Below are 55,817 nucleotides of genomic sequence, written 5' to 3' on the forward strand. Positions count from 1 at the left end.
AGCATAATGACCATGACAGCTCCCAGCGAGGCCCCCGAGGCTACCCCCAGGATATACGGCTCAGCCAGCGGATTCTGTACCAGCGCCTGCATGACCATGCCACAAAGTGCCAGCCCGGCTCCCGCCAAGGCCGCCAGCATGACCCGCGGCATTCTCAATTCCCAGATGATATCGTAATGCCCCTGAGGAACCGCTGCCTCCACTGGCAGCCCTATGGTCCCAGCCAGCACCGACACTGTCTCTGACCAGGGAATCGCCACAACCCCCACCGAGACAGCAAGCCCCGCAGTGAAAATCACCCCAGCAATCCCCACAGTCCAATATAACCAACGCAAATCATTCATATCCTTTCTTTTTATGTCTACGCAGTAATGATTATCATCATATATTGATAATCATAATCTGTCAATTACAGGAACAACAAAAACAGCGGCCAGAAAAAATCATGTTCGTAACCAACTACATGTTTTTTCCTGACCGCTGCTCAGTCATCTGCCTATGTTGTTTTCTCCTCTGTGCCATCAGATGAAGTACTCGATGGTCTTCTCGGCGGTAAGCTTCGTATTCTGGTTGAAGAACAGCACCGCCTCACGCTCCTCGGCAGGGCCCAGTGCATATAACCCCTGTTCTTCACGGTTAAAATACGCAAAGGGCACGATACGGTTGTAGGCTTTCGGATGTGCTTCCGTGGATTCGATTGACTTGTCAGCCAGCGCCTGCTCCAGCAGATACGGGTCGAACAGATAGATCCGCTCTCCGTCTACGCCTGTCAGCAGCACATAGTGGTCGCCATCCAGATTCAAGCGCACCACAGCTGCCCCTTGACGGCGCAGGGCATCGACGACGAGACTGTTCTCCCCCATATAAACGTCTTTTCCCGCCAGATACCGGCTCTCGATCGGCAGGACGCCGGTCTTGCCCACACCATCAAGCCAGTTGGACAGGAACATCATGGCCATGCGCGAGGTCCCCCGCTGGCCGAGCACACCGCCGCGTTCGTAGCAGTCCAAGGAATACAGCATGATGTTGCGGATAAGCTCCGGCGATATCTCCTCCCGCTCGAACAGAAAGCTCAACGCATTCAACAGCGAAGTCGGGCCGCAATCGTATTCAGAAATCTGATAGCGCAACGGATTTTTCATAAAACAGACCCTTTCTTACAGCCATGGAAATCCCTGACCTTTTTCAATCGCAATGATACAATCTCCATCTTACCCATAGCCTCTGCCAGTGTCAATAGCTGGACAAAAAACCGGGACGCTTCCTCGCTGCCCGGTTCTGACGACATGTTCATTTCATAAAAAGGCCACCATTGATATCAAGGGTAGTTCCTGTGATGCAACGGGACTCTTCCGATACCAGGAAATATACCGCGCTCGCAATATCCTCAGGTTCTGCCATACGCCCCAGTGGGATGATTGACTCGTCCACAGCCATCGCTTCGGTCATCTGCGTGCGCACGAATCCTGGAGCGACTGCATTCACATTGATCTGATACGGAGCCAGCTCCCGCGCCAGCGATTTTGTAAGGCCAATCACCGCCGCTTTGCTGCCGACATAATCGGCAGCGGTAGCAATACCGCCCACCTCTGCCGCCAAGGAAGCCACATGAACGATCTTGCCGCCATGCGCATTCTTCATCCGTGGTATGATTTGACGTGTCAAATGAATCACACCATAAAGATTGACACCAAGCGTTGCCGCCCAGTCAGCATCGGAGACTTCCGTGAAACTCTTGCTGAGCTGACAGATACCAGCATTATTCACGAGGATATCGAGCGAGTCATATTGCTCCGCTACCGCGGCGAACCAGTCATTGACCGCCGCCTCATCGGCAACGTCTACAGCAAAGCCACGGACAGCGTCTGGATAAAGGCGGTTGATTTCTGCCTCCACCTGCCGGTTTTCCCTTTCATTGCGGCCCAGGAACAATACTTTACTTCCCTCGCGGGCCAACCGTTCCACGATGGCCCGGCCAATGCCGCGATTTCCCCCGCTTACCAGTGCGGTCTTTCCTGACAAACTCATAACAAAGCCTTCTTCCCTTAAATTCGCACAGCCGGATCTTCATATGTTTCCGGTAGTATCCGCTTGAGGAATTTCTTGGTCCTTTCCTGCTGCGGATTCGTAAAGAACTCTTCACTCGTTCCCTCTTCCACGACCACACCATCAGCCATGAAAATGACATGTGACGCTACATCGCGGGCAAATTTCATCTCGTGCGTGACCACTATCATGGTCATGCCTTCCTCAGCCAGGCTCCGCATGACCTGCAGCACCTCGCCCACCAGCTCCGGATCAAGCGCTGAAGTCGGCTCATCGAAAAGGACCACATCCGGGCGAACCGCAATCGCCCGCGCGATTCCCACGCGCTGCTGCTGTCCGCCGGAAAGCTGGGCCGGATAGTAATCCGCCCGCTCGGCTAAACCGACCTTGCGCAAGGCGCGCAGACCGATTTCCCGCGCTTCATCCTTCCCCATGCCACGACCTGCCGTGAGCCCCAGTGTCACATTCTCTAGCGCCGTCTTATTGGCAAAGAGATTGTAATTCTGGAACACAAAAGCCGTCTTCTTGCGCACTCCAGCAATCTCTTTGGAGGACGCTTTTGACAAGTCAAGTTTTACCCCATCAAGCTCCATGCTCCCCGCATCAGCCTGCTCAAGGAAATTGAGACAGCGAAGAAACGTCGTTTTGCCCGAGCCAGAAGGCCCCAGGATAACGACCACATCGCCGCGGTCCAGATCCATATTCACATCACGAAGGACTGTATTATCTTGAAAGGATTTACGTACACCACGAATCTGCATCAACATGCAACCACCCACTTTCTATCATGCATTCCCGCGGAATGCTCCCAAACGACGCTCAGCAAAATGGTACGACCACTGGACAAGCGTGCAAAGTACCAGATACACCAGAAATACATCCAGATACGCTTCGATATAGTTATACCCATACGAAGCTGCAATCTTGCCCAATGCCATGACATCCTTGACCGTCATCAGGAAGGCAAGCGATGTTCCCTTTATCAGATTGACCGTGATATTGCAGATAGCTGGCAGAGCCACCACCAGTGCCTGCGGAATGATCACGCGCAAATATGTCTGGACTTCCGAAAGGCCTATCGACAGGCCTGCTTCAAGCTGCCCCTTCGGTATACTCAGCAGTGCCGAGCGAAAGACCTCCGTCAGCAGGGCTGTCGTATTTAAAGCAAATACAACCACTGCATACCAGAACGGATCGATTGTCTCAAAAATGTTGATGCTGCTACCAGCCGCTTTGAGCACCGCATGGATAAGGCTCGGCAACAGACTGTATAGCAGCAGGATCTGCAGGATGATTGGCGTACCGCGCACAAAGGAAACATAAAGCGCCGCCAGCCGGCTGCTCGAGGAGTTCCCCCGAATCCTCAAGACTGCCAGATAGAAGGCCGGCAGGAAGGCCAGCAGCAGAGACAGCGCCGTCAAGGACAAGGTCACACCTGCCCCCTTCCAGACTTCGCCAAAGGTCCTGGCCATGAACTCATAATCCAATTCCATGCGCTTCCCCTCCTTTCAGCCACTCTTTCCAACCATTCTTCTCTTTCCCCGTCGCGTCTTTGCTGCGGATAGCCAGCGTCTGCCCCTTATCCAGACGTGCTTCCAGCCAGTCAAAGACTCGTTCCAGCAGCAAAGTCATCCCCCAATAGATCAGCATGCAGGCTGTGTAGACCTCAATACCATAGGCCCCGAAATTCTGAGCAATGATAAGATTCCCCTGTCCTATCATGTCAATCAAACCGATGGTATAAGCCAGCGCCCCTTCCTTCAACAGATTGATGGTCGAGTTGGCAAAGTTCGGCAGGGCAACCACGGCCGCCTGAGGCAGCATAACCAGGAAAAAGGCCTTTATCGGCGGGATGCCGATGCTCACCGCAGCCTCGTACTGTCCCTGTGGTACAGCCAGATATGCTGACCGGAACACCTCCGATATATAGGCACCAAACAGTAGCACAAATGTGAGAATAGCAAATACCGCCCGATTCATCTGATTGATATTATATGAGAACAGTGCATCCATCAGTTGAGGCAGCCCATAGAACACGATGAACAGCAGGACGATGGACGGTGTGCACCGCATGACATAAGTGTACCCCTGCGCCAGCCAGCGCAATCCGCGCGTGCCGCCTATTTTCGCCCAGGCCAGCAGCATCCCCAGCAGCGATCCCCCTATGATACTGCCAGCGCCTACCAGCAGCGTTACATCAAGATATTCCAGCAGATCCGGCATGACCGTAAAAATCATGACCGGATCAAAAGCTCTGGTATCCATGGCAACCCCTTCTTTCTGTCTCGATTATTTCAGATAGGAAGACAAGCTTTCCCCGAAATACTTCTGCTCCAACTCAGCAATCTTGCCTTCACTGCGCAGCTCCTCAATGGCCTTATCGTATTCATCGGCAAACTGCTGCTCATTCTTGTTGAAGATTGGATACGTCGGAATGCCCTTATAACGGATATACGTCAGCTTATCGTCGAACTGATGATACGGTGCATCCTCTTTCTGGATGTTATTCTTATAGCTGAGCTCTACCTCCAGATAGCCATCGTAGCGGCCTTCCATTACCCAGCTATAGGCATCGGCGATCTGGAAAGCCTCCGACGAGACGAGCTTGATGGGCTTATCCTGATGCTCTTTGTTGTACGAATCGATGACCATGTAGCGTGCATCCTGCGGCGCAATCGGTACGAGCTTGCCGCTGAACTGTGCAAAGGACGACAAGTCCTTGATCTCATTGGCCGTATCTTTGCGGATGACCAGTCCAATTACGCTGGCACCGATATTGTTTTTCGGGAATACATATTTTTTCTTGCGCGCATCCGTAATCCAAATGCCCTTCGTCCCCACGTTATACTTGCCAGACTCCACACCGATGAGCAGATCATCATCGGACGTCGGTACGAATTTGAATTCATACTGCGGCAGTTTCTTGGCCACTTCCTTCATGACTGCGACCTCAAAGCCATCCGACTCTCCCTGTTCATTGACATAATCATACGGTACATAATAGTTGGTATGCGCCACGGTGATGACCTTCTTGCCATCGGCCGGTTTCTCTGCCGCTTTGTTGCCGCCGCAGCCAGCAGCCACCGTAAGCACACCTGCCAAAAGACCTGCCGTAATAAGTTTCCCTATCTTGCGAATATTCATCATGAATTCCTCCTATCAAAAACTATCATCCAATCCACAACAGCTGCCCTGCATCAGACAGCGGCTTCGCGCACCCATTCCAGATGCTGCCAATCAATATCTCTTGGCACCGTGCAGTCAGCCCCGAGGATAACGCCGCGGCGGCCAGCCTTGGCGATGAGCCGGCGCGTTTCCTGCTGGATTTCCTCTTTGCTGCCGCGATAGAGCACATCGGAAGTAAGGTTGCCAAACCCGCCGATGACCGTGCGACCGTCGAAGATCTGCTGGCCTTCTTCCAATGATACATGCTCAACGGAAACCGCCCAGTTGACGGCCTTGACCTCGTAGTCCTCATACCACTCGAGACGGTTGTGGTGACCGGCATAGCCGCAGACATGCAGGATATTGTAGTCACTGGCGCTGTTCGCTGCCGCCAGGATCTTCTTCTCGCCCGGTGCCAGCACATCCTCGTAGATTTCACGGGTAATGCCATCGCCGAGCAGGTTCTGCACGCTGAAATAGATACCTGTAACATGTGCCTCCGTGATTAGCCGTTTGGCCAATTTCGCCAAATCGGAAGAGATCACATCGAAGGCCTCACGGACCGTTTCTTTGTCTTCGCGGATAAAGGAAACGAGTTTCTCTTCGCCCTTCTCCCAATGGGACTGCATGAAACGAAATGTTGTGTTGGCACCAAAGACATTGTAGAACAATGCAATCTCATCACCGTAGCGCTGCACCAGCTGCCGCGCATACTCAATCTGCCGGGTGAACCAGGGATCATCCTCTGCCAGCGGCTGCAGATCCTTGAGGTCTTCTACACGCTGAGCCGCCGCAACCTGTGGATGATTGTAATGGAAGAAACCATCCGTCATGATCTTGACGTAATCGGGCCGGAACGAATCGATATACTCAATCTGTTTTGCCAGTACCTTCTGACTCAGTTCTGGATGAGCAAAGGCATCCGAACCAATCTCATCATCAAGAAAGTGAAACCAGAATCCTGACGGGATCCGTTCCACGCCTTTTCCATCTAAAGCATCGAGTACCAGTTGTTTTCTGTTGATTGTCATAAACATCCACCTCTGTCTTATATTTCATAGTTAACATGTATGTTTTATCTAATCGTTGTAGCTATCATAATTCAAATTATCATATATGTCAAGTATGTATTTGTAATTTTGTAAACTTATTTTTCCACTGGCAAAATCTAACTAATATATATATATAAACGAAAAAACATTGACAGCAACATGCTTTCCGTATATCATATTTAACATACCAAAGAAATATGATATACCTATACAAGGAGGAATTCCTATGCACGACTTTTCGCTCGAAGTTCACGGTACACATACATTCGATTCCACGGGTGCTATCAGTGCCCCCATCTATACATCTGCGACTTATCGCCATCCTGCGTTCCAGCAGAGTACCGGCTACGATTATGGCCGCGTCGCCAATCCGACCCGCGACGAGCTCGAGAAGACCATGGCGCTGCTGGAGCGTGGCGAGCGCAGCTGGGCGCTGTCCTCCGGCATGGCTGCCATCAATATGGTCCTGCACCTCTTCCGGCCCGGCGACCATGTCCTGCTATCCGAGGACCTTTATGGTGGCACCGTCCGTCTGGCTAACGACATCTACACACGCTACAACATCCAATTCGAATATGTAGATACGGCCGATCTCGAACTGACCGCCGCCCATATAAAGCCGGCTACTAAAGGCATATTTATCGAAACGCCCTCCAATCCCATGATGCGCATCAGTGATATCCAAGCACTGGCAAAGCTGGCCCATGACCACGAGGCCCTGCTCATCGTCGACAACACCTTCCTGTCGCCGCATTTCCAGAAGCCGCTGACGCTTGGTGCCGATATCGTATTGCACAGCGCCACAAAATACCTCTGCGGCCACAACGACATCATCGCCGGCATCCTCGTCGTCCGCGATGCGCAGGCCGATTACGCCCAGCAGCTGGAGCTCTTCATCAAATCCGAGGGGCCGAATCTTCCCCCGCTGGATTCCTGGCTGCTGCTGCGCAGCATCAAGACGCTGGGCCTGCGCGTCGAGCGCCAGTCTGAAAATGCCTTGAAGATCGCCCAGTGGCTGCAAACCCATCCGGCTGTCACCGACGTTTATTATGTAGGCCTTCCCAGCCATCCTGGTTACGGATTGCAGCGATGTCAGGCCTCGGGCAACGGCAGCATGATCTCCTTCAAGGTCAAGTCTGCCGATCTGGCCAAAAAAGCCCTTGGAAAGCTGCACCTCATCTGCTTTGCCGAAAGCCTCGGCGGCGTGGAGACGCTGCTGACCTATCCGCTGGCCCAGACCCATGCCGAGATGCCCGCAGAGCTTCTGGCCCGCACCGGCCTTGACGACCGTCTGCTGCGGCTGTCCGTCGGCATCGAGGAGGCTGACGACATCATCACCGACCTTGACCAAGCCCTGCAAGACTGATTCCGCAGAAAGGAGCGTTTCCCATGCCCACCAACTTTGACGAAATCATCGACCGCCGTGGCACCTCCTGCCTCAAATACGATTTTGCCGCCGAACGCGGCTATCCCCAGGACATCCTGCCCTTCTGGGTTGCCGACATGGATTTCCGTGCGCCGCAGCCTGTCCTTGATGAACTCTCGCGCCGCGTAGCGCATGGCATCTTTGGCTACACTGACCCGAAGGCAGCCTACAAGGACGTTCTGATCGACTGGTTCCGCTCGCACCATGACTGGACGCCCTCTGCGGAGGCCCTCGTCATAACACCGGGTGTTGTCTTCGCGCTCTGCACGGCCATCCGTGCCTTCACCCAGCCTGGCGACGGCGTCCTCATCCAGCAGCCGGTCTATTATCCCTTCACGGAATCCATCACCGACAACGGCCGCCGGCTTGTCAACAGCCCGCTCAAAGAACAGGACGGACACTATGTCATCGATTTTGCCGACTTCGAGGAAAAGATTGTCACCGGAAACGTCAAGCTCTTCCTGCTCTGCAGCCCGCACAATCCAGTGGGCCGCGTCTGGAGCCGTGAGGAACTCCTGCGCCTGGCAGATATTTGCGAGCGGCACGATGTGCTCATCGTGGCCGACGAAATCCATCACGAGTTCGTCCGGCCTGGTTACAAACATACCGTACTCGCATCGCTGTCTCCCCAAATCGCCCAGCGTGTCATTACCTGTACCGCCCCGAGCAAGACCTTCAACCTTGCGGGCCTGCAGCTATCGAACATCTTCATCGAAAACGCCTCGCTGCGCCGGAAATTCAAGCATGAACTGGCCGCAGCCGGCTACAGCCAGCCAAACAGCCTGGGACTCTTCGCCGCCCAAGCCGCCTATGCCCATGGCGAAGAATGGCTCTGCGAATTGCGCACATATCTGGAAAGCAACTACCAAAAAACAAAAGCGTACCTACAGCAGGAACTTCCACAGGTACGCTTGATTGAGCCCGAAGGCACCTATTTGCTTTGGCTGGATTTTTCCGCCTACGGCCTTACCGATGACGAGCTGGATGAACGGATCATCCATAAAGCCAAGCTCTGGCTCGACAGCGGCCATATCTTCGGCCCTGCCGGCCAAGGATTCCAGCGCATCAACATCGCCTGCCCCTGGCATACGCTAAAGCAAGGACTCGAGCAGCTGGCCAGCGCCTTCCGCCCCTGACAGCCATCTATCCATGGCAAACTCTGCCGAAATATGCTATACTGATAAAGTTTTACAAACCTTTTACGATAGGAGCATATTCATGAGCAACGAAAATAAAAAAGTCAAAGTACACTACACCGGCACGCTCAACGATGGCACGAAATTCGATTCGTCCTATGACCGTGGTGAACCGCTCGAGTTTGTCTGCGGTGCCGGCATGATGATCAAAGGCTTCGACGAAGCCGTCAAAGATATGGCGGTCGGCGAGACCAAGGACATCCACCTGCAGCCGGAAGAAGCCTATGGCATGCCGTCGGAGGAAAACATCGTCACGATGGAAATCAGCCAGCTGCCAGGTTCCGAGGGCTTGGAGGTCGGCCAGCGCGTTGCCCTGCAGAACTCGCTGGGCCAGCCGGTTCCCGTGACTGTAACGGAAAAAACCGCTACAACGATTACCTTTGATGCCAACCATGAAATGGCAGGCAAAGAGCTCAATTTCATGATTGAGCTTGTCGAAGTCGAAGCATAAGAAAAACATAAGAAAAGAAAGCGGCTCACATCCATCATGATGTGGGCCGCTTTCTTTTCTTATGATATTCCATTATCCCGATCCATCCATCCTATAGCCATCAATCGACAAATCCTCTCATCAAATCGACGCACTGAACAGAGAGCCCGCCGCAGACGTACTTTTCGCCAGATACTCCTGCGGAAGTACACCTGAAGACCCCAGCATATTTTGCTGCATCTGGACACTGGCACCGCTCAGCTTCGACTGGGAAATCACCTGGTTCCCCTGCATCTTGACGAGAACTAACGAACCGTCAGGCAAAACCTTGGTAACCGTCACTGTCGCAACACTGCTATCACTTGCAGCCGGCGCACTTGTCAGACTTTCCAAGATTTCGCTAAAGGATGCAGGTTGTGCCGTCTTCCGGACATACGCTGCCGGCCTTTCCGGCTGCTCTCCATACTGCATTCTGCTGGCCGCATTTACCGCCTGGATACTCATCCGCTCCACCTCCTTTCCTGCACCACAAACAACCTACACTTATATTATCGTCGCGTTTCGTTAAAAGTTTATATAAGGCACCTAATAATTTGATAAAAAAAAACGCCGTGCACTTTGTACACAGCGTTTTTGACATGTCAAATTCTCACAGCCAGCCCCATTGACCGGTCAAAGCAAATGCGATACCAGCACCAGCAGCGGAATGGCAATGATCGTGCGCTCCAAGAAGATGATAAACAGGCGCTTGAAATCCAGTCCGACGCCGGATTTGACGATAATGCTGCCGACCTCGGTCAGATAGATGATCTGCACGAGCGACAAACCGGCAACGAGGAAGCGCGTAGCAGCTGGCAAATCCTGGCTCGTAATCAAAGCCGGGATGAACATATCGATAAAGCCCACCAGCGTCGCCGGCGCAATCTGGAAAGCGCCCTCGACACCAAAAAGACTCAGATACAGGCCCATCGGATAGGAAATCCACTGCATGATGGCCGTTTCATTGACCAGCAAGGTACCGATCGTGCCCCAGGCAATGACAATCGGGATAAGATCCAGGATGATTCCGATTGTCATCTTGACGGCTGCATCGAGTGCCACGCGCAGATTGAATCTCTCGGCACGATTCAGCGCTGCCGCCCAGGCCCAGCGCAAAAGCGAAACATCGGGCGGCACTTCTTCGTTGATTTTCTTCTCCCCGCAATAACTGTCAGGAATAGCTGACAGCGGCCGGATACGCACGCCAATAGCAGCCAGCAAGAGGCCAATCGCCGTGACCGATGCATAGAGCAGCAGGAAATGCTGCGTCACATGCAAGGTCTCTGCCACGACCATGCAAAAAGGTATCGATACGAGCGAGAAATTCGTCATGATCGACGCCGCTTCGCGCTTGCTGTAAAAACCACTCTGATACTGGTTCCCCGTAATCAACACAGCCGTATTCGAAGAGGCCAGCCATGAGGCAATGAGGTCCACCGATGCCCGCCCCGGCACGCGGAACAAGGGACGGATCAGAGGTTTCAATAATATGCCTGTAAACTCCATGATGCCGCAATCGGTCAAGAACGGCAAAACAAAGCTCAGCGTTACCGCAATCGCAATCAAGGTCTGTGACAGCGACACCATGCTGCCGCCCACATCATCACTGCGCACGATTTCCGGGCCTGCCCCCAAAGCCACGCAAAGCGTGACAAACAGGGCGACCAAACGCGTCACGGCATAAGGCCGCGACACGAACAGCAAATCGGCCAGCCAGTCTATCTTGCGGATTGCCGCCGGCCGCCAAAACAGCCCCATCAGCGCCCCGAGCGCCGAAATCATCACGATTACAGTAAGCAGCCAGGGCAGATTTGCCTGCACGGCCTTATCCAGCATCTCAGTCAATACGCTGAGCACCGTGTTGAAATCACTGTCTGAGTTGTTGAGAGGAAACAGAAACATAAAGCAGCCAAAGCCTGAGCAAAGCAGGAATTTCAGCTTTGTCTTCCAGGAATACCCTTTACTTATTTCTGCCCCGAATTCCGTTGTCCGTTCCATTCGCTTCCTTCTTTCTTGAATCATACTTATCTATCATACCTTATTTGCAAAAAAATGCAAGCATTTCTGCATAAATATAAAAAACAGTGCTCCTGCAAGCACTGTTTTCCTTCTATCTGTTTTCGTTATTTTTTGTCCTTGCCAGCTGGCGCCGCTGCCTTCGGCGGTGGTGCCGCAGCTGCTTTCGGCGCTGGCGCCGCTTTTGGCTTTGCCGCCGCTTCTTTTGATGCTGCAGTCTTCTCCTCTGCCGCGCGGGCTGCCTTTTCCGTTCTGGCCTCGGCTTTGGGTGCCTTTTTCTCTTCCTCAGCCGCTGCCGCTGCGGCCTCAGCCTGCTGCTGTGCCTCCACCTGCTCCTGATAGGAGGCCAGGCAGTCATCGACCTTCGCTTTCAGCTCCTGCGCCTTGCCCGCATAGCCCGCCAGATTCCCCATATTGATCTGTGCAAGATAATCACTGGCCACTTGCAGCTGATTGATGTCGCCAGTTCCCAGATACGTCCGGTAGGCAAGCATCGCCGCCGTAAAACCATAGAGATTATACCCGAGCTCCGTCTTTCCCTTTTCTTCAAACATAGACAGATACACACGGGCCGACTGGTAATCCTGCTCCGCCAGCATGGCCTTGCCCTTCGCAAGGCTGTCAGCCAGAAGCTGCTGCTTGGAATATTCCACCACGCTGAAAAATCCCACTGCGCCAATCACTGCCATCACCAGCAGAACCACAACCATCATATGCAGTTTTGATACACGATCATCCATCAATCCGTCTTCCTATCCACTTTAATATTATATAAATGCAATCTACGTAACATAGTACCGCAGATTTGCCCGTTTTGTCCAGCAAAGAATCCGCAGCCCTTCCGAACCGCAAAAACGAACCTTAAAATAAACTATTGCACGATAAACCAAGACTATAATTCAAATTAGTTATAGTTTGAGAAAAGAATCACATTTTCCATTGACAAAGAACTTTTTAGTACCTATACTATTCTTGTGATGTTAAATGTGCAGACAGTCTTGCAAGCCAATGCTATCAAGGCTTCATCTGCAATACAAAAACAAAAACCAGGCCTTTCGATACCATAACATCGATAATCGATAGTTATGTATCAATAATTCAGAGGAGAGTGTTGATTATGGCAAAGAAACCAGTTCAGATTATGGAGACGGTCCTGCGTGACGGTCATCAGTCCCTGTGCGCAACGCGCATGCGTATTGAAGATATGCTCCCACAGCTTGAGGCCCTTGACGCGGTAGGTTACAAGGCACTCGAAGCCTGGGGCGGTGCAACGTTCGATACCTGCCTGCGTTTCCTCGGCGAAGATCCTTGGGAGCGGCTCGACACCTTGAAGGCCAATCTCAACACCCCGATCCAGATGCTGCTGCGCGGCCAGAATCTCCTGGGCTATAATCACTACTCCAACGATGTCGTAGAAAAATTCGTTCAGAAGGCATCCCAGCACGGTGTCGGCGTATTCCGCATCTTCGATGCCTTAAACGACGTCCGCAACCTCAAAGTTGCCATCAATGCAGCGCTCAACTGCCCCGAGAAGCCGGAAGTCCAGGGCTGTCTCGTCTATACCATCAGCCCGGTCCATACGAACGAAAAATTCGTCGAGCTGGCTAAAGAGCTGCAGGATATGGGCTGCCACTCCGTCTGCATCAAAGATATGTCCGGCCTGCTCAAGCCGTATGTAGCCGAAGACCTCGTCAAGAAGCTCAAGGCTGCGCTTGACATCCCGGTCGAGCTCCACACGCACTGCACGTCCGGTTTCGGCCATGCAACCTACCTCAAAGCCATCGAAGCCGGTGTCGACATCATCGATACGGCCCTTGCTCCGTTCTCCTCGGACACGTCCCAGCCATGCACGGAAACGATGGTCCGCGCACTTGAAGGCACGGAATACGATACGGGCATCGACGTCCAGAAACTCACGCCGATTTCCAAGCACTTCCTCAGTGTCAAGAAACGCATCATCAACGAATTCAACCTCAAAGGCTATTTCGATATCAACCCGAACGTCCTCGACTTCCAGATTCCGGGCGGCATGCTCTCGAACCTCGCCAACCAGCTCAAAGAAGCCGGCATGGAAGACAAATACCAGGATCTGCTCGATGAGATGCCGCGCGTCCGCAAAGACCTCGGCTACCCGCCGCTCGTCACGCCGTCCTCTCAGATTGTCGGCACGATGGCTACGTTCAACGTCATGAGCGGTGAGCGCTATAAGATGGTTCCGAAAGAATTCAAAGACCTCGCCCGTGGTAAATTTGGCCGTACGCCGGTCGCTATCGATCGCGACTTCCTCACGAAGACGCTGGGCATCGCACCAGAAGACATCATCGAGGATTGCTCGATCGAGGACGCTAAAGCCAAGACCTTCGCTGAGTTCGAAGCCGAGCTCAAGGAGAAAGGCTATCTGAATCCGTCCGAAGAGGATGTTCTCTCCTATGCCCTGTTCCCGCAGGTTGCCGAGGAGTTCTTCCAGAACCATTACCAGAAGATCACGGCTTACAAAAAAGCTTGATAACACGAACTCTCCTGTTATCTCATAAGTCAACAGCTCCGCACAATCCTGCGGAGCTGTTTTGGTATACAAACTAACACAAACTTGACAGCTACTAATCCAAAACGCTATAATAGATATGTAATTTTTATTATATCTTTAGGGCAACGACGCCTTTTGCAACTATCCGGTACATGTGTGACGTGTGCTCTCTTTGTGGTAGGAACAAAAGGCTTATTTTATTGGAAAAGAGGTATATTCATGGATTTATTAAACACTGTCGTCAATGAGGTCAATAATGTCCTTTGGTCCTATGTCCTCATTGCTGTCCTTGTCGGCTGCGGCCTTTGGTTCACGCTGTCGACAAAATTTGTCCAGCTGCGCCTGCTGCCGGAAATGATCCGCCTGCTGACGGATGGCATCGGCGAAAAGACAACGGGCAAATCCATCAGCTCCTTCCAGGCATTCTGCGTCTCGACTGCCTCCCGTGTCGGTGTCGGCAACATTGCCGGTGTGGCTATCGCAATCGTTACCGGCGGCCCGGGTGCTGTCTTCTGGATGTGGGTTATCGCCTTCATCGGCTGCGCTACCGGCTTCGTCGAGAGCACGCTGGCCCAGATCTACAAGCTGCCACGCGGCAACAATGCTTTCCATGGCGGCCCGGCTTACTACATCCAGAATGCCCTCAAGCAGCCTGGCGTCGCTAAGCTCTTCGCTATCCTCATCGCCGTTACCTACGGTCTTATCTATAACTCCGTACAATCCAACACCATCGCACTGTCCGTGCAGAATGCCTTCGGCATCCCGCAGCTCGGCACGGCCGTCGTTCTCTGTGTCCTCACGGCACTTGTCATCTTCGGCGGCATGACCCGCATCGCCAAATTCACGGAGTTCCTGGTTCCCATCATGGCCGGTCTCTACATCCTGACGGCCATTGCCGTTATCCTCTTCAACCTCGATAAAGTCCCGGGCATGTTTGCCCTGATTGTCCACGATGCCTTCTCCCCACAGGCTGCAGTCGGCGGTGGTCTCGGCTCGGCCATCCTCACAGGCGTCAAGCGCGGCCTGTTCTCCAACGAGGCCGGCGAAGGCTCCGTGCCGAATGCCGCCGCTACGGCTGACGTTACGCATCCAGTCAAGCAGGGCCTTGTCCAGGCCTTCGGCGTCTATGTCGATACCTGGCTCGTCTGCTCCGCTTCCGCTTTCATCATCCTGCTCTCGGGCCAGTATGTCATCGGTGGCGAAGTAACCGGTGCCGCGCTCGCGCAGGCATCGCTTGCCAGCCTCTTCGGCACCCTGGCACCGATTTGCGTCTCCATCATGATCATGATGTTTGCCTTCAGCTCCATCTGCGGCAACTACTACTATGGCGAAATCAACATCGCCTTCTTCGAGAAGAAATCCAAGACGTCCCTGAACGTTTTCCGCCTCCTCTGCGTCGCCATGGTATTCTTCGGCAGCATCGCAGAACTCTCGCTGGTCTGGAATCTGGCCGACCTCTTCATGGGCTTTTTGTGCCTGACCAACCTCTACGCGATTGCCCGCCTCAGCAAACGCGTCCGCATCGCACTGACTGACTACCTCGACCAGAAGCGCCGCGGCGTCAAAGAGCCGGTATTTGATCCGGCCATCCTCGGCGACGAAACCGGCATCCATGCCTGGGGCATCGATAAAAAATAAATACGCATAAACAAAAAGGCCGGACTATCCGCATCGATAGCCCGGCCTTTTTCTGTCCATCACAAAATTCTTCGCATACAGTGCCTGAAAATCACATTTTTCCAGCTTATTTTGCGTCGATTATCACAAAATTATCGAACACGCTCCCCCCTTCACCTAAAAAGCGAGCAGATTTGACAAGTCAAATGTCAGTTTTGTCCAATTGACAAGTCAGGTTTTGACTTGTCAATATACACACTATCTCCTTTCCCCACTTGATATTTGCGGCACAGCAGATATGCCTATCAATGGATGCAGGCTCATTTTCACTCGATCACCGTCTGTAGTAAATCTTATTTCCTTTTGCCCATTCTGCAATCACTGTACAATAATCTGCTGGCAATCTTTGATTGCAATGGCCCAATGCCTGCGTAATCCGGCCTTGTTTTACCTCTATGCAAGCAACGTATTTTTCCTGTTTTTTCATCGCGACGATTAAAGACCATCTGGATATAACCGCTGAATCATAGCTGGCGACACAATTATGAAATACATTGCCCCATTTACGTAATTCATTTGTATCCTTGGGCAACCGGAATGTATATTCACCGAGTTCTGTTTCCAAGGCCAATTCCTTGTCCTTATATTCATATACCGCATTTTTACGTTCAAAAGGCGTCCCAGCATCTCTATAACGATTTACTATCTCCGGATGCTCGGCAAACAATTCATCGACCAGTGCATCATGGACTTCCTGGGTAAGCCCTTCATTGAGCAGACGGCGATAAACAGCCCGATTGATCAAATCTTCATGGTATTCCAGCCCGGCTTCGATGAACATTCTCAGCGTATCCATTGCAGCATAGCTAAGGTTGTCATTACACCACCTAAGCACACGCGGGGCAATGGCTTTTTCCGAACGATGGCGCAACAGCCAGCGGCAAAAGCGCTGAAAACCGCGTATTTCATAGGCTCCCGCCCCACTAAAACTCAGCACCTCTGTGATAGTATCGTAGCGCATATCCAGCAGCCGATAACCAAAAATCTCTTCCCGATAGAAAAACCGCCGGATGATATTGATATCCGTAAAGCCGCATTGCCGAAGGAAAACATATACCAATATGCTTTCGGGATTTCTCACATAGGCCTTGCGCAGACTAGGCGGCGGATTTTCTATGGACAAAAATCTGCACAATTCCCGATAAACATCAAAGCCGCCTTGTTCCTTTATCACCTCATAAGCAGCCTGTCCCAAAACATCTTTCAACAAATAAAGCGAAGGATCTAACGTGCATTCACAATAAGCAAACAAATGCAGCAAGCCATGCGCCTCTCCTAAATAACTGGGACGAAATCCATATTTCCCCTCAGCAATCTCCTGCAAATATCCAATGGCTATATCGATAACCATCGCGGGGATATCCACATATTTTGCGGCTAACAATTCCGGAAACGTGATATTACCTCCGCAAACATACCCATTGCGCCAGTTTCTTACCGTATTTTCTACAATAGATACAGGCCAGCCCTGTACACTGCCATGGTCAATATCGCATACGATCGTCCATTCCTTATCCGTGACCTCCGTAATCACATTGTCTTCCAAAGTCACACGCTGGCTATGCAAAACAAGCTCCACCGTTCTATCAGGAAGCATCTCCACACTCCAGCGCAAAGGCAAATAAATGTAAGAAAATCGCTGGTCATCTATCCGTAGTTCCTTCAAACGATCTTCAAAACTGCCCGGCAAACATGGCTCCTCCTGCCAATCATCTTCGATGGCATTGTAATAAAAACACCTTTTCTTATCGTCCATTAAATCTCCCCAGCCTCCCTCTTAAACTCCCAGTAAACACTCTGCCCTATTTTTAGCATGTGCCATCTTTTTATCCTGATGATACCGTATCACTACGACATCTCATGTCGTTTGATCATTCATCAAATTTTTTACAAAAAACCGATTCTATCACAGAATCGGCTGTTTTCTATATATAGCGAACTATATCTTATGTATTCCCTTGTCTAATAATACATCCTATTTACCTTACATTGCCAGAACCTTTTGCACAAATTCTGCTTCATCAGAGCATATATCATAAGGAGCATACTCTTTATACGCATCAGGATTGCTCAAGGTTATAATTTGACTTCCTTTACCTTTTCTTACCTCTTCAATATAGTGCGTCAGCGATCTAAGCCGAGGGCCATGTTGCATTTGGACAGCAATACTGCCACGCTCACCAAAATTATTCACCACCAAGTAACACATTAAGCTCCCTCCTAAAATCTTCTTCTGATTGAATGCAACCAGATTCATATATTTTTCGTAAACGTCCACCAACATCGGGTGCATAGCCTTTCTTGTATAAATAGCTATGTAACCAATCATTCAATCGCCGATCATACGCTGTATTGAACTGAAATTCAATCGGATATACAGAATGATCCGGCTGATAATATAAGTGTAAGCCGCGATATCCATCGTCCATCTTCTTACCAGCTATCATATTGGATTCCCTGACTGGCTTCATATTCGCAATCTCATAAGCCTGCGAATAATCTTCTACGATTAACCTCGCTCCGAACAAATCATTATATGTACGTTCAACGGCATAGTTAGGATAGTATCTGTCATACTTGATGCGGCAAGACTCCAAGGACTTAATTCGGTAATCATACGGGAATTCTGCAGTTTCAAGTGCTTCATCGTAAAAATCTCTAGCTAGGCTTATGTCGGCCATCAACTCTTCCTTATCAAATTTATGCAGCGAATTCTTCAGACTTTTACTCAAATGTGTTGTATAAAACAATACCGATATATCCATACTCTACCTCCTTGCCTGTATTATAACAAAGAAAGTAGCCCCACCGCAATAAACGAATAACCTTACAAGTAACTTCCTGTTTTATGGCTCCTCGCTATTTAGTATGGGGATAGTGTAGATGTATATATAGGAAGGACAATGATTTTGGACATGAAAAGATAGAGTTGGCTAAGTTAAACCAACTCAAAGAATAAATAAAGGGCTGCGGACAAAAAGTAGCCCGTATGCTGTCTTCTTTTGAGCATAATCCCCTTATCTAGGTTTTATATTTTATCATTTTTTAGAATTCTTTATTATCATGGATGGCAGAACACAGGCCACCGCGCCTAATATAGGTATTTTACTTGCAACTGCAGCTGCAACTGCTGCGCCCGCTACATTTGCAACGCCTTCAGCGATTGTAGATGCAGCAATTTTTTTTTCATCGTTACATAGTGAGTTATCTTTTGATTGAGCGACACCTTTAATTACACTTTTAAGTGCCAAATCGAGCACTTCGGAAAAATTAATTCCTAAATCTTTTGCTTCTTCATCAACCCATGCTGGAATAGATACAGATTTCCTCACTTTTTTATTAAAATTTGCTTCTGCATATGCCTCTACATCCACAGAAACATACTGAATGTTTACAAAATCATACTCATCTCTATATTTATTTTCAGATTCTATTCTATCCACTGTAGTTGGATAAGGTATATTTTCCCCGCTCATTTTCAGCATATACAAATGTCTAGCAAGGCAATCCACTGCCTTTTCAGATACTTCTTTTAAATCCTTACCATCTATAGATATATAATTCAGATCTGGAAATTCAACAGAATATGCTCCGCTCTTTTTCTTAAAAAAAACCGCAGGATATGTACTTAGCATCTTCCCTCTCCTTAATACTCTAATTTTTCCATGTATACGTGTATATCCTTTGCCCCCAATCTATCAATGGGGGCAAAGGATTACTTTTCAAGTTTGTTTGGTTGCCTCTTTCTGATATACTTCTGCTATTCCTTCTGCTTTTCCTAGCTTATGCCCGTAAGCATAGGTTGTTGCTATTATTGTACCTCCTAGCGCAAGTGCTTCTTTTGGATGCTCTGCTGCCAATTCAAAAAAAAACTTTGCAGCTTCTGGCACAAGATCAAAAACGTGATCAATATCGGACATTGCTAATCCCTCCTAATATAACACTTCATTCCCTAACATCTTCTCTTATAGAGTATCATAACCATGCGCATAATGTCAATATATATATTTTATGTGCATGATTTTTATGTGCATAATTGTCATAGGTACAATATCATTCAAACCTTTTTGTTAACATGAATCTCCCCATTCTTAACATCTGCCGCTGTCCCCCCCCTTATCTGCTTGTTTGTTGAATAATATATCCACATTTCTTTTTACGTAATACATCTCCAATTTTCTATCAAATAATCAATCATCAGGAAATCAAGACTTCTTATATCCATAGCAATATTTTATTTTATTATTTTAAACATTCAGTAATTTATTATATAAACCTACAACTTAAATTTCATTTTACCTCTTGCATATATACTTCGGCCGCTTTCGCAAACCACTGCCCCATCCGTTTCCTCAATTCCTGCGGGGCAAGGATTTCTACATTTTCGCCCTGCATAGCTGCCCAACGGATAAAACCTTCGCCAAATGCCGTCACTGTTACCAGGACGCTGTCATCTTTTTCCCGTATGATTTCATACTCCGGCACTCTGTCCAACACAGCTTCCAGTGCCGATTTTCGGCATCGCAACTTAATTTCAAAGAGCTCTCCTGCATACATGAATTGCACGGCTGGGCACATATCACTATAGCGGAAGTTCGTATACAGCGGATTTTCTCCCACTTTGCCCAGCACCTTGACGGACTCGATACGATCCAGGCGGAAAAATACCGGATACTCATACTCAGATTCATCGCGAAATGCCACCAGATAAAAGTAGAACTCTGCGAATACGATATTCACAGGCAATACATCTCGCTTGATTCGCTTTCCACCTGCTTTTTTATATATAATCTGTATTTTCCGTCTATTTATGATAGACTTATTGATGTTCCACTGAACTTCCAGTATGGCTTTGCCATGCAGCGGTGGAATATAATGTTTAAGTTCGTCCTCTATCGCATAGTAAAGGGCTTTCCTATCCTCGTATGGCAGCAGTGCGCGGATGGCATATACCATCCCCATCATCTCATCACGGCATAAAGCACGGCTTCCCAATAAGACTTTCAGAAGAGCCATTACATCCCTGCCAGTAAAATCATGCCGACCACCTCTGGACAGATAGTAACATTTGTCGTTACGGTCATAAATAAGTTCATCGCACTCATGCCACTCCGACAGGACATAGCGAATATCGCTGATATCGCGGTCAAAAGTACGGCTGTTGATCTTGTACTCCTCGATGACATTTTCCCGATTCAGCCGCTCTCGTTGCAGCAGCCGGCAAAACAGATGGACAATCCTAAGTGTCGGCTTCACTCGCTCACACCGCCCTTCTCTATTAGCTTACCTTAATCATATAATATCGCTGCGACACCCCATGTCGTTTTACCAGCTCTCATTTTCTCTAACACTATGTCAAAATGACATGATATTTTTCTATATTATATCACTTTGTAACGGAATCCGCTATTTTATTTTTGTTTTCTATTATTTCGTTAGTTTTAACTTATTGCATTAGATATTCTGTATAATAACCTTTAGAGGTGATACAAACTATGTCCATTGGTAGCAGAATCAAAGCTCGGCGCAAGGAACTGGGGCTGACACAAACAGAGCTGGGGCAACGCATCCATAAATCTTCGCAGGTGATTTCCAATTGGGAACGCGGCTATACCACCGGCATTGCCGCTGAAGATTTGCAGCATTTGGCCACAGCCCTCGCCACTGACATTGCTTTCTTCATTTCCAACGCCTATATCACCACCTCAAAGGCACTGAACACAGATCAATTACGTATTCCAAACATCCAAGCAGCATATAATGATAGCCGTCTGGATTCTCTGATTGCCGAGTACCCACGATTAGATGAAAAATCGAAGGATATCATAGATGCCATCGTTGCTCTATCGAAAAAAGAATAACAAAAAGCTTCATGCGAATGACAGTTCTTGTCAATCAGCATGAAGCTTTTTTATTTATTTCTTTTTATTGCTACATAATCCAGCGCTTAAACTGGATCGTCTTCTTGATCAATCGAAACATTTAATGATTTAGTTGCTCCATTCTTGGCCATGCCTTCTACTGGAATCGGCGAGGCTGTTGACATTTGACTTGTCAAATTGACATGTCAGATTCCAATCTTCGCTGAACCTCCTTATCCCAGACCAGCAGTAAGTCTATATACTTCTCTTTTATCAACCGATATACCGCCAACGCTGTGGACTGATTATAGGTATGCGTCGATAAATTCCGCTTTTCCTGCATATCCAGCCATGTTTCCGCATCAGCTATCATTCCCTGCTTCCACCCTTCACGGATGCTGGAGCGTGGGCTGCTGACTTCAATTCCCTCGTAGTCAAGAACGCATTTCATCAATTTCCAAGCCAACTCAAAACAGAACTCGAAGCGCTGAATCGTAGCATCTAGGTACATATCATCAGCATCTGGCTCCTTCTGCAAAGCAGACTGCAATCTCTCCAACGCACGATGATAATCTGCCTGCTTCATTTCTATCTGTAATTTTGTCATAAGTATTTTCCCCTTTGCGCTGCTAAAGACCATTTTTCCTTCTTGGTCAACAGCTTGCCTTAATTTGTCATTGCTTTGCCGCTTGTAGTCGATAATATCAAAAGTATATGGTAATTTGCTATCCTCAAAAGCCAAGGACAATTTTGTTATGACATCAGCATTTCCCGAGACAGCAAAATCTATATCTGATGCTAATCTAGCATCACCTCTAGCCCGCGAACCAAACAATTTAACCCACTCTATACCATCTCGATATTTTCTAAAAACAGACAAGATGCTTTGCCAATGCTTATTTTCTATGCTATACATCTATACATTCCTCTTCGTAGCCTTCATGTATACAGACAAAATAAATTCTGCCATTGCCGTAGCCGAATTTACACATAATCGCGCATGATGACGCTCTACTTTTAGCTTAGGAAGCCCCTTACCATGTGCATCGCCATATTCATTTCGCATATCTCTAATACCATCTACAATTTTCTCTAATCCTGATAGCAATACATTAATACGCCTATCCATATCCTTATCTGCATGCATTCCGTATAAATCTTTTACTTGCATATATAGATTCTTAATATCCCCTTTATTACCTGGCTCCTCCCCCTTTTGCCGAATAACATAGGCAAAAGTATCTTCTAATATCGTCCTTGACTTTGTCAATGCACTTTGAAAATCTCCTCTTTCTATACATTTCATAGCTTGTTCAGATAGATTAGCAATTTCTTCATAACTTATCGTTTTAATCAAGGGCACATAAACAGGCACATCTTCATGTATAGGATGCAACTCACATCTACCGTTAACAAATTGCAACGCATTTCCGCCCAAGCGCAATTCATCGTTGATTATTTTCAGAACACGATTTACGCAAAGTTCATACACATTGTCAACTTCATCAATAGTGCACTCCTCAAGTATTTTTGTGAATTGTCCTCTTTGAAATAATCTTGTCAGTAAAAGTACACATTTTTGATGGTCAATGCAATATTCTAAAACAGTCTTAAAGTACTGCCACCTACTCATTCCTCCACCATTCCAAGCATACTCTAAAGGGCATCCCAACTCTTGCGCCAGAGTGCATATTTGAGGACCTGATAAATATGGCATACTAATATCCAAAGTATTACCATTAGATAGTACATGTTTTCCTAACTTTTCATCGCCTATAAATATATCAATAATTGTCCTTCTGTTTAGTAATGTATATTCAGCTTGCATAGTCGTTACTTCCATACGTGCAAAAAGTCATCTAAGATACATCATTTAATGGTTTTCCTTAAAGTTCTCCACTTGTTCCATAACCTTGCGGAAAACATCAGGACTGTACTGCGGCGGGTAACCATTCTTGACCAGACAAATCTTTATATCAAATTTCAACTGGTCACGGACATTCTGATTATTGAGCCAATCGGCAAAGCTGGACTTCATATCAATGATTTCTTTGATTTTTTTCGCCAAATCCCGGCACTTTTCATTGACAATAATCCCATCCTGCTCTTTGTCCTCGCCGTATTCAAAGTTCGCCTCATCACGCTGTTGCATCAAGACATCATAAAAGGCCTTCTCTTCAAAAGTCAGGTCAATCTTGCGGAAACTTTCCCGGTCTGCCTGCATTTCCTTCATGATTTTCATAGCCTGCGCAGTAGCTTCACGGATAATGGCTTCTGATGCCTGTTCCTGCGTCTCCCCAGCTTCTTCCTCCGTCAGCTTCTTACGCCGTTCATGATACTTACGAATCGTTTCTTCCAAAAGCTCCTGATATTTCTTAGCCGCAGCCAAATTAGTCTTTTTATAGTCAGTAATTCCCTTACGCAGCATCTTCACCAACATTTCCAGCTTCGATGCTGGCATTTTAATTTCCGCAAGGGCCGCAGTGAACTCGGGGCCAAAGATGTCCTCCTTCTCACCTTCTGCCAGAATGCTTTCCACCTTGCTATATTTCAAGGCTTCCTGCACCATTCTTTCAACATTGCGATTCATCACATCTGTGTCAAGTTCTGTAGTACCACTCATCTTGCGAACAAATCCCGCAATAGCTCCAAAGCACTGCGCTAAAGCCGATTCCTCTTCGTTAAGGATGCCCGAAGGCTGACAAATATCAAAAGCCACCCGCATACGCTTAACCATTGCAAGGAAATATTTCTTAAAGCTGACTTTGCTCGTGCTCTTGCCATCATCACTGACAAGCTCCATTGTCTGATTCATGGTAAACACATACTCTGCTGCTTTAGAAAGCGCTTGGTAACGTTCTACTGGATCAGCTTTAGGATTCAAAAAGATACTCAAATCCTGGCCATTAAACATCCTCTTCAAAATCTCTAAATGCTCACGGAACACCTGCACTGCCTGCTCCACATCATCTTCATTCGGAGCAACAGTCTCTGTACCGCCATATACTTTCAAAGCCTTACGCATTTCATCACGGATACCAATATAGTCAATTACCATGCCATATTCCTTTCCCGGATATTTGCGATTGACTCGACTGATGGTCTGAATCAACTGATGCTGCTGCAACGGCTTATCATTATAGAGATAAGTAAGCGTATCTTCACTAAAGCCTGTAATCCACATATCCACTACAATCACGATACGGAAATTGGATTTATCCTGTTTAAAGGTTTCTGCAAGGTCAGTATTGCGCTGCTTATTTTTCGTTCCACCAAGATATTGATACATTTCTTCGGGATCATTACTGCCCACACTGGCTACCATGGCTATAAATGGCACCTCTGGCAATAATCGCAACTCCTCTTCTGAGACTTTCGTTCCCTCCGTTACCCGACGGGGAACGAACCACTCTGGATACTTATCTTTGAAAATCTTTAAAAGCTCAAAAGCTATTGGACGTGATGCGCAAGTAATCATAGCTTTCTGCACACGATTCGGGTCGCTGGCACACATAACTTCATAATGGTCATGAATATCTACAGCCAGACGCTCTAAGCGGGACGGTTCTCCCAAAACAATTTCCATGGAAGACATCGCCTTCTTGCTGGCGGCAATGTCTTCCGGTGTAGCCCCGGAATCGGCACAATGCTTATAATATTCCTCAATCTGCTTGACCTTTTCTTCATCGAGCAGGACCCTGGCAATTCGCGGATGATACTTAATCGACACAGTGATGCCATCTGCCACCGCCTGATCCATCGTGTAACGGTCAACCTCAGCACCAAAGGTCTGATAGGTAGCCGCAATAGGAGTTCCTGTAAAGCCTACAAAAGTTGCATGAGGCAATGCCTCACGCAGTACAGCGGCATAAGGCTTAGAGAGCATCGCCTTCATATTTTCTTCTTCATCCTTGCTAAACTTGATAGACTTAGCATGTTCAATCTGCGTACGATGTGCCTCATCCGAAAAACAGATAATATTACTCCGCTCAGAAAGCAGGCCTATTTTATCCTCCTTACGGTCACAGAATTTCTGAATGGTACAAATAAAGAAACCGCCGCTTTCTCTGGCACGGAGTTCTTCCCGCAAAGTCTTACGGTCAGGCACGACACAGACTTCTCCCAGGCCTAAAAACTCCGAGCTTTTAAGAAAGAGCTGTGAACCTTGCTTCTGCAAATCATCACGATCCACAATCATAATGATGGTCGGAGAACCGATAGCGGGGACATCCGTGCAGCGCATAGCAAGCTGTCTTGCCAAAAAGGCCATAGCATAGGTCTTACCACAACCAGTAGCACCAAAATATGTACCACCCTTGCCTGAACCCGATTCCACGGACTTGATAATACTTGCTTTCAGTAAACGTGCCGCAAAGAATTGCGGATAACGGCACACAATCTCAAACTCATCCCGATCATACTGACTATCCTGAAAATAAATATAATCCCGGAATATCTCCAAGAAACGCTCCGGACTATAAACGCCCTGCACCATAGCCATCAATTCATTATAAGGCGCCGTAGAAAGTTCGTCATCATCCTTAACCCGCCGCCAAGCATAGAAATGCTCATAAGGCGTGCGCACCGTCCCAAGCCGTGTCTTTACCCCATCGGAAATGCAAGCCAATGGCGCATAATGCAAAAGATGGGGAATATCCCGCCAATAGCGAATATTGATCTGTTCCCAAGCATCATAAACAGTTGCTCTATCATCTGCAGGATTTTTTAGTTCCATAATGCACACAGGCAGTCCATTGACAAAGAGCAATATATCCGGGCGGCGATTCTGCGTTTGTCCGTTGTCCGTATATTCCACAGTAAACTGGTTGACCACACGGAAATTGTTTTCCTGCCAATTTTCAAAGTCAATCAGCGGTATCATTCGAGGCGTACCATTCTTAGGCGAAAAAGAAATTCCATCAACCATCCAGCCATAGACCTTGTGTAACGTGGCAAAGTCACTCTCTGCACCTGCCAGTCTGACCGTATCAGTCAACTGCCTTACTTCCTCTATCGTAAGGTCTGAATTAGATTTAGACAAGAACTGTACCAAATCATCCAGATATAAAACCTCGCGCATAGACGCACGGGGGATTTTATCGCCGGGCATATAAGTCCACTGCTCTCTTTCCAACAGGGATATCAAAGCGTTTTCAAAATCAGATTCACAATAGCGTCCGTTAAAATTCTTCAATCGAGCCATTCATCACACCTCAATCCGTAGCTTCTGTAGCGCCTCGCAGGAGTAACGGGCAAATATTTTTCAGTTGTTCCCTAAATTCCTCAACTATGCGTTTACGCTCTATGTAGCAATTATAAATATCCGCAATAGCACGTTGTATTTTTATATCTGGCAGAGGTATCTTTACATCGCACATTTCTGCCCAATCAAAAGTTTCTCGTGCCGACCCCCAGGAATGAAACCGTGCATATCGGTCAAATTCTGGACGATTAAAAAGCATCATCAAATATTCCGGACATAGCATATCTGTATCGACACCAAACACCTCATAAGCCGATGATACCAAATATCTATCAGTAGAATCATTCAATGCAATTGTAATTTTCTCCCCATTGCGGGAAGTTACTGGTACATAGGCAAATTGTTTAGGCTCTAATATCTTATATTTTCCCAACCCAACATCCTGCATATTAGCTTTAGTCGGAATCAACTTCTTTTCTATTGACAATCCTCTTACATGTGATAAATCTAAATCTTCTTCATTGCGTTTATCACTATAATGTAAATACCTCCCCAATTTTGTATTTACATATTTTCTTTTCAAATCATCAATAAATCCATCACAAGTTAATTTCAAATCTTCCAAAGCACTTTCATAGGTTTCCAGATTATCCTTCATTGCTCGATATATATCTACTGCTTTTTTCTGTGTATTTAAAGAAGGAATCTCCATCTCTATTGCGCACAAATCTTCCCAAGAAAAAGTTTCTCTTGCACTCCCCCAAGAATTAAATCTTGCCAAACGATCAAATTCCAATCTATTAAAAAACATAAAAAGATACTCCGGTATAATCACATCTAAACGAGAAACACAAAATACAGTATAGATTGATGAAATTAAAAATGTATTATTTCCTTCATTATATGCTAGCGCAATTTTATCCCCTCTACGTGATGTATCCGAAACATAAGCAAAATGATTTCTATGAACCACTTTATAAGAATCGAGCTTTACGCCATCCATATTGGCCTTTGTTTCAATAAAAACTTTATCTGTTGAAATTCCACGTACACTGTCTAATCCATATTCACCATTAGCGTTTCGTTCATCAATTTGACGAATTAACTCGCCCACCCTGTATTTCTTATTCAATCCCATAGCCAATCCCCTCAAAGGCTGCCGCCAACATCTGCTGACTTTTCTTTTCCCGTTCCAAGAGAGCCTTCATTTCTGTCTGAATTCTTGCCATTTCCGCCTGATAGTCAATCTCCAAATCATGGTCTACAAACTCGATATAGTTAGACAGTATCAGACTGTAATCATTAGCTGCTATCTCAGATTTCTTCACACTCCTGTATAGTTCCGGATGAGCATAATCTGTTCCGTCCGTTCCTTCTTCCTGCCAATGATGATAGATATCCGCCGCCCGCTGAATCTGCTCACCATCCAGCATAACTTTCTTCTTCTGCTCACCCTTAACAGCATTATCCCGCCAGCTTCTTAAATCCATAAAGAGAATTTCTCCTGCACGATTTCTGAGTTTCCGGCCATGATAATCCCCGCCTCGCTTATTCTGATTCAGAATCCAGAGGGTGACACTGATATCCGTGGTGATAAAAAGGTCTCGCGGCAAAATAACAATGGCCTCAACCTTATCATTATCAATCAGCTTTTGCCGAATCTCCTTGGCATCGGAGTCAGCTAGTGCCCCGTTTGAGAGCAGGAACCCCGCCACACCAGTAAGTGGCTTCAAATGGTAAAGGATATGAAGAATCCAAGCATAGTTGGCATTGCTGGCAGGAGGTATCGCATAATCCGTCCATCGGGCATCTTTTAACAACGTATCTTCCCACCATACCTTTAAGTTGAACGGTGGATTGGCCATAATATAGTCAAAATACAAACCTTTATGCTGGTCATTGGTAAAGGAAGAATCATTTATTGCTCCCAAATGATGACTAATTCCACGAAGAGCGAGATTCATCTTTGCCAAACGCCAAGTAGCTGCCTCCTTTTCCTGTCCATATACATTAATGCGGCTAATGTCTCCTTGTTTTGCTCGTACTAAATCTGTGCTCTGAATAAACATTCCTCCAGAACCACAGCATGGATCATAAAGTGTCCCATCAAAAGGCTCTATCATCGCCGCAATCAGCTGTACTACATCATGAGGCGTATAATACTCGCCTTCCTCCTTCGTCGCATTAACCGCAAATTCCTTTAGGAAGTACTCATACACACGGCCAATCAAATCTTTTTCTTCACCGAACTTCTTGTGGCTGATTTTATCAACCTCATCTACGATTTTCTTGATATCCACTGACCCAAGATTACGAGTTGTAAAAGTACCTTCTACAAAGCAGCCTTTAAGCTGGTCACTTGAAGCCGCAATGCTTTTCAGCGCAGTATCCAATGCTGCATTGAGCTTTGGCGCTGGCGTATTGATTATCGTAGACCAACGAGCCTCCATCGGCAAATTATACGTTCCATCTGTAAAAGAAGGATCATCGAAAAAAGCTTTTTGAATTTCTGGTGACTCTGGATCAAGTCCCTGCGCTTTGAGTTTTTCCTTTAGCGACTCTACACCATCATCAAACTTCTCACCGATAAACCGCAAAAACACCAATGTCAACATCAAGTCACGCTTTTCAAAAAACGAGCCTGAATTACGTGCCTTACGCAAAATATCACGGCATTTGAACAATATTGCCTCTAAATTCAGTACTTCTTCTTTTTTCTTCTTTGCCATGCTTATCTCCTATCATTTCTTCATACGCCACATCGCAACTACAAGCTATACTCATTATATCATATTCATTCAGCAATATATTTCATCCCAATATTGCACGAAATCCATTGTCTATTGCAGGATAAGAAGCCAGCAGACTTCCGCATGTACCTTCCAAAATATTCCGAATTGATTTTAACAACTCATATACAATTCCCATTTTGGGATTAGGCGATTTCATCTGTTGCTCAATCGTTGTAACATCTACACTTATTTCATCATGTATATCAGCATCATGTATTTGGGATAACATTTCTTTGATTTCTTCAAGCAATGACAGTATCGTCTTTTGTTCGTCACCATCAAAAGAAACATTCATATGATTAGTTTCACCTTGCTGAAAGTATGAACGTTCTACACGTCCGATATAATTATTAATTGTTACAGTTTTAGCAGCACGGTGTTCATCTTCGTTAAATTTCATATTCTCACCCAAAATTCCTTTTTTCTCTAACTCTAAAGACCAACTTAAAATGTTATTTTTTACATTATCTATGATGCCAATAAAATTATGTTTATTCATTATAATTTGTGGAACTAAACCAAGATTATTTTTGGCAAAATAACGTTGTGTACTCACAGGAAAATCTCTAAGAATCATATTGTCACTTAAAGAAAGTTCCTCAATTTCCGAAATCCCCTCAGCAACAGGTATACAACTCAACATGTCGTATTGTTTTTGCGTTGCCCAATACACATCACACCAACCTTGATACGGATTATAATATTTAGCAACCCCAGAAACCAATCTATACTTAGGAAAATCTTTACTATCAACATTATAATATCCATACAATTCATGCTTAACCCATTCTGCAAAATCATTAATATCAAGTTTTATTGCTACAGTTAAAGCAGTTCTCAGCAAGTCCGTTATGCTGCTATTAGAATCTAGAGCCTTTTTTTGCAAATCCAATACCAGATTCATCATCATCGCCCTTTATGCTTACGTACTTATAATCTCGTTTCACTTATCGATAATAGTCCAAAGATACCTTATCATATTTCTTTTTCCTCTACAATCTCCTACACCGCAATTGCCTAGCCCATGTCTTCTCAAACCATACCATAATAACCCCCTTGATAGGCGACAATTCCTGTTTTGTATATCCTGTCTTCTTCGCGGATTATCAACGATGAATGATTGTGCATCATCAGAAAATTATTTACCGCCAGCTGTTTCTTGCTGTTTTTTCAACAACGTTTCATCCTCATTATACAACAATGGTTGTTGACCGGTCAAAATTGGCAGTCAACAGCCACAAACATTCTTATTCACAATCATCGATGCTATCATAGCTTTATCAAAAAAGGATAGCATTTTTCACTGATGGATTTACAATCTAAGTGCAACAGTATATAACTCAAAATAAAATAACGCATAGGCCTCTGGTATAATGGTGTTTGCGACAACCCATTTCCAGGAGGAACTATGCGTCATTACAAACATCTTACACTATATGAGAGAGAAAATCTATTATTTCTTAGGACCAAGGACTATTCTATAACTGCTATAGCCGAAAGTATGGGGCACAACAAGGGAACTATATCCCGTGAGCCTCGTCGAAACTCTGTTGCCAATCAGTATATGCCAGTAGTGGCCAACACCAGTATCAGGCACGTCGTGCGTATTGTAAGCCCCATAACAGGCTGGAATACACCAGTCTCTTGGAACATATGAAGCACAGACTGCTCGAATGCCAGTGGTCTCCAGAAGAAATCGCCGGACGGCTGAGAGTCGAATATGGCAAGTGCATAATAAGCACCACGACCATCTACCGTGCGATATATAGTGGATGGTTGAACGCTCCCAAAGCCTCCACGGTAAGCGTCATAAAAAAGTTGAGGCACCGTGGCAAGCGCAGGAAGAAGCGCTCCATTGAGGAGAAGCGTGGTAAAATCCAGATCAGCCACGATATTACAGAACGCCCGTCAGGAGCCGAAAACCGCTCAGAAATAGGCCACTGGGAAGCGGATACCGTTGTGGGCAAGCAAGGAAAAGCCTGCCTTGTAACACTTGTCGATTGAAAAAGTCGCTACCTTATGTGCGGCAAGGCTGACAAGAAAAATGCTCAGGCAGTCAGCAAGGCAATGGTTGACCTGCTTCTTGGTGCAAAAGCCCTGTCGGTAACGCCTGACAGGGGCAAAGAATATGTCTTTTTTAATTCTTATCTTTTATTTGTTGCATAATCCATCGCCTTAGCAAGAAGGTAAGTGCATAAGGAAATGTTACAAATCGTTCATTACTGCCAATATTCGTATCTCCCAGCTTGATTCCCCGCCGGATATCCGGGTAGTCTTCTTGGGCAATCAGAGCATTCAACGATTTTGTTGCCCCATTCTTGGCCTTGACTTCTACTGGAATCAGCGAATCGGCATCGCGAATAAAGAAATCCATCTCCAGTGTTGCTGCCCGATTACGGAAAAAATACAGGCCATAACCTTGCGCAACAAGCATCTGAGCCACCACATTCTCGAACAGCGCACCTTTGTACACGCCAAAATTCTTGTTCTGACGTAAGTCTTCCTGTGCCTCATCGTCCAATGCAGCAATCAGAAGTCCCGTATCCCCATAGTAAATCCGATAATTATCTGGATCATAATTGCCTTTCAGCGGCAGTTCCGGATGCTCCAGGCAATAACAGATATTTACAATACCTGCATTATTCAGCCAATCAGTTACCCCAACATATTCTCGGCTCCGCGCACCATGAGCCACCTTGGAGATTTGGAATTTTTTGTTGTCTTTGCCCAAAAATACTGGTATTTTACGATAAACATTCAGGATTTTTGTCTGATCAAGCCCTTGCGCATACTTTGTGATATCTTCTTCATAATCCAAAAGCAGTTGTTTCTGAAGATTCAACGCGCCACTATAGTTTCCTTTCTGTATAAATGACCAGATCACCGCCGGCATCCCTCCAAGAACCAGATATTCCCGAAAAGCGTCACGCAACGCAGTCATCGCAGCGCTAGATAACGGACTCAGCGCCACCATATGCTGATATAAAACATCAATCTGTTCCTGTTTATACCCTTTTGCCCATAAATATTCTTCGAAATCTAATGGATACATCGTAATATCTTCCTTGTAACCCACACTATTGGATTCGATCTCCCGATAACTGATCCCCATGAGCGATCCCGAACAAATAACATCATATCTTCCATCCAGCTTAAACGACTTGAGACAAGTCGCACAGGCAGGACAAGCTTGAAGCTCATCAAAAAAAATAAGGGTTGTGCCAGCCTCTACCTGCAAAGAGGGGTTCAAAAATGTAATATTCTGGATAATCTTGTCCACCTCGTAGCCATCCGCAAAGATAGTCCGATACTCCTTTTGTAAAACAAAATTTATCTCAATCACATTCTCATAATTTGCTGCCGCAAAATTTTTGATTGCTTCCGTCTTACCAATCTGACGTGCTCCCTTAACAATCAAGGGCAGCCGATCAGACTCTTTAGACCACTGCACTAATCGGTCATCTATTTTTCTTCTCAATCTATCCATCACAAAATTCTCCATAACATATGTCTGTTTATCACATTTTTATGAACAGTTACAGGTCAACTATCACAAAAATAACGGTCATCGCATACATTATATCACAATTTTAGCCTACAAGCCGATTTCATCTTTTTTAGATAGTATTCTTTCATTAGCTTCCTCGCAGTCGCAAACCATACACAAAAAGGAGTGGAAACGTCTGTTTTTAAAGCAGAAATCTCCACTCCTCTGTATGCCGCCCTAAGATAAAAAGTTTCATGCTGTGTGGGTATTGCAATTTTTGCAACCACCACTTCCTCGACCAATTCTTTTTCCTTGAAGATATTTTTATTCTTTCACTTAAAGAACACCGATTTCCCAATAAATTCCCGCAACAAGGAATTGTTCGGAATCTCGTCCTCGGCGGTGATGTCGTCAAAGTACGCACAGAAGTCGAGCAGGCGGCGGGCTTCGGCGTATTCGGGTACGGCGGGCGATATCGTTTCTAAGAGCGGCTCGGCGTATTTCTTTAGCACGCCGAGTTCGTAGATGAGTGCCGAGTTGAACATAACGTCGGCTTCTTCCTGGTATGGGAAGATGTTCTTTTCCTCTCCGGCCCGCACGCTGGGCCATTGCTTGAGGGTCTTTAAGGCATAGGCGCCGCGCGTCTGATAGTCGCGGACCAGGCGGCGCAGAAGGCGGGCATCGGTTGTCGGGATGCGGTTATGGGCGTCGATGTTGAGCTGGGTCAGGGCGCTGATGTAAATCTTGTATTTCTGTGACCGCGGGACGGCGGCACTGAGTTTTTCGTTGAGCCCGTGGATGCCCTCGATAATGATGGGCTGGTCGGGCGTCACCTGCAGCGGCGGCTGCTGCGGCCATTCCCGCAGGCCTGTCAGGAAATTATAGCGCGGCAGCTGCACGGGCTTGCCGGCCAGCAGGTCGACCATATGCTGATTGAAGAGCTCTGTATCGAGCGCCTCCAGGCACTCGAAATCGTACTCTCCCTTTTCGTTGCGCGGTGTTTCCTCACGGGCCCGGAAATAATCATCGATCGATATCGACACCGGCTCAAGCCCGTTTACCCGCAGCTGGATGCGCAGCCGCTGCGCAAACGATGTCTTGCCCGACGAAGACGGTCCGGCAATCAGCACGAGGCGCGCCCCGCCGCGATGCTGGGCGATGTAGTCGGCAATCCCGGCAATGCGCTTTTCCTGCAGCGCCTCGGAAACGCGGATGACCTCGCCGATCTGCCCGTCGCGATTGGCCCGGTTGAGGTCCATGACATAATTGCAGTGCAGGATCTTGGCCCAGCTTTTGGCCTCAGAGAGAATCTGGCTGAGTTTTGGCTGGGGCACCCGCTCACGGATCTTGCCCGCCGTCTCTTCATCCGGCAGCCGCAGCAGGATGCCTGGCGGCTCGAAGTCGAGCGCGAACTTTCCGAGCTCCCCTGTCGCAGCCAGCATCGGGCCATATAGGTAATCGTAAAAACTGCCGCAGCGGTACAGGCTGACCACCGGCCGCGCAAGCGTTGCAATCAGTGCAGCTTTTTCCTCTTGATGCACAGCCCTAAATAGCTGTACCGCCTCTTCACGGCGCAGGAACTCCTTGCGGATGGGCCGGTTCTCAGCCACGATTGCGCGCATTTTCTGCTCGATTTGCTGTACATAGGTGCCTGTGCGCAAATCCTCGGCCAGCTGGCGCACCTCGCAGAAAAGTCCTTTATTTGCCGTAAACTGCGTGACGACCTCCGCCTGCGGATAGAGCTCATGCACCGCCGTAATCAGCAGGAACAGGACGCTGCGCTGATAGACCTGCCAGCCCGTCTTGCTGTCAAGCACGATGAACTCCACATCGCGCACCCCGGTGATGTCGTTCTGCAAATCATGGATTTGCCCATCTAGCTTCGCTGCTACGATGCGGCTCGAAAAATCTGGTTGGGCCTGCCTGGCCATTTCGATAAGCGTAAGTCCTGGAACTACTCGCATCTCCATCCCTCCCATCTTGCGGGCAAACAGCTGGAATCATTGGTAAAAAAAAGCCGTAGTGTTACTATCATTGTAACACTACGACTGATAAAATTCTATCATTTAAAGATGGCACAGACGCCCAGATAAGCAACAGCGCCCATCATAGCCGTGCACGGAATCGTGAGGACCCAGGCCATGACCATCTGCTGGGCGACGCCCCAGCGGACGGCATTGACGCGCTTGGCCGTGCCGACACCCATGATCGAGCCCGATACGACATGCGTCGTGCTGACCGGCAGATGCAGAAGCGTTGCCGTAAAGATGACCGTCGACGAGTTGAGGTCGGCCGCAAAGCCCGAAATCGGCTCGAGCTTGAAAATCTTGCCGCCAATCGTCTTGATGATGCGCCAGCCGCCAACTGCCGTACCACAGGCCATTGCCGTCGCCGCCAGGACCTTGACATAGGTCGGGACTTCGAATACATCAATATAGCCGCCCGAAAGCAAGGCCAGCGTGATGATACCCATCGACTTCTGCGCATCGTTGGAGCCATGCGAGAATGCCATCATGGCCGCCGATAAGACCTGCATCTTCTTGAAGCGATGATTGATGGCCGACGGGCTGAACCGCCCAAAGAGCCGGAACAAAAGCGTCATCACCAGGCAGCCCGACACGATACCGAGAATCGGTGAACCGATCAGGGACAGGATAATCTTGCCGATACCACCGAAATTCAGTCCATCCGTACCAACCGATACGAGAACGGCACCGATAATACCGCCAACCAGCGCATGCGAGGAGCTCGACGGCACAGCAAAATACCACGTGATGATGTTCCAAAGCACCGCACCGACCAGCGCGGCGACAATGATATGTTCATCGACATGCTGCGCGGATTTGACGATATCGGTACCGATGGTCTTCGCTACACCCGTACTGTACATGGCCCCAAGGAAGTTCAGTACCGCCGCCATCATGATGGCATAGCTCGGATGCAGCGCCCGCGTAGAAACCGCGGTCGCTATCGCGTTGGCTGTATCATGGAAACCGTTGATGAAATCAAACAGCAAAGCCAGCGCTATAACTGTGAAAATAAGCCACTGTACTTCATGCATATTTCATTACCACTCCCCGGATCATGTCAGACATTTTCTCACAGTGATCCAGTGTATCCTCGAGCTTTTCGAGGATATCTTTCCATTTGATGAGCTCGATCGGATCTTTTTCTTTGTCAAAGAGGTATGCTATCTCGTGACGGTAAACGCGGTCGCCCTCGCTCTCGATTTGAGCGATTTTGTGGGTCGCGTCGAGGATCTCAGCCTGATTCTTGCGGATATCCTTGAGCAAGGTAAACGCACGGATCGTCTGCTCCGTCGCCTCAATCAGCAGCTTGGTCATGGCGACAGCACCGCTCATGGCCTTGCCGGTACGATACATCACAATGCGCTGCAAGGTTCCCTGAAGGTAATCCACGCCATCATCAAGGCCGTTTGCCAGTGCATAAATGTCTTCGCGATCGATTGGTGTGATGAAGGTCAGGTTGAGCTTATCGATGATCTTGTCGTTGACCTTATCAGCCTCATGCTCCAGATCATTGATCTCCTTTACCTTGTCGACCGCCTTGCTGTAATCCAGCATGACCTCATCCATCATGAGCGCGCCCTTGTAAAAATAATTCGCACTTTCGACGAACAGGTCAAAGAATTCGCTGTCTTTCTTTTTGAATTTAAACATACTGTTCTGAGTCCTCCCCCGAACGAAATATCACATACACATGTCTAACTATATCATCATTCCCCCTGCGATTCAACTAATAATTTCACTATTATCGCACAAAAAAACCAATTCCTTCCACTTAATAGAAGGAATTGGTTTTCGAAAATATTTTATTTCGTTAAAAACATTTTGTTATCAGCCGATCAGCCTTCAACGGCCTTGAGCGCCTTGAGGACTTTGGCCGCAATGCCCTTCATCTTGGCTGCCGATACCGAGCATGCAGCGATGCGGACGCCCATCTTGAGCGGCACAGCGAAGATCAGGTCATCGTGGAGCTTGTCGCAGACTGCCTGCGGATCCTTGGCCGGCACGGAGAGGAAGAAACCGCCTTTGTACGGCAGCGCGTTGAGTCCGCACTCCTTGGCTTCCTTCATGAACAGCATGCCGCGCTCCTGGATCATCTGGTAGAACTCGTCGCGCTCCTTTTCGAACTGCGCCAGCGTCTCCTTGTCGGCGGAAATCTTTGCCAGGAGCGTCATGGCACCGCGGTTGATGTTGGACCAGGTCGCACGGCTCGTGTACTTGTTGATTTCCTTGAATTCCGTGATGACTTCCTCGCTGGAGGATACGGCGACGAGAGCGCCCGTGCGCTGGCCATAGGCCGTGTAGCCCTTCGACATCGAGAACGCGAACATGACGAAGATGTTGGCCGGCAGGTTGCCGAACTTCTTCATGAACTTGCGGGTCTCATTCTTCTCGCCGGCATAATCGATGTAGGCGATATCGACGAGGATGCTCATCTTCTTGCCCTGGGCGGCGTATTTCTTCGTGAGGTCAAGGACCTTGTCCCAATCCTCTTCCGTCAGGCTGAAGCCCGTCGGGTTGTGGGCCGGGGTATTGATGATGACCAGCAGGCTGTCCTGGGTCTTCATGATCTCATCGACCTTGGCCGTGTAGGCAGCGATGTTAAAGTTGTTGTTCTCATCGAACAGGGCATAGTTGGTGAGCTGGCAGCCGCACTCGTTGCAGATGACGTTATAGGTGCCCCAGAACCAGTCCGAAGTCAGCACCTTGTCGCCGCGCTCGGCATAGTTGGCAACGGCGTGATGGATAGCACCCGTGCCGCCAGCCGTGGCGATCGCTGCCGTATAGCCCTCGGGCTTCTGGTCCGCAAAGGTCAGGTCGATGACTGCCTCGAGATAGTCCGGCAGACCCGGAATCGGTGCATAGCGCACATAATCCTCAACCGAAAGGGAACGGAAAACGCGCTCCATCGTCGGGATGCTGGCCAGTTTCCCTTCATCATCCATCATGACGCCCATCGTAGCATTGGTAACCTTGTCAGCGCCGTGTTTCTTCGCGGCCTCAGCGCAGGCTGCGCTGGCACCAAAGATCGCATCTTTCAGTCTCTTGCTTGCAGCATGAGTAGCTGCCATACTCGTCGTCATCGGAATAGTTCCCCTTTCAAATCATAAAGCTTTCGTCATACCATAGTTGCCCTGCTGTTTTCGCAATAAGCACTATAATTCGTACAAATACTATAATAACTGTTCTTTGCTGTCCTGTCTACCCGCACAGCTGTATGTATACAATATTTTTACCCGCCCCCTTGACTTGTCAAACCTTGACCGGTCATCTGACAAGTCAAAACGGGCATAAAAAGGCTCTGCCATACCAGCAGGGACTGCTGGCATGCACAGAGCACAGATTCCTTATTTCACCGGAAAGAACTCATCATGGATCGCATTGACCGCCTCTTTGAGCTGCGAGCCCTTGACAAGACACGAAATGCTGATCTCCGACGTGCTGATGATATCGATGTTGATGCCAGCCTGGGAGAGCGCACCAAACATGCGCGCAGCCGTCCCCGGATTGCCGAGCATGCCAGCACCGACGATGGATACCTTGGCGACATCCTCCTCGATGAGAACGGCGACGGCACTGAGCTTGTCCGCTACGCCATCGACGACCTTCTTGGCCTCAGCCAGATCGCTGGCAGCCACCGTGAAGACCATGTCCGTGACATTCTTCTCGATGTTGCGGATGCTCTGGACGATCATATCGACATCGATGTTGGCATCTGCGAGCGCCGAGAAAATCTCATGCGCGATGCCCGGCGTATTCGGGATACCGAGCACGGCAATCTTGGCAACCTTCTCGTCATGGGCAACGCCCCGGATAACAAAATCTTTATCTTCCATCGTATAATCCTCCCTAATGATTGTGCCTGGCGTAGTCGTGAATGTCGAACGGACATGGATGGGGATATGGAAATACTCACCCATCTCCACCGAACGCGGCTGCATGACGCCCGCACCCAGGCGTGCCATCTCCAGCATCTCGTTGTAGGTGATTTCCTTCATCTTGCGGGCGCCCTTGACGATGCGCGGGTCAGCCGAGTAGACGCCATCGACATCGGTGAAGATCTCGCAGGTATCCGCCTTCAAGGCACCGGCCAAGGCAACTGCCGAGGTATCGGAACCGCCACGGCCGAGCGTCACCGGATCGCCGAGCTCATTGGCACCCTGGAAACCGGCAACGACCACGATATTGCCCTTAGCGAGCTCCTGATGCACACGCTCCGGCGTGATATCCACAATGCGGCCTTTCGTATGCACGGAGTTCGTCTTCATGCCAGCCATCGGGCCGGTAAGCGACACAGCCGGATGACCCAGTGTCTTGAACGCCATCGCCAGCAGGGCAATCGACTGCTGCTCGCCAGTCGTCAGCAGCATATCCATCTCACGCGTGTACTGATACGGATTCTTGTTGATGCCTTCTGCCAAAGCAATGAGGTCATCCGTCGTATCGCCCATCGCCGATACGACCATGACAATCTGATCTCCCGGCTGCTTCTCGCCGAGAACTCTCTTGGCAACATTCATGATCTTTTCCGTGGTAGCCACAGAACTGCCACCGAACTTCTTTACAATAAGTGCCATGATTCTCCCCCTAAACACAACACGCAGTCATCCTTAACAAAGTAACCACGGTCTTGTTTTATTTATCTTTTAATCGAAACATATTATACAGGAAAAAAAATCACATGTCTACCGAAAAACGCAAATTTATGTAAAATTGTTCACTTGCAAGAAACAGAACCGGGATATACTGTTACATTCAGCTCGTGTTTTGCTTGTTTTTGCATGCAAAATGCTAAAACGAACGCCGCCAGGTCTGATTTTTTCCTGCGGCGAAAAAGTGGACATACGTCCCATAATATGATAGATTGTTTTAGGCATAATTCGTTTTATAAGTAAAGAAGGAGTGTTTTCACTTGCGTAATCGTTCCATCGGCGTGGACGAGAAGCTGCCGCTTCTCGAGACTATCCCGCTTTCCCTGCAGCATCTGTTTGCCATGTTCGGCTCGACGGTGCTGGTCCCGATCCTCTTCAAGGTCAATCCGGCGACGGTACTGCTCTTCAACGGTATCGGCACCATCCTCTATCTCGTGCTCTGCAAGGGCCGCATCCCGGCTTACCTCGGCTCGAGCTTTGCCTTCCTCTCCCCGGTCTTCCTGGTACTGGGCCAGTACAGCTACGAGGCAGCGCTTGGCGGCTTTATCGCCGTCGGCATCGTCTTCTGTCTCGTCGGCCTGCTCGTCCGCGCGGTTGGCACCAAGTGGATTGACATCATCTTCCCGCCGGCAGCCATGGGCGCTATCGTCGCCGTCATCGGCCTTGAGCTCATGCCGACGGCAGCTGCAATGGCTGGCCTTACGGGCGACAAACCGGCTGATGGCACGACGATTTTCGTATCGCTTGCGACGCTTGCCATCACGGTCTTTGCCTCGGTAGCCTTCCGCGGGTTCCTCGCCATCATCCCGATTCTCCTCGGCGTTGTCGGCGGCTACATCCTCGCTGCCTTCTGCGGCATGGTCGACTGGACGCTCGTCGAGAACGCCCCGTGGTTTGCACTGCCGACCATCTACACGCCGGTCTTCAACTTCGATGCCATCTGCATCATCCTGCCAGCAGCGCTTGTCGTCATCGCTGAGCATGTCGGTCATCTGATTGTCACAGGCAATATCGTCGGTTCTGACCTGACGAAGGACCCGGGACTTGACCGGTCAATCCTCGGCAACGGTATCTCCACCATCATTTCCGGTTTCTTCGGCTCGACGCCGAACACGACCTACGGCGAAAACATCGGCGTCCTGGCCATCTCCAAAGTATTTTCCACCTGGGTCATCGGCGGCGCCGCAGTCTTCGCCATCGTCCTCTCCTGCTTCGGCAAGCTGGCTGCCATCATCCAGAGCATCCCGACGCCGGTCATGGGCGGTGTATCGATGCTGTTGTTCGGCGTCATTGCCGCTTCGGGTATCCGCGTGCTCGTCGAGAGCAAGATCGACTACAACAAGCCCATCAACCTCATGCTGACCTCCATCGTCCTGGGCCTGGGCGTCTCGACGGCCAGCATCACGATCGGCACGATAGCGCTCAAGGGCATGAGCCTGGCAACGGTCGTAGCCATCATCCTGTCCATCGCTTTCCGCCTCATCGCCTCGATGCGCGGCGAAAAGCTCAGCTAAGAATATGCCACGCATCGAAGTGGCGCTTCCCGAAGCTCTGGCGTCTATGCCCGCCAGAGCTTTTTTAGCGCAAAACCAAGGCATATCCAATACCATTTGGAAGCGCATCAAGCACTCGGGCACCTTCCGCGTCAATGGTGAGCTCGTCAATGCGGCGCGCACAGAGCTCAAGACCGGCGACATCGTGACCTACGACATCCTTCGGCCCAGCAATATCACGGCCGAAGACCTGCCGCTGGACATCCGCTACGAAGACGACTGGCTGCTCGTCATCAACAAGCCCGCCGGCCAGCTCGTCCACCCGACGACGCAGGAAGCACACGGCACCCTTGCCAACGCCGTTCTCTTCCATTATGAGCAGCAGGGCGAAGCCCATGCCTATCATCCCGTCCACCGTCTCGACCGCGAGACGAGCGGCCTCGTGCTGATTGCCAAGCAGCCGCAGATCCAGTACAAGCTCTCCCCCAAGGGCGTCAAGACCTTCCACCGCGAATACCTGGCGCTGATCCCCGGCGAGCTCACGCCGCCAGCAGGTACGGTCGACGCCTCGATTGCCCGCGCCCTGCCCAGCATCATCCTGCGCAAGGTTGCGCCCGACGGGCAGTCCGCCCGCACCCATTACGAAACCATCCGCACCAATCACGAGCTTTCCCTCGTGCATCTGACGCTTGAAACCGGCCGCACGCACCAGATCCGTGTCCATATGGCCCACCTCGGCCATCCGCTCCTCGGCGACGATCTCTACGGCGGCACGCGCGAACGCATAGACCGGCAGGCCCTGCATGCCTGCCGGCTGAGCTTTACGCATCCGATGACCGGCCAGGCCATCTCCCTTGAGGCGCCGCTGCCTGCCGACATGCAACGGATTGTTTCGACTTTATAAGCAATATCTAAGGGTTGCTATTGCTTCGTATCAGTTTTGAAGAATTTTCAAAAATTTACCAGCGGACTATACACCATAACTCTTTTCTATGATATAATGAGTCTAGTTCAAGTTCATTTCATGAACAAATTACTTAGGGGGTAATGAAAAATGCCATTAGTCGGTACTAAAGAAATGTTCAAGAAAGCTTATGAGGGCGGCTACGCTATCGGTGCTTTCAACGTCAACAACATGGAAATCGTTCAGGGTATCACGGAAGCAGCTGCTGAGCTGAATTCCCCGGTTATCCTTCAGGCTTCCGCTGGCGCTCGTAAATATGCAAAGGGCCCGTATCTCCGTCACCTCGTTGAGGCTGCTCTGGAGGTCAACGATATCCCTGTTGCTCTGCACCTCGACCACGGCGCAGACTTCGAGACTTGCAAAGCTTGCATCGATGACGGTTTCACGTCTGTCATGTTCGATGGTTCTCACTATGATTTCAAAGAGAACATCAAACGCACGCAGGAAGTTGTTGCTTACGCTCATGAGCATGGCGTTTGCGTTGAGGCTGAGCTCGGCAAACTTGCTGGTATCGAGGATGATGTAAAGGTTGCTGCTCACGAGGCAGCTTACACGCAGCCGGAAGAGGTTGAGGAATTCGTCAAAGAGACTGGCGTTGACTCCCTCGCAATCGCTATCGGTACGTCCCATGGCGCATTCAAATTCAAACCGGAGCAGTGCACGCGCAATGCTGATGGCGTTCTCGTACCGCCTGAGCTCCGTTTCGACATCCTGGCTGAAATCGAGAAGAAGATTCCTGAGTTCCCGATCGTTCTCCATGGTGCTTCTTCCGTTATTCCGAAGTACGTCAAAATCATCAACGACAACGGCGGCAAACTCGACGATGCTGTTGGTATTCCTGAGGATCAGCTCCGCAAGGCTGCTAAATCCGCAGTTTGCAAAATCAACATCGACTCCGACCTGCGTCTGGCTCTCACGGCTGGTATCCGCGAGCACTTCATGGCTCATCCGGAGCACTTCGATCCGCGTCAGTACGTTGCTGATGGCCGCTCCTACATCAAAGAGCTCGTTGAGCACAAGATCAAAGAGGTTCTCGGTTCCGACGGCCGTGCACCGGAAATCCTTGCGCTCATCAACAAATAATTTGTTGCGGGCCGCTTAATCAAAACGCGCAGAGACCTGCAGACAAGTTCCCTGGGACTTGTTTGCAGGTCTCTTTTTTACTATTTGTTTTTGCTATTTGTCCCCATGACATCTGACCTGTCTAGCTTTGACTGGTCAGATGTCATTTTTCATTTCAGCAGCCGCAGGATCTGCATCACCGTCTGCTTGAGGTTCAGACGGGTATTTTTTTCTTCCATGGCCTCCTCTGCCGTCATGGGCATGTGCAGGATGGGAAAATAGGCGTCGATGCCATGCTGGTTGACGAGCTCGGCATCGGGAAGGGCACAGCCGCAAACGGCCACCGTCTTTATCTTCGGATTCAGCCTGTGCGCCAATTGAGCGACGCCTGCGGGCCCCTTGCCCATCGCTGTCTGCCGGTCCATGCGGCCCTCGCCGGTAACCAGCAGGTCGGCTTTTTCCAGGGCCTGGCGGATGCCGATAGCTTCGAGGCAGAGTTCCGTCCCCGGCGTGAGCTCGCCGCCTAAGAATGTCCGGAAAGCAAAGCCCAAGCCACCAGCGGCTCCAGCACCTGGCACCGCCGCCCCCACGTTCCCCAGCTCTTTTTCGGCCAAGTCGGCAAAGCGATGGATGGACTCATCCATCGCCTTGACAATCTCGGGCGTCGCCCCCTTCTGCGGGCCAAATATCGCCGAGCAGCCATTAGGGCCATAAAGCGGATTGGTCACATCACAGGCGATGCGGAACCGGCATTCTTTAAGCCGCACATCGGCCTGGCTCCCGTCGATAGCTGCCACCTCCGATAGATTACCGCCGCAGATACCGGCAGCTGTGCCATCACCCTTGAGGAATTTCCAGCCTAATGCCGTAAGCATCCCCAATCCGCAATCATTGGTCGCACTGCCGCCAATCCCGATGATGAACTCCCGGCAGCCTGCATCGATTGCCTGCAGGATAAGCTCGCCGAGCCCGTAGGTCGTCGTCTGCAGGGGATTGCGCTTTTCCACCGGCACCATCGGCAGGCCTGCGGCATCAGCCATCTCAATGACGGCAAGCTTTCTTTCCGCTACGACCCCATAGCGGCTCCTAACCGGTGATTTCAGCGGCCCTGTCACCACAGCGGGCACGATCTGCCCCTGCAGACCCTCGACCAGCGTATCCACCGTTCCCTCGCCGCCATCAGCCAGCGGGAATATCTCCACCCGCGCCTGCGGAAAGACCGCCCGCACCGCATCGCTGGCCACCTGCCCGGCCGCCAGCGACGACAGGCTCCCCTTGAACGAATCAATGGCAATGACAATATGTTCCATCAAATAATCTCCTTATCCAAGCAAAATAAGCGACAACAGCCAAATGGCAAGCATCGAAACGACTCCAACCACCAGCGTCATCATCGTCTGCGTGCGATAGCCAGCCTGCGGCTCCATCCCGCTGAAATTCGTGACTACCCAGAAATAACTGTCATTTGCATGCGATACAGTCATCGCACCAGCACCAATTGCCATGACTGTCAGCAGGGCTGCCATTTCCGTGTTAAGCCCCAACGCAGACATCATCGAGGCCGAATCCGAAAACATACCGAGGATTCCCGCCGTAGTAGTGATGGCCACCGTCGACGAGCCCTGTGCTGTCTTGAGGATTGCCGAAATGATGAACGGGAAGAAAATCCCTACCGTAGCCAGGAAAGCTGCATTTTCTTTCATGAATTCCACAAAGCCTGCTGCCGTAATGACTTTCCCCAGTACACCGCCAGCTGCCGTTATGAAAAGGATCGGACCTACTGTCTTCAGTGCCTCCTCGGTAATGGCACGGAACTGGCCAAGCTTTTGCGTGGAGCTGAGCAGCAAAACAGCAAAGAGAACACCAATCGCGAGCGCAATGATTGGCGTACCGAGGAACTTCAAAAGCTCCGCTATTGGCCCTGCCAATTTCATCATACTAACCAGCGATCCCAACGCCATGAATACGATTGGCATGACAATCGGCGCAAACGAGGCCCAAGCCCCAGGAAGTTTTCCATATTCTGCCACGAGTTCATCATAGCTCTTGGCAGTCTCCTCTGCCCCCTGTTCTGTATCACTTTCTGCAGACGGGATATTCTGACCGCTGATATAGCGGACAAAAACATAGCCAGCGAGCAAGGCCGGAATCGACACGACAACGCCCATCAGGATAACCGCAGCCAGATTATCAGCCAGTCCCAAAGAACCTGCTGCCGCAATTGGTCCCGGCGTCGGCGGAATAAAGACATGCGCCACATAAAGGCCGCTTGACAGGGCTACTGCCATAGCTACTGGCGATACCTGCTGCAACTTCTTGCAGAGCGCCTTCCGAATTGGATTCAGGATAACAAAGCCACTATCACAGAATACCGGAATCGATACAATCCAACCCATCAACATAATCGCAAGTTCAGGATGCTTTTCCCCGACGCAGCGAATCACCACATCCGCGAGGCGAATAGCTGCACCGGTTCGCTCCAAAATAAGTCCAATCAAAGCACCAAGGATGATTACGATACCGATACTGGAAAACGTTCCTGAAAAACCAGCGCCGATAATACCTGGAATTTTCGCTAACGGCAGTTGCACGACGATTGCCAGCAATAACGATGTCCCCATCAACGATAAGAACGGATGGATGTTGAACTTCGAGATTGCCACAATCATCACGACGATTGCCAAAGCAAAGACGACAAACAAGGAAATACCAGTCATACTAAGACCTCCTTTGAATGGAAAAATGGCTCCCCTTTTCCTTACGGGATACTACTTCTGCATACTAAGCAGATTTCCTGCCCCCATTGGCTGGTCAGTGCATTTAGTTTTCCAATATTTTTTGTATGTTTTGTTGACAAGTTTACATATTTACAGTAATATATAAAGCAATTCCTTTATTCATACTTATTCTATATGTTTACTTTTGTTATAATCTATTGTCAACCGTCAAATGTCAAATGTCAAAAGGAGCGGTCAACATGTCAACGAATCATCATCACCAGCATCCACACAACCATCCGCACAACCATCCGCACAACCATCCGCACGAGTACGATACCGTCCATGAACATGCCGACTGGCATACGCATGACCATGACCCGAATCATCCCCATGTACATGGCGGTATCAACGACTATATGAAGGCTGTTGCCGAATACCGCAAGACCTTTGCCTCCAAGCAGGATGTGCTGGAGCAGACGCCGGACCCTGCGGTGCGTGAGATGATGCTGCGCCTGGAGCAGCTCGGCCACGATACGGTGTTTGACCGCTTTGACCAGCAGAAGCCGCAGTGTTCCTTTGGCCTTGGTGGTGTCTGCTGCAAGATCTGCAACATGGGCCCTTGTAAGATTACGCCAAAAAGCCCGCGCGGCGTCTGTGGTGCCGATGCCGACCTCATCGTCGCCCGCAATCTTTTGCGCAGCGCTGCCGCAGGCGTGGCCCAGCATGGCGTCCATGCCCGGGAGATTCTCTTATCACTGAAATTCATTGCCGAAGGCAAGCTCAATCTTCCCTTGCTCGGCGAAAAGAAAATGCGCGCAGTCTGCAAGGCTTTCGGCATCGAAACGCGTGGCCAAAGCGCCAAGCGTCTGGCGGGCAAGCTCGCCGATGTACTGCTGGCGGACCTCTCCCGGGCTCTGCCCGATGACTATGAAACCATCAAGGCCCTGGCCCCGGCCGAGCGGCAGAAAGTCTGGCAGGATTTGGATATCCTGCCCATCAGCGCCTATAACGAAGTCTTTGATGCCTATCATCGCACCGGCGTCGGCACCGACGGCGACTGGCAGAGCATCATGAAGCAGTTCCTGCGCTGCGGCCTGGCCTTCTGCTTTACAGGGGTCGTCGCCTCCAACATCGGCACCGATGCCATGTTTGGCACGGGCCATCGCGCCACCTCCAAGGTCAACATCGGCGCTCTCAAAAAAGGCTATGTCAACATCGCCGTCCACGGCCACCTGCCGACGCTTGTCAGCGAAATCGTGCGCATCGGCCACACGCAGGAATTCATCGAGCTGGCCAAAAAGCACGGCGCCAAAGGCATCCAGTTCTACGGCATCTGCTGCTCCTGCCTGTCGGCGATGTACCGCTACGAGGGCGTCATCCCGCTTTCGAATGCGGTCGGTGCCGAGCTCGTACTCGGCACCGGCGCCCTTGATCTCTGGGTCGCCGATGTGCAGGATGTCTTCCCATCCATCATGGACGTTGCCAAATGCTTCAAGACCACGGTGGTGACCACCAGCGATTCCGCGCGGCTGCCAGGTGCTGAGCACTATGCCTACGATCATCATCACACCAATATCGGCGACACCGAAAAGCTCGCCCGCAAAATTGTCAGCCGCGCCATCGAAAGCTTTGCCACCCGCCGGGATGTGCCGGTATTCATCCCCGCTTACGAGGTCACTGCAGATGTCGGCTTTACGGCCGAAAACATCGCCGAGCAATTCCCTGGCTATCATGCGCTCGCACGTGCCTTGGAGACGGGAACGATTCGCGGCATCGTCAACATGGTCGGCTGCAGCAATCCCCGCGTCGTCTATGAACGAGCCACCGTCGATGTGGCCGAGGAATTGCTCAAGAACAACATCTTGATTTTCACCAATGGCTGCGCGTCCTTCCCGCTCTTAAAGCTCGGCTTCTGCAGCAAGGCTGGCGCCGCAAAAGCCGGCAAGTCCCTGCAGGAGTTTCTGTCCGCCCACGAACTGCCGCCCGTCTGGCATATGGGCGAATGCATCGACAACACGCGCGCTTCGACGGTATTTGGCGGCATTGCATCTGCCAGCCAAAAGGATATCAAGGACATGCCTTATGCCTTTGCCAGCCCCGAATGGTCCAACGAAAAAGGACTTGACGCCTCGCTGGCCTTCCGGCTCTTTGGCATTGACTCCTATCACTGCGTAGAGCCGCCGGTTCAGGGCTCTGTCAACGTCGAACGCTTCCTGAAGCACGATACGAAAGCCACCCTTGGCGCCGTCATGCATGTCAATACCGACCCTAAAGCACTAGCTGCGCAGATTGTCGCTGACATCGAAGCCCAGCGGCAAAAACTTGGCTGGGACTAAGCTAGCCAGTGAAAGGAGACTGCCTATGAAACGAATCCTGTTTATCCTGACCATCCTGCTGACACTATTGGCGGCTGCTGGCTGTGGCCAGTCACCTGCTGCACCGCAGGCCGAAAAGGATGGCATTAAAACCATCCGCATCGCTTACCTGCCGATAACGCATGCCCTCCCCTTATTTGCGGCTAAGGAAATGCAAACGGCGGATGGCCCCATAAAAATCGAGCTCATAAAATACGGCTCCTGGCCCGAGCTCATGGATGCCTTGAACACGGGCAAAGTCGACGGCGCCTCGGTACTGGCAGAGCTGGCCGTCAAGGCCAAAGAACAGGGCATTGACGTAAAGGCCGCCGCCCTTGGCCATCGCGACGGCAATGCCATAATCGTCAGCAACGATATCGAAAAGCCCGCAGACCTTGCGGGCAAGGTCTTTGCCATCCCGCACAAGCAGTCCTCGCATAAACTGCTACTTGACCAGCTGCTCGCCCAAAATGGCCTTAGCGAAAGCGATCTGACCGTCGTCGAAATGTCACCGCCCGAGATGCCCGCTGCCCTTGCGACGAAGCAGATTGCCGGCTACTGCGTGGCCGAGCCCTTTGGCGCTAAATCCGTGGTACTTGGCAATGGCCACGAACTCCTCCCAGCGCAGGAGCTCTGGCCCGACAGCATCTGCTGCCTTTTGGTCTTCAATGGGGATTTCTTAGCGGCCAACCACGAGCTGGCCCGCCAGTTTGTCCAGCAGTACAAGCAAGCAGGCAGCTATCTTACCGGGCATCCCGAAGCGCAGAAGACCATTGCGCTGAAATACCTCAAGGCCAAGGATAAGATCCTTGACCTCTCCCTCCAATGGATTTCCTACGACAACCTTTCCATCCCACGCGCCTCCTATGAGGAGCTTATCACCCGCATGGAGGCCAGCCACCTGCTGACCAAGGCGCCGGGCTACGAAGAGTTTGTCGATTCCCGTTTGTACGAATGAATCTGTTATCCCGAAAGGCTGTGACTCTATGAAACCTGCGATCCATCTCAGCGGAGCTCTGCTCCTGGTACTCATCAGCTGGCAGTCCATCGCCTGGCTGGGCGGCTGGAACGAAGCCCTCTTCCCCACCCCCGCTCAAACGGTACATGGTTTTGCCGAAATCCTCGCCGACGGCGTATTGCTGAAGGACATCGGCACGAGCCTCTACCGTTTCCTGCTGGGCTACACCACCTCAGTGGTGCTGGCCATGGCCCTGGGCCTGATCCTCGGCTGGTATCAAAGCATCTGGGCCTTCCTCAATCCCATCGCCCAGGTGCTGCGCCCCATATCCCCCGTTGCCTGGCTGCCCTTCATCGTGCTCGTCTTTGGCATCGGCGATATGCCATCGCTCGTCATTATTTTCCTCGCCGCCTTTTTCCCCGTGCTGCTCTCAACCGTAGCCGCCGTTGCAGGCATTGAGCCCGTTTACCTGAAGGTTGCCCAGAACTTTGGTATCGGCCAGCCCCAAATCCTGACGAAAATCATCTTTCCCGCCATCTTCCCCCGCATTGCCACAGGGCTGCATCTGGCCCTCGGCACCGCCTGGGTATTCCTCGTCGCCGGCGAAATGGTCGGCACACAGTCAGGCCTTGGCTTTCTTATCATCGATGCCCGCAACAACCTGCGGGCCGACCTCCTGATGACAGCCATCATCACCATTGGTGTACTGGGCCTCCTGCTGGACAGCAGCATCACTTGGCTGGAAAAACGCATCTACCGCCGTTGGGGCATCCCGGAAAGGAGCAACGCATGAGCTATATCGACATCCAAAACGTATCGCGGACCTATCAGAAAAAGAAGCAAGCATTCCGCGCCCTGGACCAGGTAAATCTCAAGATCGACCGCGGCGAGTTCATCTGCCTGCTGGGCCCCTCCGGCTGCGGCAAGAGCACGCTCTTAAACATCCTGGCAGGCTTTGACAAGGTTTCAGAAGGCTCCATCACCATAGGCGGCACCCCGGTGACGAAGCCATCGGTCAAGCATGTGACGATCTTCCAAAACTACGGCCTGCTGCCCTGGCGCACCGTCGAAAAGAATGTGGAGCTGGGCCTGGAGAGCCTGTCTGTGCCGGCGGCCAAGCGTCAGGAAATCGCCCAGAAATACCTCGAGCTCGTCGGGCTCAAGGAGTTTTCCCAAAGCCATCCGGCTGAACTCTCCGGCGGCATGCAGCAGCGGGTCGCCATCGCCCGGGCCTTAGCCGTCGACCCCGAAATCATCTTCATGGACGAGCCCTTTGCAGCCCTCGATGCCCTGACGCGCATGAAACTGCAGGATGAGATTTCTGCCATCAACCGCAGCCAGCATAAGACCATCATCTTCGTGACCCACGATATCGACGAAGCCGTGGTCCTGGCCGACCGCATCGTCATCATGACGCCGAATCCCGGCCGCATCAAGACCATCATCCCCGTGGACCTACACGGCCAGCGCGACCGCACGAGCCCAGACTTCCTGCGCATCCGCGACCACGTATTTGCCGAGTTCTCCCTGAAGCCCGAAGACAGGACCGAATACTATATATGAGAAAAATCCCCGGCACGTCCAACCGTGCCAGGGATTTGTTTTATCCTTTATTTCTTTACCCAATAGTTGATATGCAGCTCGTCGCCAGCCTTGATATCGCGCTGCAGGAGCCAGTCGTTGAGCTCCTTGATTCCCGAGGTGAACTCACGGATCTCACGCGGGCCATAGTCGTTTTTCGCCATATAGGTCTCAGCGATGCCATTTAATGTATCGCCCTGCTCCACCGTATACACCGTTTCGACTAATTCGTAGTTTTTTGCAGCTGCCTCACAATCCATGCTGGTGAATCCAGCGAACACGACAGCCATAAGAATGACCAACGCCCTCTTCATTTTGGGTTCCTCCTGTAAAACCTATAAAAATATTAGTGCAAATGAACTGGATTTCTTTTGTGAACATCCTTGATTTGTGACTTGATTATATTCCTTTTTGCGGCCCTTGGCAATAGGTTTTCCGCAAAAAGAAACACTTTTTTACAGATTTTTTTCAGATATGCGTTAAGCCGCATAAACAAAGGGCTTAACGCACTTTTTGGCATAGTTTCGTCAGCGTTTCAGCACCTCGCAGATGGCCGCATAGAGCTTCTCGTTGCTGAAGGGTTTGGGCACATGCGCATTCATGCCCGCCGCGAATGCTCATGTACGGTAAGGAAGCAAGCAACCGAAAACAAGAGATAGACCGCCAGCACTACACTATTCCGAACCAAAGACCAAAAGATAAGCATTGTGGGAAAATCTAAACTTTTGGATTTTCCTACAATGCCAACTACGGCGGAATCCCTCCCACTCCTTATATCTTTCTGTATACATTGAATTTGTATTTAGTAAAATGCAGACAACACCACGGATCGGCTTTTGGTTGGACAATTCCAACCAAACACCACAGCAGACAGCAGAAAACATTCTGAACGCTAGGAAGCCGGTATGATTGTTACATATAAGGGGAAGAAAAATTTCTTTTAGGTACTTGCTTTCCTAAAACTGATGTGATACAATGATTTAATCCAGAAAAGGAGTAAAAAATATGCGGCAAGGTATTCTTAAATAAAACTATAATCAAATAGTGGGAACAAAGGATTATGATAGCTCCTTTTGTAGGGGCTTAGTTTTTTGTACCCAATTTAAGAATACTTTTGCCTTATCAATTTTGACATATCCCCAAAAACAGCAATCACAAACAGGTGTATGCTGTATATGTGTATGTCCGCAACTTATAATCCCCAGTGGTAAAAGTATTTTACTGCTGGGGATTTTTATGCCCTTTGGGGCTGTAAAGGGAGGACAATCACATGAAAATAATCAATATTGGAATTCTTGCCCATGTAGACGCTGGAAAGACGACCTTGACGGAGAGCCTGCTATATGCCAGCGGAGCCATTTCAGAACCGGGGAGCGTCGAAAAAGGGACAACGAGGACGGACACCATGTTTTTGGAGCGGCAGCGTGGGATTACCATTCAAGCGGCAGTCACTTCCTTCCAGTGGCACAGATGTAAAGTTAACATTGTGGATACGCCCGGCCACATGGATTTTTTGGCGGAGGTGTACCGCTCTTTGGCTGTTTTAGATGGGGCCATCTTGGTGATCTCCGCTAAAGATGGCGTGCAGGCCCAGACCCGTATTCTGTTCCATGCCCTGCGGAAAATGAACATTCCCACCGTTATCTTTATCAACAAGATCGACCAGGCTGGCGTTGATTTGCAGAGCGTGGTTCAGTCTGTTCGGGATAAGCTCTCCGCCGATATTATCATCAAGCAGACGGTGTCGCTGTCCCCGGAAATAGTCCTGGAGGAAAATACCGACATAGAAGCATGGGATGCGGTCATCGAAAATAACGATGAATTATTGGAAAAGTATATCGCAGGAGAACCAATCAGCCGGGAAAAACTTGCGCGGGAGGAACAGCAGCGGGTTCAAGACGCCTCCCTGTTCCCAGTCTATCATGGCAGCGCCAAAAATGGCCTTGGCATTCAACCGTTGATGGATGCGGTGACAGGGCTGTTCCAACCGATTGGGGAACAGGGGGGCGCCGCCCTATGCGGCAGCGTTTTCAAGGTTGAGTACACCGATTGCGGCCAGCGGCGTGTCTATCTACGGTTATACAGCGGAACGCTGCGCCTGCGGGATACGGTGGCCCTGGCCGGGAGAGAAAAGCTGAAAATCACAGAGATGCGTATTCCATCCAAAGGGGAAATTGTTCGGACAGACACCGCTTATCAGGGTGAAATTGTTATCCTTCCCAGCGACAGCGTGAGGTTAAACGATGTATTAGGGGACCAAACCCGGCTCCCTCGTAAAAGGTGGCGCGAGGACCCCCTCCCCATGCTGCGGACGACGATTGCGCCGAAAACGGCAGCGCAAAGAGAACGGCTGCTGGACGCTCTTACGCAACTTGCGGATACTGACCCGCTTTTGCGTTGCGAAGTGGATTCCATCACCCATGAGATCATTCTTTCTTTTTTGGGCCGGGTGCAGTTGGAGGTTGTTTCCGCTTTGCTGTCGGAAAAATACAAGCTTGAAACAGTGGTAAAGGAACCCTCCGTCATTTATATGGAGCGGCCGCTCAAAGCAGCCAGCCACACCATCCATATCGAGGTGCCGCCCAACCCGTTTTGGGCATCCATAGGACTGTCTGTTACACCACTCTCGCTTGGCTCCGGTGTACAATACGAGAGCCGGGTTTCGCTGGGATACTTGAACCAGAGTTTTCAAAACGCTGTCAGGGATGGTATCCGTTACGGGCTGGAGCAGGGCTTGTTCGGCTGGAACGTAACGGACTGTAAGATTTGCTTTGAATACGGGCTTTATTACAGTCCGGTCAGCACGCCGGCGGACTTCCGCTCATTGGCCCCGATTGTATTGGAACAGGCATTGAAGGAATCGGGGACGCAGCTGCTGGAACCTTATCTCTCCTTCATCCTCTATGCGCCCCAGGAATACCTTTCCAGGGCTTATCATGATGCACCGAAATACTGTGCCACCATCGAAACGGCCCAGGTAAAAAAGGATGAAGTTGTCTTTACTGGCGAGATTCCCGCCCGCTGTATACAGGCATACCGTACTGATCTGGCCTTTTACACCAACGGGCGGAGCGTATGCCTTACAGAGCTGAAAGGATATCAGGCCGCTGTCGGTCAGCCGGTCATCCAGCCCCGCCGTCCAAACAGCCGCCTGGACAAGGTGCGCCATATGTTTCAGAAGGTAATGTAAAGATACATAATCGTCAAGACGGCAACAATCAGAAGTTATGGAGGGTAACAATGGAATATAGTAAGGAAGATTTAATGGAAGCAAAAAAGCAAATTTGGGGAGTGGGAGAGAACATGGGAACAGAGGAAAGTAAAAAAATCTGGGAGGAGAACGCACAATTTTGGGATAATGCAATGGGTGACGAATCTAATGAATTTCACAGAGAGGTAGTGCGTCCCAAAGTAACGGAACTTCTATCTCCTAATCCTGCGGATTACATTTTGGATATTGCGTGTGGCAATGGAAATTATTCTTCGTATCTTGCACAAAGAGGCGCTTCGGTTGTCGCTTTTGATTACAGCAAAAAAATGATAGAATTGGCTAAAAGACGGCAATCACAATATGCAAAACAAATTGAATTTTGTGTGGCGGATGCGACCGATAGAAAAAGTATATTAGAATTAAAAAGAAATCGAGCCTTTACGAAAGCAGTTTCTAATATGGCAATTATGGATATTACGGATATTGAACCACTTCTTATGGCTGTTTATGAACTGTTGCAGGAAAGCGGAATTTTTGTCTTTGCAACGCAACACCCTTGTTTTGTCACGTTGACTGAAAAATATATGACACCGCACAGTTACTATGATATAGCGATTGAAGGGCAACCGAAAGAGCAGATTTATTATCATCGTTCCATACAAGATATTTTTAACCTTTGTTTTAGAGCTGGATTTGTCATTGATGGATTTTATGAAGAATGTTAAGCGATTCGCTGACGGGAAGGTGTGTGTGCCGTTCGGCCATTTCCTTGGCTATGACCGGGGACCGGACGGGAATCTGGTCGTCAACCGGGAACAGGCCAAGACGGTGAAACTGATTTACCGCTTGTTCCTGGACGGGTATACCTTCCACTCCATTGCCAGGGAGCTGACTTCCAGAGGGCTGGAAACTCCGGCAAGAAAGAAACGCTGGTATCCGGGGACGGTAGAGAGCATCCTGACAAATGAGAAATACAAGGGCGATGCCCTGCTGCAGAAGCGGTTCACCGTCAACTTCCTGACCAAAGAAACGAAAGCGAATGAAGGGGAAGTGCCGCAGTACTATGTGGAAAATAACCACGAAGCCATCATCAGCCCGCAGGTCTTCGACTGGGTACAGGAAGAAATCAAGCGGCGGCGTGAAGGCAGGGGACGTTACAGCGGCGTATCCATCTTCTCCAGCAAAATCAAGTGCGGCCAGTGCGGAGGCTGGTACGGGGCCAAGGTCTGGCATTCGACCGACAAGTACCGCAGAACCATCTACCGATGCAACGATAAGTTCAAGAGCCATTGCAAGACACCACATCTGACAGAGGATGATATCAAGGAAGCCTTCGTCCGGGCCGTCAATCAGCTCATCGAAAACAAAGCGGACGTACTTGACAGCATCACACTGCTGAAGGAACGGCTCACTGACACAGAAGACTTGGAAGAGGAGCGGGACAGGATAAGCACAGATTTGAACCTGCTGGCCGACAAGATACAGCAGCTCATAGCCGAGAACGCCAGGGTCGCGCAGAACCAGGATGATTATGACCGGAACTACAACGAACTGGTCAGTCGGTATGAAGCAGCGAAGACGCAGTACGACAAGACCTGTGAAGCCATCCAGTATCGCAAGGCCCGGAGCCGTCAGATGGACAGCTTCATCAAGGAGCTTAGGAATCAGGATCTCATTAAGGAGTTCGATGCCCGGCTGTGGGGCAGCCTGGTGGATTTCATCACAGTGTACAGCAAAGACGATATCCGGGTGACCTTCAAGGACGGGACGGAAATCAGAGCATAAGCAGGAAAAAAGGATTACGGCAGAGAATCCAAGAGGAAACGCAGGATTCTCTGCCGTATTTTTGATGAAGAAAATCGGAATATGATATAATAG

General features: G+C 49.6%; 49 protein-coding genes and 1 pseudogene (1 of these 50 running past the window's edge). 18 read left to right on the forward strand and 32 right to left on the reverse strand.

What is annotated here, in order from left to right; all coding sequences use genetic code 11:
- The 8 genes from FZ041_RS05340 to FZ041_RS05375 all read right to left on the reverse strand — a co-directional run.
- On the reverse strand, window positions 1–335 hold the 5' end (the start) of the coding sequence (locus FZ041_RS05340) for a FecCD family ABC transporter permease (protein ID WP_255449264.1). The gene continues 688 nt to the left of window position 1, outside the view; only the first 335 of its 1,023 coding nucleotides appear in the window; it begins with the start codon at window positions 333–335; its stop codon lies off the left edge, out of view.
- Window positions 336–521: 186 nt separating this feature from the next.
- On the reverse strand, window positions 522–1,142 hold the full coding sequence (locus tag FZ041_RS05345) for a peptidase C39 (protein ID WP_075428288.1): 621 nt from the start codon (window positions 1,140–1,142) through the stop codon (window positions 522–524).
- Window positions 1,143–1,290: 148 nt separating this feature from the next.
- Window positions 1,291–2,028: an SDR family NAD(P)-dependent oxidoreductase gene (locus FZ041_RS05350; RefSeq protein WP_149188815.1), complete on the reverse strand. Its 738-nt coding sequence runs from the start codon at window positions 2,026–2,028 to the stop codon at window positions 1,291–1,293.
- A gap of 17 nt (window positions 2,029–2,045) precedes the next feature.
- Window positions 2,046–2,813: an amino acid ABC transporter ATP-binding protein gene (locus tag FZ041_RS05355; RefSeq protein ID WP_075428290.1), complete on the reverse strand. Its 768-nt coding sequence runs from the start codon at window positions 2,811–2,813 to the stop codon at window positions 2,046–2,048.
- Window positions 2,814–2,831: 18 nt separating this feature from the next.
- Window positions 2,832–3,539: an amino acid ABC transporter permease gene (locus FZ041_RS05360; protein ID WP_075444983.1), complete on the reverse strand. Its 708-nt coding sequence runs from the start codon at window positions 3,537–3,539 to the stop codon at window positions 2,832–2,834.
- On the reverse strand, window positions 3,523–4,311 hold the full coding sequence (locus tag FZ041_RS05365) for an amino acid ABC transporter permease (RefSeq protein WP_149188816.1): 789 nt from the start codon (window positions 4,309–4,311) through the stop codon (window positions 3,523–3,525). The genes FZ041_RS05360 and FZ041_RS05365 overlap by 17 nt, the downstream gene beginning before the upstream one ends.
- Before the next feature lie 24 nt (window positions 4,312–4,335).
- Window positions 4,336–5,190, reverse strand: coding sequence for a transporter substrate-binding domain-containing protein (locus FZ041_RS05370; protein WP_149188858.1), 855 nt, complete (start codon window positions 5,188–5,190; stop codon window positions 4,336–4,338).
- Between the two features lie 53 nt (window positions 5,191–5,243).
- Window positions 5,244–6,242 (reverse strand): uroporphyrinogen decarboxylase family protein, encoded by a 999-nt coding sequence (locus FZ041_RS05375; protein WP_149188817.1) that lies wholly within the window; start codon window positions 6,240–6,242, stop codon window positions 5,244–5,246.
- Between the two features lie 247 nt (window positions 6,243–6,489).
- Between FZ041_RS05375 and FZ041_RS05380 the strand changes: the two genes are divergently transcribed.
- From FZ041_RS05380 to FZ041_RS05390, 3 genes are all read left to right on the forward strand, one after another.
- Complete coding sequence (locus tag FZ041_RS05380; protein ID WP_149188818.1) at window positions 6,490–7,629, forward strand: trans-sulfuration enzyme family protein; 1,140 nt, start codon at window positions 6,490–6,492, stop codon at window positions 7,627–7,629.
- Between the two features lie 23 nt (window positions 7,630–7,652).
- Window positions 7,653–8,825 (forward strand): MalY/PatB family protein, encoded by a 1,173-nt coding sequence (locus FZ041_RS05385; RefSeq protein ID WP_149188819.1) that lies wholly within the window; start codon window positions 7,653–7,655, stop codon window positions 8,823–8,825.
- An 82-nt stretch (window positions 8,826–8,907) separates the two neighbouring features.
- Window positions 8,908–9,336 carry an FKBP-type peptidyl-prolyl cis-trans isomerase gene (locus FZ041_RS05390; RefSeq protein WP_149188820.1) on the forward strand — a complete coding sequence of 143 codons (429 nt, stop codon included), beginning with the start codon at window positions 8,908–8,910 and terminating at the stop codon, window positions 9,334–9,336.
- Window positions 9,337–9,456: 120 nt separating this feature from the next.
- Here FZ041_RS05390 and FZ041_RS05395 read toward each other — a convergent pair whose 3' ends face one another.
- The 3 genes from FZ041_RS05395 to FZ041_RS05405 all read right to left on the reverse strand — a co-directional run bounded on the left by FZ041_RS05395 (window position 9,457) and on the right by FZ041_RS05405 (window position 12,110).
- Entirely contained in the window at window positions 9,457–9,828 is a 372-nt protein-coding gene (locus FZ041_RS05395) for a hypothetical protein (RefSeq protein WP_149188821.1), read from the reverse strand.
- A 159-nt stretch (window positions 9,829–9,987) separates the two neighbouring features.
- A complete protein-coding gene (locus FZ041_RS05400; protein WP_187626318.1) occupies window positions 9,988–11,352 on the reverse strand; it encodes a YjiH family protein in 1,365 nt (454 codons plus the stop codon).
- Window positions 11,353–11,477: 125 nt separating this feature from the next.
- Window positions 11,478–12,110, reverse strand: coding sequence for a hypothetical protein (locus FZ041_RS05405; RefSeq protein ID WP_149188823.1), 633 nt, complete (start codon window positions 12,108–12,110; stop codon window positions 11,478–11,480).
- A gap of 377 nt (window positions 12,111–12,487) precedes the next feature.
- On the opposite strand from FZ041_RS05405, the gene FZ041_RS05410 reads away from it, so the two are divergent.
- Together FZ041_RS05410 and FZ041_RS05415 are read left to right on the forward strand one after the other, a co-directional pair.
- Entirely contained in the window at window positions 12,488–13,876 is a 1,389-nt protein-coding gene (locus FZ041_RS05410) for a pyruvate carboxylase subunit B (RefSeq protein ID WP_075444965.1), read from the forward strand.
- 240 nt (window positions 13,877–14,116) lie between these two features.
- A complete protein-coding gene (locus FZ041_RS05415) occupies window positions 14,117–15,535 on the forward strand; it encodes an alanine/glycine:cation symporter family protein (protein WP_149188824.1) in 1,419 nt (472 codons plus the stop codon).
- Between the two features lie 313 nt (window positions 15,536–15,848).
- Here the strand turns inward: FZ041_RS05415 and FZ041_RS05420 are convergent, their stop codons facing one another.
- The 6 genes from FZ041_RS05420 to FZ041_RS05445 all read right to left on the reverse strand — a co-directional run bounded on the left by FZ041_RS05420 (window position 15,849) and on the right by FZ041_RS05445 (window position 20,590).
- Window positions 15,849–17,330 carry a PcfJ domain-containing protein gene (locus tag FZ041_RS05420; RefSeq protein ID WP_149188825.1) on the reverse strand — a complete coding sequence of 494 codons (1,482 nt, stop codon included), beginning with the start codon at window positions 17,328–17,330 and terminating at the stop codon, window positions 15,849–15,851.
- A 228-nt stretch (window positions 17,331–17,558) separates the two neighbouring features.
- A complete protein-coding gene (locus FZ041_RS05425) occupies window positions 17,559–17,783 on the reverse strand; it encodes a DUF6718 family protein (protein WP_149188826.1) in 225 nt (74 codons plus the stop codon).
- Window positions 17,761–18,339: a nucleotidyltransferase family protein gene (locus FZ041_RS05430; RefSeq protein WP_033170033.1), complete on the reverse strand. Its 579-nt coding sequence runs from the start codon at window positions 18,337–18,339 to the stop codon at window positions 17,761–17,763. Before FZ041_RS05430 ends, FZ041_RS05425 begins: the two co-directional genes overlap by 23 nt.
- Before the next feature lie 273 nt (window positions 18,340–18,612).
- The gene (locus FZ041_RS05435) at window positions 18,613–19,209 is read right to left on the reverse strand and encodes a type II toxin-antitoxin system HicB family antitoxin (protein ID WP_149188827.1); all 597 of its coding nucleotides are present in this window, start codon (window positions 19,207–19,209) and stop codon (window positions 18,613–18,615) included.
- A gap of 87 nt (window positions 19,210–19,296) precedes the next feature.
- A complete protein-coding gene (locus FZ041_RS05440) occupies window positions 19,297–19,494 on the reverse strand; it encodes a hypothetical protein (RefSeq protein ID WP_149188828.1) in 198 nt (65 codons plus the stop codon).
- 370 nt (window positions 19,495–19,864) lie between these two features.
- Window positions 19,865–20,590, reverse strand: a complete 726-nt coding sequence (locus tag FZ041_RS05445; protein ID WP_149188829.1) for a helix-turn-helix transcriptional regulator — start codon at window positions 20,588–20,590, stop codon at window positions 19,865–19,867.
- 479 nt (window positions 20,591–21,069) lie between these two features.
- Here FZ041_RS05445 and FZ041_RS05450 point away from each other — a divergent pair, with 479 nt between their 5' ends.
- Entirely contained in the window at window positions 21,070–21,435 is a 366-nt protein-coding gene (locus tag FZ041_RS05450) for a helix-turn-helix domain-containing protein (protein ID WP_149188830.1), read from the forward strand.
- Window positions 21,436–21,628: 193 nt separating this feature from the next.
- Here FZ041_RS05450 and FZ041_RS05455 read toward each other — a convergent pair whose 3' ends face one another.
- The 6 genes from FZ041_RS05455 to FZ041_RS05480 form a co-directional block, all read right to left on the reverse strand.
- Window positions 21,629–22,351, reverse strand: coding sequence for an HI0074 family nucleotidyltransferase substrate-binding subunit (locus FZ041_RS05455; RefSeq protein WP_149188831.1), 723 nt, complete (start codon window positions 22,349–22,351; stop codon window positions 21,629–21,631).
- Window positions 22,352–23,263, reverse strand: a complete 912-nt coding sequence (locus tag FZ041_RS05460) for an abortive infection family protein (protein WP_187626319.1) — start codon at window positions 23,261–23,263, stop codon at window positions 22,352–22,354.
- A 45-nt stretch (window positions 23,264–23,308) separates the two neighbouring features.
- Window positions 23,309–26,638: a type I restriction endonuclease subunit R gene (locus FZ041_RS05465; RefSeq protein ID WP_149188833.1), complete on the reverse strand. Its 3,330-nt coding sequence runs from the start codon at window positions 26,636–26,638 to the stop codon at window positions 23,309–23,311.
- Between the two features lie 10 nt (window positions 26,639–26,648).
- Window positions 26,649–27,776 carry a restriction endonuclease subunit S gene (locus tag FZ041_RS05470; RefSeq protein ID WP_149188834.1) on the reverse strand — a complete coding sequence of 376 codons (1,128 nt, stop codon included), beginning with the start codon at window positions 27,774–27,776 and terminating at the stop codon, window positions 26,649–26,651.
- The gene (locus FZ041_RS05475) at window positions 27,763–29,367 is read right to left on the reverse strand and encodes an N-6 DNA methylase (RefSeq protein ID WP_149188835.1); all 1,605 of its coding nucleotides are present in this window, start codon (window positions 29,365–29,367) and stop codon (window positions 27,763–27,765) included. The genes FZ041_RS05470 and FZ041_RS05475 overlap by 14 nt, the downstream gene beginning before the upstream one ends.
- Window positions 29,368–29,449: 82 nt before the next feature.
- Window positions 29,450–30,340 (reverse strand): AbiTii domain-containing protein, encoded by an 891-nt coding sequence (locus tag FZ041_RS05480; RefSeq protein WP_149188836.1) that lies wholly within the window; start codon window positions 30,338–30,340, stop codon window positions 29,450–29,452.
- A gap of 498 nt (window positions 30,341–30,838) precedes the next feature.
- Here FZ041_RS05480 and FZ041_RS14955 point away from each other — a divergent pair, with 498 nt between their 5' ends.
- Complete coding sequence (locus FZ041_RS14955; RefSeq protein ID WP_149188837.1) at window positions 30,839–31,087, forward strand: helix-turn-helix domain-containing protein; 249 nt, start codon at window positions 30,839–30,841, stop codon at window positions 31,085–31,087.
- Window positions 31,006–31,434, forward strand: a pseudogene (locus tag FZ041_RS05490) (IS30 family transposase); the annotation flags it as partial. The gene FZ041_RS14955 and the pseudogene FZ041_RS05490, both read left to right, overlap by 82 nt.
- Before the next feature lie 133 nt (window positions 31,435–31,567).
- On the opposite strand, the gene FZ041_RS05495 reads toward FZ041_RS05490, so the two are convergent.
- The 6 genes from FZ041_RS05495 to FZ041_RS05520 all read right to left on the reverse strand — a co-directional run bounded on the left by FZ041_RS05495 (window position 31,568) and on the right by FZ041_RS05520 (window position 39,521).
- Window positions 31,568–32,917, reverse strand: a complete 1,350-nt coding sequence (locus tag FZ041_RS05495; protein ID WP_149188839.1) for an ATP-binding protein — start codon at window positions 32,915–32,917, stop codon at window positions 31,568–31,570.
- Between the two features lie 332 nt (window positions 32,918–33,249).
- Window positions 33,250–34,881, reverse strand: a complete 1,632-nt coding sequence (locus FZ041_RS05500; RefSeq protein WP_149188840.1) for a nucleoside kinase — start codon at window positions 34,879–34,881, stop codon at window positions 33,250–33,252.
- Between the two features lie 98 nt (window positions 34,882–34,979).
- Entirely contained in the window at window positions 34,980–35,978 is a 999-nt protein-coding gene (locus tag FZ041_RS05505; protein ID WP_149188841.1) for an inorganic phosphate transporter, read from the reverse strand.
- Window positions 35,971–36,597 (reverse strand): DUF47 domain-containing protein, encoded by a 627-nt coding sequence (locus FZ041_RS05510; RefSeq protein WP_075441958.1) that lies wholly within the window; start codon window positions 36,595–36,597, stop codon window positions 35,971–35,973. The genes FZ041_RS05505 and FZ041_RS05510 overlap by 8 nt, the downstream gene beginning before the upstream one ends.
- Before the next feature lie 185 nt (window positions 36,598–36,782).
- The gene (locus FZ041_RS05515; protein WP_149188842.1) at window positions 36,783–38,027 is read right to left on the reverse strand and encodes an aminotransferase class I/II-fold pyridoxal phosphate-dependent enzyme; all 1,245 of its coding nucleotides are present in this window, start codon (window positions 38,025–38,027) and stop codon (window positions 36,783–36,785) included.
- A 264-nt stretch (window positions 38,028–38,291) separates the two neighbouring features.
- Window positions 38,292–39,521: an aspartate kinase gene (locus FZ041_RS05520; protein ID WP_149188843.1), complete on the reverse strand. Its 1,230-nt coding sequence runs from the start codon at window positions 39,519–39,521 to the stop codon at window positions 38,292–38,294.
- A gap of 335 nt (window positions 39,522–39,856) precedes the next feature.
- On the opposite strand from FZ041_RS05520, the gene uraA reads away from it, so the two are divergent.
- The 3 genes from uraA (at window position 39,857) to fba (ending at window position 43,136) form a co-directional block, all read left to right on the forward strand.
- The gene (gene uraA / locus FZ041_RS05525) at window positions 39,857–41,110 is read left to right on the forward strand and encodes a uracil permease (protein ID WP_149188844.1); all 1,254 of its coding nucleotides are present in this window, start codon (window positions 39,857–39,859) and stop codon (window positions 41,108–41,110) included.
- Window positions 41,111–41,114: 4 nt separating this feature from the next.
- Window positions 41,115–41,993: an RluA family pseudouridine synthase gene (locus FZ041_RS05530; protein WP_149188845.1), complete on the forward strand. Its 879-nt coding sequence runs from the start codon at window positions 41,115–41,117 to the stop codon at window positions 41,991–41,993.
- Between the two features lie 150 nt (window positions 41,994–42,143).
- Window positions 42,144–43,136: a class II fructose-1,6-bisphosphate aldolase gene (gene fba, locus FZ041_RS05535; protein ID WP_074514112.1), complete on the forward strand. Its 993-nt coding sequence runs from the start codon at window positions 42,144–42,146 to the stop codon at window positions 43,134–43,136.
- Between the two features lie 149 nt (window positions 43,137–43,285).
- Here the strand turns inward: fba and FZ041_RS05540 are convergent, their stop codons facing one another.
- Together FZ041_RS05540 and FZ041_RS05545 are read right to left on the reverse strand one after the other, a co-directional pair.
- Window positions 43,286–44,425 (reverse strand): glycerate kinase family protein, encoded by a 1,140-nt coding sequence (locus tag FZ041_RS05540; protein WP_149188846.1) that lies wholly within the window; start codon window positions 44,423–44,425, stop codon window positions 43,286–43,288.
- A gap of 12 nt (window positions 44,426–44,437) precedes the next feature.
- A complete protein-coding gene (locus FZ041_RS05545) occupies window positions 44,438–45,832 on the reverse strand; it encodes a GntP family permease (protein ID WP_149188847.1) in 1,395 nt (464 codons plus the stop codon).
- A 260-nt stretch (window positions 45,833–46,092) separates the two neighbouring features.
- On the opposite strand from FZ041_RS05545, the gene cooS reads away from it, so the two are divergent.
- From cooS to FZ041_RS05565, 4 genes are read left to right on the forward strand one after another with little or no spacing between them, the layout of a single operon-like run.
- Complete coding sequence (gene cooS / locus FZ041_RS05550) at window positions 46,093–48,171, forward strand: anaerobic carbon-monoxide dehydrogenase catalytic subunit (protein ID WP_149188848.1); 2,079 nt, start codon at window positions 46,093–46,095, stop codon at window positions 48,169–48,171.
- A 25-nt stretch (window positions 48,172–48,196) separates the two neighbouring features.
- Window positions 48,197–49,147: an ABC transporter substrate-binding protein gene (locus tag FZ041_RS05555; RefSeq protein ID WP_149188849.1), complete on the forward strand. Its 951-nt coding sequence runs from the start codon at window positions 48,197–48,199 to the stop codon at window positions 49,145–49,147.
- Window positions 49,148–49,175: 28 nt separating this feature from the next.
- The gene (locus FZ041_RS05560) at window positions 49,176–49,940 is read left to right on the forward strand and encodes an ABC transporter permease (protein ID WP_075441938.1); all 765 of its coding nucleotides are present in this window, start codon (window positions 49,176–49,178) and stop codon (window positions 49,938–49,940) included.
- A complete protein-coding gene (locus FZ041_RS05565; RefSeq protein ID WP_149188850.1) occupies window positions 49,937–50,710 on the forward strand; it encodes an ABC transporter ATP-binding protein in 774 nt (257 codons plus the stop codon). The genes FZ041_RS05560 and FZ041_RS05565 overlap by 4 nt, the downstream gene beginning before the upstream one ends.
- Window positions 50,711–50,757: 47 nt before the next feature.
- On the opposite strand, the gene FZ041_RS05570 is transcribed toward FZ041_RS05565, so the two are convergent.
- Window positions 50,758–51,042, reverse strand: coding sequence for a LysM peptidoglycan-binding domain-containing protein (locus tag FZ041_RS05570; RefSeq protein ID WP_075441934.1), 285 nt, complete (start codon window positions 51,040–51,042; stop codon window positions 50,758–50,760).
- A gap of 956 nt (window positions 51,043–51,998) precedes the next feature.
- Between FZ041_RS05570 and tet(W) the strand changes: the two genes are divergently transcribed.
- The 3 genes from tet(W) to FZ041_RS05590 are packed head-to-tail and all read left to right on the forward strand — an operon-like array spanning window position 51,999 to window position 55,724.
- Window positions 51,999–53,918, forward strand: coding sequence for a tetracycline resistance ribosomal protection protein Tet(W) (gene tet(W), locus FZ041_RS05580; RefSeq protein ID WP_002586627.1), 1,920 nt, complete (start codon window positions 51,999–52,001; stop codon window positions 53,916–53,918).
- A gap of 50 nt (window positions 53,919–53,968) precedes the next feature.
- Window positions 53,969–54,664, forward strand: coding sequence for a class I SAM-dependent methyltransferase (locus FZ041_RS05585; protein ID WP_087415375.1), 696 nt, complete (start codon window positions 53,969–53,971; stop codon window positions 54,662–54,664).
- Window positions 54,651–55,724: a recombinase family protein gene (locus FZ041_RS05590; protein WP_255449267.1), complete on the forward strand. Its 1,074-nt coding sequence runs from the start codon at window positions 54,651–54,653 to the stop codon at window positions 55,722–55,724. The genes FZ041_RS05585 and FZ041_RS05590 overlap by 14 nt, the downstream gene beginning before the upstream one ends.
- Window positions 55,725–55,817 lie beyond the last annotated feature (93 nt).

It is taken from the genome of Pseudoselenomonas caprae (assembly GCF_008271345.1).
Lineage (GTDB): Bacteria > Bacillota > Negativicutes > Selenomonadales > Selenomonadaceae > Selenomonas_A > Selenomonas_A caprae.

Bases quoted from the DNA above. Each gene is read 5' to 3' on its own strand.
- FZ041_RS05555 (WP_149188849.1), top strand. From the start codon at position 48,197: ATGAAACGAATCCTGTTTATCCTGACCATCCTGCTGACACTATTGGCG.
- FZ041_RS05385 (WP_149188819.1), top strand. From the start codon at position 7,653: ATGCCCACCAACTTTGACGAAATCATCGACCGCCGTGGCACCTCCTGC.
- FZ041_RS05495 (WP_149188839.1), bottom strand. From the start codon at position 32,917: ATGGATAGATTGAGAAGAAAAATAGATGACCGATTAGTGCAGTGGTCT.
- FZ041_RS05515 (WP_149188842.1), bottom strand. From the start codon at position 38,027: ATGACGACGAGTATGGCAGCTACTCATGCTGCAAGCAAGAGACTGAAA.
- FZ041_RS14955 (WP_149188837.1), top strand. From the start codon at position 30,839: ATGCGTCATTACAAACATCTTACACTATATGAGAGAGAAAATCTATTA.
- FZ041_RS05450 (WP_149188830.1), top strand. From the start codon at position 21,070: ATGTCCATTGGTAGCAGAATCAAAGCTCGGCGCAAGGAACTGGGGCTG.
- FZ041_RS05470 (WP_149188834.1), bottom strand. From the start codon at position 27,776: ATGGGATTGAATAAGAAATACAGGGTGGGCGAGTTAATTCGTCAAATT.
- FZ041_RS05370 (WP_149188858.1), bottom strand. From the start codon at position 5,190: ATGAATATTCGCAAGATAGGGAAACTTATTACGGCAGGTCTTTTGGCA.
- FZ041_RS05560 (WP_075441938.1), top strand. From the start codon at position 49,176: ATGAAACCTGCGATCCATCTCAGCGGAGCTCTGCTCCTGGTACTCATC.
- FZ041_RS05500 (WP_149188840.1), bottom strand. From the start codon at position 34,881: ATGCGAGTAGTTCCAGGACTTACGCTTATCGAAATGGCCAGGCAGGCC.
- FZ041_RS05420 (WP_149188825.1), bottom strand. From the start codon at position 17,330: ATGGACGATAAGAAAAGGTGTTTTTATTACAATGCCATCGAAGATGAT.
- FZ041_RS05390 (WP_149188820.1), top strand. From the start codon at position 8,908: ATGAGCAACGAAAATAAAAAAGTCAAAGTACACTACACCGGCACGCTC.
- FZ041_RS05375 (WP_149188817.1), bottom strand. From the start codon at position 6,242: ATGACAATCAACAGAAAACAACTGGTACTCGATGCTTTAGATGGAAAA.
- FZ041_RS05415 (WP_149188824.1), top strand. From the start codon at position 14,117: ATGGATTTATTAAACACTGTCGTCAATGAGGTCAATAATGTCCTTTGG.
- FZ041_RS05425 (WP_149188826.1), bottom strand. From the start codon at position 17,783: ATGTGTTACTTGGTGGTGAATAATTTTGGTGAGCGTGGCAGTATTGCT.
- FZ041_RS05355 (WP_075428290.1), bottom strand. From the start codon at position 2,813: ATGTTGATGCAGATTCGTGGTGTACGTAAATCCTTTCAAGATAATACA.
- FZ041_RS05400 (WP_187626318.1), bottom strand. From the start codon at position 11,352: ATGGAACGGACAACGGAATTCGGGGCAGAAATAAGTAAAGGGTATTCC.
- FZ041_RS05585 (WP_087415375.1), top strand. From the start codon at position 53,969: ATGGAATATAGTAAGGAAGATTTAATGGAAGCAAAAAAGCAAATTTGG.
- cooS (WP_149188848.1), top strand. From the start codon at position 46,093: ATGTCAACGAATCATCATCACCAGCATCCACACAACCATCCGCACAAC.
- FZ041_RS05475 (WP_149188835.1), bottom strand. From the start codon at position 29,367: ATGGCAAAGAAGAAAAAAGAAGAAGTACTGAATTTAGAGGCAATATTG.
- FZ041_RS05505 (WP_149188841.1), bottom strand. From the start codon at position 35,978: ATGCATGAAGTACAGTGGCTTATTTTCACAGTTATAGCGCTGGCTTTG.
- FZ041_RS05405 (WP_149188823.1), bottom strand. From the start codon at position 12,110: ATGGATGATCGTGTATCAAAACTGCATATGATGGTTGTGGTTCTGCTG.
- FZ041_RS05350 (WP_149188815.1), bottom strand. From the start codon at position 2,028: ATGAGTTTGTCAGGAAAGACCGCACTGGTAAGCGGGGGAAATCGCGGC.
- FZ041_RS05460 (WP_187626319.1), bottom strand. From the start codon at position 23,263: ATGCAAGCTGAATATACATTACTAAACAGAAGGACAATTATTGATATA.
- FZ041_RS05430 (WP_033170033.1), bottom strand. From the start codon at position 18,339: ATGGATATATCGGTATTGTTTTATACAACACATTTGAGTAAAAGTCTG.
- FZ041_RS05410 (WP_075444965.1), top strand. From the start codon at position 12,488: ATGGCAAAGAAACCAGTTCAGATTATGGAGACGGTCCTGCGTGACGGT.
- FZ041_RS05345 (WP_075428288.1), bottom strand. From the start codon at position 1,142: ATGAAAAATCCGTTGCGCTATCAGATTTCTGAATACGATTGCGGCCCG.
- FZ041_RS05380 (WP_149188818.1), top strand. From the start codon at position 6,490: ATGCACGACTTTTCGCTCGAAGTTCACGGTACACATACATTCGATTCC.
- FZ041_RS05440 (WP_149188828.1), bottom strand. From the start codon at position 19,494: ATGTCCGATATTGATCACGTTTTTGATCTTGTGCCAGAAGCTGCAAAG.
- FZ041_RS05540 (WP_149188846.1), bottom strand. From the start codon at position 44,425: ATGGAACATATTGTCATTGCCATTGATTCGTTCAAGGGGAGCCTGTCG.
- FZ041_RS05455 (WP_149188831.1), bottom strand. From the start codon at position 22,351: ATGTATAGCATAGAAAATAAGCATTGGCAAAGCATCTTGTCTGTTTTT.
- FZ041_RS05520 (WP_149188843.1), bottom strand. From the start codon at position 39,521: ATGGCACTTATTGTAAAGAAGTTCGGTGGCAGTTCTGTGGCTACCACG.
- FZ041_RS05510 (WP_075441958.1), bottom strand. From the start codon at position 36,597: ATGTTTAAATTCAAAAAGAAAGACAGCGAATTCTTTGACCTGTTCGTC.
- FZ041_RS05365 (WP_149188816.1), bottom strand. From the start codon at position 4,311: ATGGATACCAGAGCTTTTGATCCGGTCATGATTTTTACGGTCATGCCG.
- FZ041_RS05360 (WP_075444983.1), bottom strand. From the start codon at position 3,539: ATGGAATTGGATTATGAGTTCATGGCCAGGACCTTTGGCGAAGTCTGG.
- FZ041_RS05465 (WP_149188833.1), bottom strand. From the start codon at position 26,638: ATGGCTCGATTGAAGAATTTTAACGGACGCTATTGTGAATCTGATTTT.
- FZ041_RS05545 (WP_149188847.1), bottom strand. From the start codon at position 45,832: ATGACTGGTATTTCCTTGTTTGTCGTCTTTGCTTTGGCAATCGTCGTG.
- FZ041_RS05530 (WP_149188845.1), top strand. From the start codon at position 41,115: ATGCCACGCATCGAAGTGGCGCTTCCCGAAGCTCTGGCGTCTATGCCC.
- FZ041_RS05435 (WP_149188827.1), bottom strand. From the start codon at position 19,209: ATGCTAAGTACATATCCTGCGGTTTTTTTTAAGAAAAAGAGCGGAGCA.
- FZ041_RS05570 (WP_075441934.1), bottom strand. From the start codon at position 51,042: ATGAAGAGGGCGTTGGTCATTCTTATGGCTGTCGTGTTCGCTGGATTC.
- FZ041_RS05565 (WP_149188850.1), top strand. From the start codon at position 49,937: ATGAGCTATATCGACATCCAAAACGTATCGCGGACCTATCAGAAAAAG.
- FZ041_RS05445 (WP_149188829.1), bottom strand. From the start codon at position 20,590: ATGGCTCTTCTGAAAGTCTTATTGGGAAGCCGTGCTTTATGCCGTGAT.
- FZ041_RS05590 (WP_255449267.1), top strand. From the start codon at position 54,651: ATGAAGAATGTTAAGCGATTCGCTGACGGGAAGGTGTGTGTGCCGTTC.
- fba (WP_074514112.1), top strand. From the start codon at position 42,144: ATGCCATTAGTCGGTACTAAAGAAATGTTCAAGAAAGCTTATGAGGGC.
- FZ041_RS05480 (WP_149188836.1), bottom strand. From the start codon at position 30,340: ATGATGATGAATCTGGTATTGGATTTGCAAAAAAAGGCTCTAGATTCT.